Annotated in this window: 47 protein-coding genes and 1 pseudogene (2 of these 48 cut by a window edge); 32 read left to right on the top strand and 16 right to left on the bottom strand. The window is 60.9% G+C overall.

The window, feature by feature from the left end:
- From SB753_RS32095 to SB753_RS32085, 3 genes are all read left to right on the top strand, one after another.
- Window positions 1-721, top strand: partial view of a DUF2182 domain-containing protein gene (locus SB753_RS32095; RefSeq protein ID WP_410803911.1) — the 3' portion only. Its footprint begins 32 nt before the window's first position; 721 of the gene's 753 nt are visible here — the last part of the coding sequence; its start codon lies beyond the left edge, outside the window; its stop codon occupies window positions 719-721.
- A 415-nt stretch (window positions 722-1,136) separates the two neighbouring features.
- Window positions 1,137-1,730 carry a carbonic anhydrase gene (locus tag SB753_RS32090; RefSeq protein ID WP_410803909.1) on the top strand — a complete coding sequence of 198 codons (594 nt, stop codon included), beginning with the start codon at window positions 1,137-1,139 and terminating at the stop codon, window positions 1,728-1,730.
- 464 nt (window positions 1,731-2,194) lie between these two features.
- Window positions 2,195-2,932, top strand: coding sequence for a GNAT family N-acetyltransferase (locus SB753_RS32085; RefSeq protein WP_006047420.1), 738 nt, complete (start codon window positions 2,195-2,197; stop codon window positions 2,930-2,932).
- A 414-nt stretch (window positions 2,933-3,346) separates the two neighbouring features.
- Here SB753_RS32085 and SB753_RS32080 read toward each other — a convergent pair whose 3' ends face one another.
- Window positions 3,347-4,384: a GlxA family transcriptional regulator gene (locus SB753_RS32080; RefSeq protein ID WP_410803906.1), complete on the bottom strand. Its 1,038-nt coding sequence runs from the start codon at window positions 4,382-4,384 to the stop codon at window positions 3,347-3,349.
- 131 nt (window positions 4,385-4,515) lie between these two features.
- On the opposite strand from SB753_RS32080, the gene SB753_RS32075 reads away from it, so the two are divergent.
- The 5 genes from SB753_RS32075 to SB753_RS32055 all read left to right on the top strand — a co-directional run bounded on the left by SB753_RS32075 (window position 4,516) and on the right by SB753_RS32055 (window position 8,348).
- Complete coding sequence (locus SB753_RS32075) at window positions 4,516-5,157, top strand: HD domain-containing protein (RefSeq protein WP_410803921.1); 642 nt, start codon at window positions 4,516-4,518, stop codon at window positions 5,155-5,157.
- Window positions 5,158-5,323: 166 nt separating this feature from the next.
- Window positions 5,324-5,812: a glutathione S-transferase family protein gene (locus SB753_RS32070; RefSeq protein WP_410803904.1), complete on the top strand. Its 489-nt coding sequence runs from the start codon at window positions 5,324-5,326 to the stop codon at window positions 5,810-5,812.
- Between the two features lie 152 nt (window positions 5,813-5,964).
- Window positions 5,965-6,846, top strand: a complete 882-nt coding sequence (locus SB753_RS32065; protein ID WP_410803902.1) for an NmrA family NAD(P)-binding protein — start codon at window positions 5,965-5,967, stop codon at window positions 6,844-6,846.
- 51 nt (window positions 6,847-6,897) lie between these two features.
- Window positions 6,898-7,356, top strand: coding sequence for a MarR family winged helix-turn-helix transcriptional regulator (locus SB753_RS32060; RefSeq protein ID WP_410803900.1), 459 nt, complete (start codon window positions 6,898-6,900; stop codon window positions 7,354-7,356).
- A gap of 143 nt (window positions 7,357-7,499) precedes the next feature.
- Window positions 7,500-8,348, top strand: a complete 849-nt coding sequence (locus SB753_RS32055; protein WP_410803898.1) for an SDR family oxidoreductase — start codon at window positions 7,500-7,502, stop codon at window positions 8,346-8,348.
- A gap of 625 nt (window positions 8,349-8,973) precedes the next feature.
- Here the strand turns inward: SB753_RS32055 and SB753_RS32050 are convergent.
- Window positions 8,974-9,888 carry a LysR family transcriptional regulator gene (locus SB753_RS32050; protein WP_410803897.1) on the bottom strand — a complete coding sequence of 305 codons (915 nt, stop codon included), beginning with the start codon at window positions 9,886-9,888 and terminating at the stop codon, window positions 8,974-8,976.
- A gap of 173 nt (window positions 9,889-10,061) precedes the next feature.
- Between SB753_RS32050 and SB753_RS32045 the strand changes: the two genes are divergently transcribed.
- The 8 genes from SB753_RS32045 (at window position 10,062) to SB753_RS32010 (ending at window position 20,013) form a co-directional block, all read left to right on the top strand.
- Window positions 10,062-12,104: a hydantoinase/oxoprolinase family protein gene (locus SB753_RS32045; protein ID WP_410803895.1), complete on the top strand. Its 2,043-nt coding sequence runs from the start codon at window positions 10,062-10,064 to the stop codon at window positions 12,102-12,104.
- Window positions 12,105-12,140: 36 nt separating this feature from the next.
- Window positions 12,141-13,868: a hydantoinase B/oxoprolinase family protein gene (locus SB753_RS32040; protein WP_410803893.1), complete on the top strand. Its 1,728-nt coding sequence runs from the start codon at window positions 12,141-12,143 to the stop codon at window positions 13,866-13,868.
- Window positions 13,865-15,031, top strand: a complete 1,167-nt coding sequence (locus SB753_RS32035) for an NAD(P)/FAD-dependent oxidoreductase (protein ID WP_410803892.1) — start codon at window positions 13,865-13,867, stop codon at window positions 15,029-15,031. Before SB753_RS32040 ends, SB753_RS32035 begins: the two co-directional genes overlap by 4 nt.
- On the top strand, window positions 15,018-15,362 hold the full coding sequence (locus tag SB753_RS32030) for a (2Fe-2S)-binding protein (protein WP_410803890.1): 345 nt from the start codon (window positions 15,018-15,020) through the stop codon (window positions 15,360-15,362). The genes SB753_RS32035 and SB753_RS32030 overlap by 14 nt, the downstream gene beginning before the upstream one ends.
- Window positions 15,352-16,800, top strand: coding sequence for an FAD-dependent oxidoreductase (locus tag SB753_RS32025; RefSeq protein WP_410803888.1), 1,449 nt, complete (start codon window positions 15,352-15,354; stop codon window positions 16,798-16,800). The genes SB753_RS32030 and SB753_RS32025 overlap by 11 nt, the downstream gene beginning before the upstream one ends.
- Before the next feature lie 106 nt (window positions 16,801-16,906).
- Window positions 16,907-17,674 (top strand): DUF969 domain-containing protein, encoded by a 768-nt coding sequence (locus tag SB753_RS32020; protein ID WP_410803886.1) that lies wholly within the window; start codon window positions 16,907-16,909, stop codon window positions 17,672-17,674.
- Window position 17,675: 1 nt separating this feature from the next.
- On the top strand, window positions 17,676-18,626 hold the full coding sequence (locus SB753_RS32015; RefSeq protein ID WP_410803884.1) for a DUF979 domain-containing protein: 951 nt from the start codon (window positions 17,676-17,678) through the stop codon (window positions 18,624-18,626).
- 181 nt (window positions 18,627-18,807) lie between these two features.
- Entirely contained in the window at window positions 18,808-20,013 is a 1,206-nt protein-coding gene (locus tag SB753_RS32010; protein WP_410803883.1) for a porin, read from the top strand.
- A 952-nt stretch (window positions 20,014-20,965) separates the two neighbouring features.
- Here the strand turns inward: SB753_RS32010 and SB753_RS32005 are convergent.
- From SB753_RS32005 to SB753_RS31970, 8 genes and pseudogenes are all read right to left on the bottom strand, one after another.
- A pseudogene (locus SB753_RS32005) lies at window positions 20,966-21,268 on the bottom strand (2-keto-3-deoxy-L-rhamnonate aldolase); the annotation flags it as partial.
- Window positions 21,269-21,391: 123 nt separating this feature from the next.
- On the bottom strand, window positions 21,392-22,516 hold the full coding sequence (locus SB753_RS32000) for a porin (RefSeq protein ID WP_410803881.1): 1,125 nt from the start codon (window positions 22,514-22,516) through the stop codon (window positions 21,392-21,394).
- A gap of 118 nt (window positions 22,517-22,634) precedes the next feature.
- A complete protein-coding gene (locus SB753_RS31995; protein ID WP_410803879.1) occupies window positions 22,635-23,582 on the bottom strand; it encodes an NAD(P)H-dependent flavin oxidoreductase in 948 nt (315 codons plus the stop codon).
- A 119-nt stretch (window positions 23,583-23,701) separates the two neighbouring features.
- On the bottom strand, window positions 23,702-25,042 hold the full coding sequence (locus SB753_RS31990) for an MFS transporter (RefSeq protein ID WP_410803877.1): 1,341 nt from the start codon (window positions 25,040-25,042) through the stop codon (window positions 23,702-23,704).
- Between the two features lie 92 nt (window positions 25,043-25,134).
- Window positions 25,135-26,790 (bottom strand): AMP-binding protein, encoded by a 1,656-nt coding sequence (locus tag SB753_RS31985; protein WP_410803875.1) that lies wholly within the window; start codon window positions 26,788-26,790, stop codon window positions 25,135-25,137.
- A complete protein-coding gene (locus tag SB753_RS31980; RefSeq protein WP_410803873.1) occupies window positions 26,783-27,571 on the bottom strand; it encodes an enoyl-CoA hydratase/isomerase family protein in 789 nt (262 codons plus the stop codon). The genes SB753_RS31985 and SB753_RS31980 overlap by 8 nt, the downstream gene beginning before the upstream one ends.
- A 32-nt stretch (window positions 27,572-27,603) precedes the next feature.
- Complete coding sequence (locus SB753_RS31975; RefSeq protein ID WP_410803872.1) at window positions 27,604-28,803, bottom strand: CaiB/BaiF CoA transferase family protein; 1,200 nt, start codon at window positions 28,801-28,803, stop codon at window positions 27,604-27,606.
- Entirely contained in the window at window positions 28,800-29,564 is a 765-nt protein-coding gene (locus SB753_RS31970) for an enoyl-CoA hydratase/isomerase family protein (RefSeq protein WP_410803870.1), read from the bottom strand. Before SB753_RS31970 ends, SB753_RS31975 begins: the two co-directional genes overlap by 4 nt.
- 340 nt (window positions 29,565-29,904) lie before the next feature.
- Between SB753_RS31970 and SB753_RS31965 the strand changes: the two genes are divergently transcribed.
- The 6 genes from SB753_RS31965 to SB753_RS31940 all read left to right on the top strand — a co-directional run bounded on the left by SB753_RS31965 (window position 29,905) and on the right by SB753_RS31940 (window position 36,494).
- Window positions 29,905-30,855, top strand: a complete 951-nt coding sequence (locus tag SB753_RS31965; RefSeq protein ID WP_410803868.1) for a hydroxymethylglutaryl-CoA lyase — start codon at window positions 29,905-29,907, stop codon at window positions 30,853-30,855.
- A complete protein-coding gene (locus SB753_RS31960) occupies window positions 30,852-31,256 on the top strand; it encodes a PaaI family thioesterase (protein WP_410803866.1) in 405 nt (134 codons plus the stop codon). Before SB753_RS31965 ends, SB753_RS31960 begins: the two co-directional genes overlap by 4 nt.
- A gap of 33 nt (window positions 31,257-31,289) precedes the next feature.
- Window positions 31,290-32,723, top strand: a complete 1,434-nt coding sequence (locus SB753_RS31955; RefSeq protein ID WP_410803864.1) for an NAD-dependent succinate-semialdehyde dehydrogenase — start codon at window positions 31,290-31,292, stop codon at window positions 32,721-32,723.
- 84 nt (window positions 32,724-32,807) lie between these two features.
- Complete coding sequence (locus SB753_RS31950) at window positions 32,808-34,088, top strand: MFS transporter (RefSeq protein ID WP_410803862.1); 1,281 nt, start codon at window positions 32,808-32,810, stop codon at window positions 34,086-34,088.
- A 25-nt stretch (window positions 34,089-34,113) separates the two neighbouring features.
- Entirely contained in the window at window positions 34,114-35,775 is a 1,662-nt protein-coding gene (locus SB753_RS31945; RefSeq protein ID WP_410803861.1) for a GMC family oxidoreductase, read from the top strand.
- A gap of 119 nt (window positions 35,776-35,894) precedes the next feature.
- The gene (locus tag SB753_RS31940) at window positions 35,895-36,494 is read left to right on the top strand and encodes a MarR family winged helix-turn-helix transcriptional regulator (protein WP_410803859.1); all 600 of its coding nucleotides are present in this window, start codon (window positions 35,895-35,897) and stop codon (window positions 36,492-36,494) included.
- Window positions 36,495-36,792: 298 nt separating this feature from the next.
- On the opposite strand, the gene SB753_RS31935 is transcribed toward SB753_RS31940, so the two are convergent.
- Window positions 36,793-39,498: a beta-glucosidase family protein gene (locus SB753_RS31935; protein WP_410803857.1), complete on the bottom strand. Its 2,706-nt coding sequence runs from the start codon at window positions 39,496-39,498 to the stop codon at window positions 36,793-36,795.
- 1,537 nt (window positions 39,499-41,035) lie between these two features.
- Between SB753_RS31935 and SB753_RS31930 the strand changes: the two genes are divergently transcribed.
- From SB753_RS31930 to SB753_RS31900, 7 genes are all read left to right on the top strand, one after another.
- Window positions 41,036-42,025 carry an aldo/keto reductase gene (locus SB753_RS31930; RefSeq protein ID WP_410803855.1) on the top strand — a complete coding sequence of 330 codons (990 nt, stop codon included), beginning with the start codon at window positions 41,036-41,038 and terminating at the stop codon, window positions 42,023-42,025.
- Window positions 42,026-42,040: 15 nt separating this feature from the next.
- Entirely contained in the window at window positions 42,041-42,634 is a 594-nt protein-coding gene (locus tag SB753_RS31925) for a flavodoxin (protein WP_410803853.1), read from the top strand.
- Window positions 42,635-42,662: 28 nt separating this feature from the next.
- On the top strand, window positions 42,663-43,499 hold the full coding sequence (locus tag SB753_RS31920; protein ID WP_410803851.1) for an oxidoreductase: 837 nt from the start codon (window positions 42,663-42,665) through the stop codon (window positions 43,497-43,499).
- A gap of 95 nt (window positions 43,500-43,594) precedes the next feature.
- Window positions 43,595-44,587 (top strand): aldo/keto reductase, encoded by a 993-nt coding sequence (locus SB753_RS31915; protein ID WP_410803849.1) that lies wholly within the window; start codon window positions 43,595-43,597, stop codon window positions 44,585-44,587.
- Window positions 44,588-44,957: 370 nt separating this feature from the next.
- Window positions 44,958-45,641 carry a (2Fe-2S)-binding protein gene (locus tag SB753_RS31910; protein ID WP_410803847.1) on the top strand — a complete coding sequence of 228 codons (684 nt, stop codon included), beginning with the start codon at window positions 44,958-44,960 and terminating at the stop codon, window positions 45,639-45,641.
- Window positions 45,634-46,629 (top strand): FAD binding domain-containing protein, encoded by a 996-nt coding sequence (locus tag SB753_RS31905; protein WP_410803845.1) that lies wholly within the window; start codon window positions 45,634-45,636, stop codon window positions 46,627-46,629. Before SB753_RS31910 ends, SB753_RS31905 begins: the two co-directional genes overlap by 8 nt.
- Complete coding sequence (locus tag SB753_RS31900) at window positions 46,626-48,857, top strand: xanthine dehydrogenase family protein molybdopterin-binding subunit (RefSeq protein ID WP_410803843.1); 2,232 nt, start codon at window positions 46,626-46,628, stop codon at window positions 48,855-48,857. Before SB753_RS31905 ends, SB753_RS31900 begins: the two co-directional genes overlap by 4 nt.
- Window positions 48,858-48,941: 84 nt before the next feature.
- On the opposite strand, the gene SB753_RS31895 is transcribed toward SB753_RS31900, so the two are convergent.
- Window positions 48,942-49,733: an IclR family transcriptional regulator gene (locus SB753_RS31895; RefSeq protein ID WP_410803841.1), complete on the bottom strand. Its 792-nt coding sequence runs from the start codon at window positions 49,731-49,733 to the stop codon at window positions 48,942-48,944.
- A 277-nt stretch (window positions 49,734-50,010) separates the two neighbouring features.
- Here SB753_RS31895 and SB753_RS31890 point away from each other — a divergent pair, with 277 nt between their 5' ends.
- Window positions 50,011-51,453, top strand: a complete 1,443-nt coding sequence (locus SB753_RS31890; RefSeq protein WP_410803839.1) for an NAD-dependent succinate-semialdehyde dehydrogenase — start codon at window positions 50,011-50,013, stop codon at window positions 51,451-51,453.
- A gap of 172 nt (window positions 51,454-51,625) precedes the next feature.
- On the top strand, window positions 51,626-52,663 hold the full coding sequence (locus SB753_RS31885; RefSeq protein WP_410803837.1) for an alcohol dehydrogenase catalytic domain-containing protein: 1,038 nt from the start codon (window positions 51,626-51,628) through the stop codon (window positions 52,661-52,663).
- A 176-nt stretch (window positions 52,664-52,839) separates the two neighbouring features.
- Here the strand turns inward: SB753_RS31885 and SB753_RS31880 are convergent, their stop codons facing one another.
- The 4 genes from SB753_RS31880 to SB753_RS31865 form a co-directional block, all read right to left on the bottom strand.
- Window positions 52,840-54,216, bottom strand: a complete 1,377-nt coding sequence (locus SB753_RS31880) for an MFS transporter (RefSeq protein ID WP_410803835.1) — start codon at window positions 54,214-54,216, stop codon at window positions 52,840-52,842.
- Window positions 54,217-54,298: 82 nt separating this feature from the next.
- Window positions 54,299-54,922 carry a glutathione S-transferase N-terminal domain-containing protein gene (locus tag SB753_RS31875; RefSeq protein ID WP_410803834.1) on the bottom strand — a complete coding sequence of 208 codons (624 nt, stop codon included), beginning with the start codon at window positions 54,920-54,922 and terminating at the stop codon, window positions 54,299-54,301.
- Between the two features lie 15 nt (window positions 54,923-54,937).
- A complete protein-coding gene (locus tag SB753_RS31870) occupies window positions 54,938-55,696 on the bottom strand; it encodes an SDR family NAD(P)-dependent oxidoreductase (RefSeq protein WP_410803832.1) in 759 nt (252 codons plus the stop codon).
- Window positions 55,697-55,911: 215 nt separating this feature from the next.
- Window positions 55,912-57,252: an MFS transporter gene (locus tag SB753_RS31865; RefSeq protein WP_410803830.1), complete on the bottom strand. Its 1,341-nt coding sequence runs from the start codon at window positions 57,250-57,252 to the stop codon at window positions 55,912-55,914.
- Window positions 57,253-57,595: 343 nt separating this feature from the next.
- On the opposite strand from SB753_RS31865, the gene SB753_RS31860 reads away from it, so the two are divergent.
- Window positions 57,596-57,671, top strand: the 5' portion of a protein-coding gene (locus SB753_RS31860; RefSeq protein WP_410803828.1) for a porin. 1,031 nt of this gene lie beyond the right edge of the window; 76 of the gene's 1,107 nt are visible here — the first part of the coding sequence; it begins with the start codon at window positions 57,596-57,598; its stop codon lies beyond the right edge, outside the window.

Genomic DNA, 57,671 nt, shown 5'->3' with positions numbered 1-57,671 from the left:
GCTCTGCGCGCTAGTGCTCATGGGCGGCATGGACGAAGGGCCGGGAACGCCGCTGCACAATCTGCCGGTCTTTCTCGCAGGCTGGGTGGTGATGCTGACCGCAATGATGCTACCGTCCGAACTCAACTACATTGCAGCGTTCGCTGCGGTGCTCAGGTCGCGCGACAGGGCATCCGCCGCGCGTCCAAGCGTCATGACCAGCTTTGTCGCCGGCTACGGCATAGCCTGGGTCGCCTACGGCCTTGGGGCCTATCTTCTGGACCTGGCCATTCGGGCAGTCAGCCCAGAGATGATCGCGTGGAATCGCGCGGGACCGTCGCTGGCCGGCTCGGTGCTGATCATTGCGGGTCTCTTTCAGGTCTCGTCCCTGAAGCAGGTTTGCCTGACGGGATGCCGCACGCCTCTCTCGTTTTTCGCGCGCTACTGGCGGGAAGGCAATTTCGGTGCTGTCAGGATGGGCTTCCGGCACGGACTGGTTTGTGTCGGTTGTTGCTGGGCGCTCATGGCAGTGATGTTCGCTGTCGGCGCAATGAGCCTGACCTGGATGGCGTTGCTGACGCTGTTCATGTTCGCCGAAAAAGTCCTGCCGAAGGGCCAGAAGCTGGCAACTCCGATTGCTTCCTTCTTGTGCGTCATGGGGATCTGGATCGCCGTGTCCCCCGGGACGGCACCTCTTCTCAAGGATCCCATGATGTTCGCCAGCATCTGTCGTGGGCTATGACGAAGTGGCGAAAAATTGCAGAAATCTGTTGAGCGAAGAAGGCCGCGGTGTAGACAAGACGCCGGGAGCAGTAGGCAGGAACTGACGCGAAATTGTCATTCAGCCAATGCCGTTAATGCGACGATTGGGGCCTCAGCAGCCCTATCAATACGATCCGATGCCACCACGCTCGATCGCTGGGCGCGGGACAGATGCTGGCGCGCTTCGGCTGGTCGGTAGTGAACGCAACGATTTTGCCGTTTCTTGCGCTTGCCGCGGTAGCGACCTTGACGTTTGCACGGTCGCAAAGGCGCGCGTCGGCTGCGTTGTGCGTGCGATCGAATTGCAGCAAACGCGGAGCATGGAGATTATCGATACACAAGAGGGTACGACTGCCTTCACCACACACTGAGAAGCAGGTAACTGGAGCAAATATATGCCGAACTTCAATGATTTCCAATTCAGGAAGCAGCCTTGGTACGACGCATCCACTATCCGTGACCTGATACCCACGTTCATCCCGATGAAGACGATCGTGGTGTACTGCTTCGATCCTCGGGCAAGCGAAATTCCAAAGAAGGTTGCCGAGCATTTTGGGGAGATTTACCCCGGCGAGAACATCATCGACGAACACGGCAGCCGGGTCGGACATACGGCGACCTTGTTTACCGTATCTAACGCGGGTGGCCGGGCTGTCGCCGCGCTGCAATCGGTTTCGACAATGGAGTTTCTCTTCCGGATGCAGAATGTCGTCGTGGTACACCACTCTTTCTGCGGCGCGACGGCCTTCACCGCGGATGGCATTATCGACGCGTTCCATCACGATCATGGCGCGGATATCTCGAAGTCGTACGATCGCGATAGCCTCTGCATTGAGGATTACGAGAAATCGCTCAAATACGACGTTGAGCTACTTCGCGCTAGCCCAGGTGTGCCGAAACATTTCAATCTCTATGGCTTGTTCTACAACATTGATACCGGCGAGTTGACTGAAGTAGTGCGAGACATTCCAGCCCGGAAGCCAGCATAAACAAGCGGGCGTGACGGTCCGGCAAAGCGCTGCCTGCCGGGCCCATCTATCTTCGCAGGGGTCTGATTCTGGTCACTCAGCGGTTGTCCCGATGGCCGCGAGGCCGGCATTGACGGTGGCATATTTCGCGCCGTGCCCCTAAAACCGTCATTCACTTTCAGCCAAACGAGGCCGAATTGGAGTGAGAGGTACTCGGGCGACTGCGGAAAGCTACTGGCGGGGCTGCATCCGGCTCGTTCTGAGGGCTGGTGACATGTTCGGACGTTGATTCAGAAAGGAAAGATCGATCGAGCTACTGAAGGTGCCAGGCGTTGAGTCATCGTGTGAGGCCTCTTTGAGATCGACCGAGCGGCCGACGCCCTTCAGCGTTCTACTCTGGAGCGCGCCGCTGCCTTTGAGCGGATGCAAGCCGTATCAAAGATACCGACCGAATCAAAAAATCCATCAAACCTCAAGAGTACGCCATGGAGCCACCTAAAACTGACGTAGTCGGAGCAGCAGATATCGAATCCGATGAGTATCTCGCCAACGTAGTCTGGGCGTCTTTGTCGGAAGCGCCGCAGGAGTGTGTCGAACGTTTTAAAGGCGGCGCGAGATACCGGCGAGAATTTGCGCCCTTTGGCGCTGCGCGTGAATATAGTGCAGAGAGCGTCGCCCAAATCGCAGCCATGTTGCCGCCCGGTCAGAGCCTTATCCTCTTTACTGCGATGAAACCAGAGATACCTTCTGGCTACGCTGTGACGCTCGACGCCAACGGCCACCAGATGATTGCAGAAAAAAAATTTCGGCAGTCTTCCGACGCCCGAGTTGTCCGCCTTGGACCCGACGACGTTTCGGATATGTTGCAGCTGGTCGAGATTACTCGACCGGGTCCTTTCAATTCGCGCACGAATGAATTGGGCAACTTCTTCGGTATTCGCGAGAAAGGGCGACTTGTGGCCATGGCGGGAGAGCGCATGGCCGCGGGCAGGCACGTGGAGGTCAGCGCCGTATGTACGCATCCGGATTGGCGTGGTAAGGGGTTGGGACGACTGCTGGTGGAGCATGTATCGGCATCGATTCAGCAACACGACCGCATCCCGTTCTTGCACGTGTTCACGACGAATACTCCTGCTATTCGCCTGTACAGAGAGCTTGGCTTCCGGATTGCGCGAACTCTCCACGTGACAGCGATCGTACACTCGCCGGCTGGCGAAACCTGAACGACGAATTGCTAGAGCATGACCAGATAGCCAAGCGTCGGTGGGTCGGGTGTAGCGGCCCAGATAGTCGAGTACGTGTCGGGTGTCGCATAAGGGAGGCTTCGCATAGGCTATCCACTCGGCTTATGCGGCCGACGTGAGAAAGGCGGCGAACGCCTGCGCGTTGGCGACCGGTTGATCCTCCTGGAAGAAGCTCGCCTTCGATGTCGATGCCCGCTGCTTCTGCCTGTTTGCTGACCGACATTAACCCCGTGAGCGTTTGCATAGCGGAGTTGTCGCGGCAGCACTCGCGTGCTCGCGGGAACGATTACCTGCGGGGTAGCTATCAGATCGGGCCATACAGCAGGATACGAGCGCCGATTCCGCAGTATGCTCTGCGCAGAACTAAGCACCTTCATGCTCAACCGGCCAATGCTAGCCGACCTGAGATAGCTCGCTGCTTGTCGCGAACCGCCGCGCGTAATCTTTTGGGCTTACCCCGAAGCGGCGTGCAAATGCCTTCCTTAGGACGTCGACGCTGTGATACCCGCTCCGACGACAGATCTCTTCCATCGATCGCTCCCCGAGTTCAAGCGAACGACAGACCGATTCGAGCCGGACGCGTTCGACGTATCTCGAGGGAGTGGTCTGCAATTCCCGCTGGAAGATGCGCATCAGCGTCCTGACGCTGGTTGACAGGCGGGTTGCCAGTATCTCGACCGTAAGGTCCATATGCAGATGCTCACCGATCCAGAGGCACAATTCGTCCAGACTTGAATTATGCGTACGCTGTGACTGAAGTGCGACGCTAAACTGCGCCTGTCCTCCGGGACGGCGTAAAAACAGGACCAGATTTTTGGCAATCTCCAAAGCGAAGTCATTTCCCAGGTCTTCGCTCACAAGGGAAAGCGCGAGGTCTATTCCCGACGATATGCCCGCCGACGTGTACACATTGCCGTCTTTCACCCAGATCGGATCCGGATCAACCTGTACCTTGGGATAGCGCTGCGCCAGGCGCCGTGCCATGCCCCAATGAGTCGTCGCCCTGCGTCCATCCAGAACGCCTGCAGCAGCCAGGGCAAACGCTCCGACACATATCGAGCACACGCGCCGTACTGTCTGCGAACGCATTCGGATCCACTCTATGGCTGTCTGATCAAGTTGATCGAATGTTCTGGAGCCCGCAGTCACGAGCAGCGTGTCGATCGGTTTGTTCGCACTACGCTCCTGTTCGAGAGTGCGATGCCCCATGAGCCCAATACCTGTTTCGCTCTCCAGATGCACATTGGCAGCCGCGCAGACCAGTTCGAGTGCATAGGGGGCAGTTTTGCCGCCGTGCAACTGATTCGCCCACGCGAATACTTCCGCTGGGCCGATCACGTCGAGCGCGTCCACCGGAGGCAAGCCCAATATCACAACCCGCTTGGCCGTTGCGCCTGCAGGCGGGTCGAGCGGCTTCGTCCGTTTGCTCATAGAGGCGCATTCGCATGTTCATGCATAGGCAGCAATTGTGGCACGAATCGCCCAGAAACCGTCATTTCCGCCGTCCTCCAACTCTCTAGACTGGACCTGCTATGCAACTTCACATGTCCGGAGGGCATGCCATGCGTGAACCTGTGATTGTCGGAGGAGTTAGTGCTCCGAACTCGGACATCGCCGCCAAAGCCGCTTCGCTCGTCGAAAGGGTCCATTCCACAGCGATGATGCATCACGTGCATCGGACATGGTGGTTCGCCGAATTCCTCGGCAGGAGGCGAGGTCTGAAATACGATCGCGAAGCGGTGTACCTCGCGTCCCTGCTTCACGATCTGGGCCTTACGGATGAATTTGCCGCAGACCAACGCTTTGAAGTGGACGGCGCCGATGCGGCCAGCCGCCTTTTGCTGGCCCATGGCTACCCGGAATCGAAAACCGAACTCGTATGGGACGCAATCGCGCTTCACTCTGCTGGCGGCCTCGCCGACCGCAAGCAGCCAGAAATCGCTCTCGTCTATATGGGCGCCCATCTCGACGTCTTTGGACTCTTTCTGGACGAAGTCACGCCCTCACTCATCGATGACACGCTCGCGCTTTACCCCCGTCTCGGATTTAAAGCGGCGTTTACCGAAGCGTTGGCTGAAGTTGCGAGAAAGAAACCCCATACGACTGTGGGCACTGGCATCGCCGATATCGGGCGTCGCCACGTACATGGTTTCGACGTTCCGAACGTGTGCGATCTGATCAATCATGCTCCGTTTGAAAGCTGACATCACGCGTCGCTAGCGCGCACTCTGCCTGGGACACGACAGATGTGGCGCGCGAAGCGCGTTTCTGCGCTCCTCTCTTTCGCGCTCGGCCACGGTGTCAGTTGATGTTGGAAGGGCGCGCTTATGAACTAAGGCGCTGGCCCTGAACGTTGTGGGAGATCCGCTCGTGGCAGCAGTCCGTCTTCACGGAGCGCAAACAGGCAACAGCCGAAGAGCGGCCTTTGCCCTGGCGGAGGCGGATTTTATCCTCGCCCAGGCAAACGCGATCATGCTGTATGTAGCGAGTCGATCTCGCAAAAGGCTAATACCTGATTCGGGCCCGGCAGCAGGCCTGTTTTTCGAGCGCCTGCTTTATTTCGTCACTGAAGTTATCGCACCCAACCGCAGCGCTTTTTCCCTGACACGAGAAGGTGACGAACACAGCGCCGGATTTTTAGCCGGCCGCTCGCTCGAGGCTCTCGTTCAGGCCGAACGATTCGTCAGTGACGCCCCATACATGGCGGGTGACGGCTTCACACTCGTCGACATCGGGGTCTACACGAGCGCCTTTGCAGTGCGGTATGACATCGACTGGCCTGGATTGCCGTTGCTCAATGCCTGGTTCACGAGGATCAACGCGCGGCCCGGCGTCGTTCGTGGCAGGGGAGCGTCCTAGCGCGGCTCTCATTCAAGAACGGCAAGGTCTTACGATTCCACCCGAAAATTGCCTGCCCAGCCATCAGCGTCAAAAAGAACTTGCAACTAGGAGCATATGCTTCTATATTGACTGCAAGGAGCATATGCTCTTAATTTAAAAGGATCAAGATCATGAACGAAGCGACCATTCTTGTAAGCGGAGCAACCGGCCGTACCGGCGGTGCGGCCATCGACGAACTGCTCCACATGGGCAGGCGTGTACGCGCTTACGTGCGCTCGGACGACGAGCGGGCAGCGGCGCTGAGGGCACGCGGCGTTGAAATCGCCGTCGGAGATTTCTCCAACATCGATGACATCCGTGCGGCTATGGAGGGTGTCAGTTCAGCGTACTTCCTTCACCCGATCGCGCCTGGGATTCTTGGCGCTGCAGCCTATTTCGCGCAGGCCGCGAAGGAAGCTGGTGTCATTGCGATCGTCAACATGTCGCAGATTTCGGCGCGGCGAGAGTCGACCAGCCATGCGGCACAGGACCACTGGATTTCGGAGCAGGTCTTCGACTGGTCGGGTGTGCCTACGACGCATCTGCGGCCCACCTTCTTTGCGGATTGGCTCGTCTACCCGCATTTCGCGAAGGAAATCTGGGCCAGAAAGAAGATCGATTTCCCTTTTGCGAACGGCCGCCATGCCCCGATCAGCACCGACGACCAGGGACGGGTTATTGCCCACATTCTGGCGAGTCCCGCAGGCCATGGCGGCAAGACTTACACTCTCAACGGTCCGGTGGAGATGAACCATACGGAAATCGCTGCAGCCATGAGCGAGGTGCTCGGCGTGGCGATCGAATACGTTCCGACATCGATAGAAGATTTCAAGCGACAGATGGAGCAGGTGTACAAGTTCCCTCCGTTCCTTGTGCAGCACCTTGTCGAAGTCGCGCAGCACTATCGGGAAGGGGTGTTTCAGGGTACTAACGATGCCGTCGAGAAGATCACCGGAACGCCGGCGCTTTCCGTCCCAGCTTTCATTGAGAAGTATCGCAGCGCTTTCGCCTGACGAACGCGCAAAGAGCGTGGGCAATTTAACTAACGTTGAGGAGGAAACGAGATGCCGCCGGAAAACCAACCCATCGGGGTCGATCAATGCAACTGCTTTGCGGTGAGGAAGGCGGCACGTCAGATCTCGCGTCTTTACGACGCCTGTCTCCAGCCATCCGGCCTTCGCATCACGCAATTTCTTATCCTGGCGACCTTGAATGAACAGCGGAGCGCCTCGGTCAATGCCCTGGCCGAACGCCTCGACATCGAACGGACCGCGATGGGAAAGATGATCGGTTTTCTGGAGCGCGATGGTTTTGTGACGATGCGGCCGTCTCCCACGGACGGTCGCATTCGAATCGTCGAACTCACCCCGGAGGGAACGGATCTTTTTGAACGGGCGGCGCCGCTCTGGCGCGAGGCGCAGCATCAGTTCAGCGTCTTGAACGGGCCGAAAAATGTGGCCGTGCTGCGTCGCAGTCTTGCGCAGATGAAGGTCGACAATGGGACGGCATCTTCGCTTGAATGATCGCTTTTCTGGCTGTTTCGTCGACTGTGCGGTTCGAATCGACAGTACCTTGCGTTGCGATCTCAAACGTAGCCCTGCAGCGGGTCAGCTTTGCAAGGGCAGACTGACAGCGGGAACGACTTAACCATACGGAGGACAATCGAATGTCGAAGACATGGTTCATCACAGGTGCAAGTAGCGGTTTTGGACGCGAGCTTGCAGAGCTCCTTCTCCAGCGCGGCGACCGCGTCGCGGCGACGGTTCGCAAACCCAATGCTCTCGAGGACCTTGCCGCGCAATATGGCGAACGTCTTTGGGTCGCGATCCTTGATGTCACGGACAGCTCAGCGGTGCGTAGGGTCATCGACCGCGCGTTTTCGGAGCTGGCGCGTATCGACGTCGTCGTAAGCAACGCGGGCTATGCCTTGTTCGGCGCCGCCGAAGAAGTCGGAGACGCGCAGATCGAGCGACAGCTCGATACGAATCTGCTTGGTTCGATTCAGGTTGCGCGTGCGGCGATCCCCAACCTGCGGCGGCAAGGTGGCGGTCGAATCATCCAGATTTCGTCGTCAGTCGGCCAGGCGGCGTACCCGACCATGGGCGTCTACGCCGCCACCAAGTGGGGCATTGAGGGCTTTTTCGAAGGTACGAGGCCGGAGATCGCCCCGTTTGGCATCGAAGTGACGCTGGTCGAACCTGGCGCATCGCGCACCAGTTTCGCCTCATCGAGCGCGGACATGGCGCAGGCATTGGACGTGTATGACAAGACGCCTGCAGGAGAATTTCGCCGCATGACGGCGACAGCCGGCCTCGCCATGTTTCCGGGCGATCCACGCAAGGTTGCTTCGGCGATCATCGCATCGGCGGACCAGCAGCCGGCGCCGAAGCGGCTGACGTTGGGGAGTGACGCGTACGCACTCGTTCATAAAGCCCTGACTGAGCGTCTCACCATGCTCGAGGCCCAAAAGGAACTGGCGCATTCGACCGATGTAGACGGTTTGCGGCATGGGTAGCCGCTGGGCTCAGGCACTGCATACCAGCCGGCTGATATGCAGTGCGGAGCGGCCGGTTCGGAAGCTGAGGTCATCGTAGATGGACTGTGGCGCAGCCATCGAAGTCGCCGATGTTCTGTGCACCGTCGATAGCTGCGATCCGCTCATGAAGCGCGTTCACAGGCATGACGACGAAAGTGTTCTGCTCAAGTCGTGCCGCTGACGGAATATGCGGACTGGGTGACGTGCAGTAAGCGGTCGACGAAGGACACCCTTCCATCGAGCGGCTGATTCACAGATTAACATCAGCACCCGGTGTAAAGACAAATCAGGATGGCTAACTCGTCAACTTCTTAACGATGGAACTCCGCCCTCGCTTCCAGTGACCTAAGAGCGGCGTTCTTAAAGACCGCATACGACGTGCAATGCAAATCTACACAGTCGAAGCGATGCACGCTGAGGTCTGTCCGCTGCCGTTGCGGGAAACCGTCCAGCCAAAGCCACCGTCAGTGTTGAGAGGATCAATCGCCGAAACAGCCGTCAGTGATCGGCCAGGAAGAGACTTTGGTCCGATCTTGCGCCAGCACATTGAAATGGCCGCTGCGCATCAGCAAGCAGTCAGTGTTCATGGATCAAAGCACTATTTCTAGCCGTTTGTCGTCGTTTCCTTCGCATTTCGCGTGACGTAATGGCGAAACCACGCGTGGCCTGCGTCGTTCTGATAGCGCTCGTGCCAGTAAAGCGAGATTCGGATAGGCGGCACCGCAATAGGTACTGGCCTGAGAACAAATCCCTGTCTGGCGAACTGGAGCGCGACCGACTCAGGCAGGTTCGCGATCAGGTCGGAGCGCGCGACAACCGACGGCGCCGCGAGATAACTCGACATTGTCATGCGCACACTGCGCCGCTTGCCCATCTGCTCCAGCCTGCGATCGAGCAGTTCGCCTGCATTTCGTGTGTGTGCGGCCAGATCGATATGGCCATAGCATAGCCACGCGTCCAGGCTCCAGTCCTTGTCGAGCGACGGGTGCCCTTCGCGCACGATGCAAACGACTTGATCCTCAAATAGCGGACGCATGCGCAGCGTGCTGCCCGGCGTCGGGTAGTAACCCGCGACGAACTCGACGTGATTCGATTCCAGCATGGCCAGCCCGTGATGCGGTTTGGCGGGCACCACGCTCAGCGAAATATTCGGCGCCTCGTCAGTGAGCGTCGCTGCGAGCGCCGGCAGCAGCGCGAACTGGACGTAGTCGCTCGCGTACAGCGTGAAAATGCGGCGCGATTGCGCAGGGTCGAAGTGGCCGCGCTCCAGCGTCACGTCCAGCCATTGTTCGAGAAGCGGTCGAAACTGCGCCGCAAGCGCCGTCGCTCGATCGGTCAGCACGGTGGCATTGGCTTCCCGAACCAGCAGCGGATCGTTGAACACGCGGCGCAAGCGCGACAGCGCTGCACTCATCGCCGATTGCGTGATGCCCAGATGCTCGGCTGCCCGCGAGACGTTGGCGCAGCGGACCAGCGCGTCGAGATGAAGCAGAAGATTGAGGTCGGGAATTTTTTCCATTGTCTACAAATGCTGTCGATACCAGTATTTATGGCGTTGCTGCTGACCGCGTTTGCCGCGCCTTACCATCATTTCATCGTTTCAGCGGTGTGACAGCTTAGCGTAATCGCCAGTTGTGACGTCTCTGACTATCCGCATGAACGACTCATTCCACGGCAAGGGCATCAAACATCATGTATCGAATCGGCATTGACGTCGGCGGCACCTTCACCGACTTTGTGATCACCGACGAACGCAGCGGAGACACCTTTTTCCACAAGGTTCCATCGACGCCGTCCGACCCGTCCGAGGCGATCGGCAATGGCATCGACGAGCTTCTGGTGATGCGCGGACTGTCGGCCGCAGATGTCTCGCACGTCGGCCACGGCACGACGGTCGCGACCAATCTGATCATTGAGCGCAAGGGCGCGCTGACTGGACTCATCACGACGGCGGGCTTTCGCGACGTGCTGGAAATCGGCCGCCAGACGCGTCCGCATCTTTACGACTACAGCGTCGGCAAGGCGCCCGCGCTGGTGGCGCGCGAGCATCGCATCGAAGTGGCGGGACGGATGGACGCGCAAGGCAACGTGCTCGTGCCGCTGGACGAGAACGCGGTACGTGAAGCCGCCAGCCGTCTGCGCGATGCCGACGTGAAGGCAGTGACCATCTGCTTTCTGCACGCGTACCGCAATCCGACGCACGAGCGTCGCGCACGTGAAATCGTCGCCGCGGAGTTTCCCGACGCCTATATCAGCGTGTCGAGCGACGTGCTGCCCGAATTCCGCGAGTATGAGCGGCTGTCCACGACGGCGCTCAACGCGACCGTCGGCCCTAAGATGGCGCTCTACCTCGAACGCTTCCTGCGCCGCGTGAGAGAACTGGGCGTGGCCCGGGCGCCGTCGACGGTGCATTCCAACGGCGGCTTGATGTCGATTGATACGGTGCGGCAGTTCCCGGTACGCACGTGCCTGTCGGGTCCTGCCGCGGGGGTAGTCGGCGCGGCGGCCGTTGGACGCACTATCGGCTTTCGCAACCTCGTCACATTCGATGTCGGCGGCACCAGCACCGATGTTTCGCTGATCCATGACGGCGCGCCGCTTTTCACGTCGACGCGTGCAGTCGCGGGTTATCCCGTCAAGACGCCGATGGTCGATATCCACGTGATTGGCGCGGGCGGCGGCAGCATCGCGATGATCGACGATGCCGGTTCGCTGAAAGTCGGTCCGCACAGCGCGGGCGCGGTGCCGGGCCCCGTCGCTTACATGCGCGGCGGCGAACAGCCGACGATCACCGATGCCGAAGTCGCATTGCAACGCCTGAATCCCGTGGCGTTGCTCAAGGGCCGCATGCCTGTCGACGCCGAAGGCGCGCGCCGCGTGATCGGCCAGCGCGTCGCCGCGCCGCTCAACCTGCCCGTCGAAGACGCGGCGGAAGGCATCATCCGCATCGCCAACGCGAACATGGCGCGCGCGATCCGTTCCGTTTCGACCGAGCGCGGCTACGACCTTGGCGAATTCGCGCTGTACGCGTTCGGCGGCGCGGGTCCGCTGCACGCGTTGGAAGTAGCCGAGGAGTGCGGTATTTCGACCGTGATCGTGCCGCAGGAACCGGGGACGATGTGCGCGCGCGGCATTCTGCTGTCGGACGTGTCGTTCGACTTCGTGAAAAGCCAGATCGCGCTGATCGACGAAGCCGGCTGGCCCGCGATCGTCGATGCGTTCGCGGGCTTGCGCGAACAGGCCGACGCGTGGCTCGAACAGGAAGGCGTGCCACAGCCGCAGCGCAGCTACGTGATGGCAATCGATGCGCGCTACGTCGGTCAGAACTTCGAAGTACAGGTGGCGATGCATTCCGTCAATTTCGGCGATTACGCTGCATTCGAGATGGGCTTCCGCGACGCGCACACGCGCGAATATGGTTACGACGTGCCGGATCGCGCAATCGAAATCATCAACTGCCGGTTGAAGGCCGTGGGCGCGGTGCCGAAAGCGCCGCTGTCGCCCGCAGCCGAAGGCGCCGATGCGTCGGTCGCGCTCGACGGCGAGCGTCGCGTCTATCACGGCAAGCAGCACGGCTGGCTGATGACGCGCGTCTATGACCGCGAGCGGCTCACGGCCGGCGTCACGTTGCAGGGTCCCGCCGTCGTCGAGGAGATGAGTTCGACGACCGTGCTTGCGCCGACGCACTCACTGCGCGTCGATACCCACGGCAATCTGATCGTGCGGGTCGCCTGAGCAGGTTTGAACATTCAAGAAATACGAGGAACAACCATGAATGCCGCTTCCCACGCAATGCCTTCCGAAGACGCGCTCGCCGATCCGATCGAAATGGAAGTGTTCGCGAACCGGCTGCTGTCGATCAGCGAAGACATGAACAACACGCTGGTGCGCTCGTCGTTCTCCACCAACATCAAGGAGCGCAAGGACTGCTCGGTTGCGCTGTTCGATGCGGGTGGACGTCTCGTCGTGCAGGGCACGCAGATTCCGCTGCATCTCGGCTCGCTGAACGGCGCTGTCGAATCGGTGCTCGCGCAGTATCCCGGCAAATCCATCGCACCCGGCGACGTTTTCATCTGCAACGATCCGTATCTGTCTAACGGCAGCCATCTGCCCGACATCAACATCGTTACGCCGGTGTTCTCCGACGGCGAACTGGTGTTCTTCGCAGCGAACGTCGGCCATCACGCGGACGTCGGCGGCGCGGTGCCGGGTTCGATCGCAGGGGGGCTTCGCTCGATTTTCGAGGAAGGCATCCGGATTCCCGCCGTCCGCATCTCGCGCGGCGGCGCGCTCGACGAAGACATGCTGCGTCTGCTGTGCAACAACACGCGCGATCCCGAAGAGCGCGCGCTCGATTTGCGCGTGCAGATCGCGACCAATGCGCGCGGCGCACAGGCCGTCGAGCAGCTGATCGCGCAAATGGGCCTCGACGCCGTGCGCCGCTCCGTCGACGATGTGATCGGCTATACGCGCCGCCGTCTGCGTAACCGCATCGCAGAATTGCAGCAAGGCGTCTATCGCTTCGAGAGCTTTCTCGACGACGACGGCTTGGGCGGCGGCGAACCGGTGGCGATCGCGGTCAGCATCGAAGTGAAGGGCAGCACGCTGCATTTCGACTTCACGGGCTCGGGCAAGCAGGCGCGCGGCGCGATGAACCTGCCGTACAACGCGCTCAAGGCGTGCGTCTACTATGCGGTGAAGGCGCTGCTCGATCCCGAGTTGCCCGCTAATGCGGGCCTGTTCGAGCCGATCACAATTCATGCGCCGATCGGCACGATTACCAATCCTGCGCCGCCTGCAGCCGTCGGCGCGCGCTCGATCACCGCACAGAAAGTGGCCGGCGCGATCTTCGGCGCGTTTCGTGGCGTGCTGCCCGAGGAACGCATCATGGCGTCGTCGAACGACTGCTGTCCCGCGATCGTATTTTCGGGTCCGTTGCGGTCGCGTCCGGGCTCGTTCGTATATCTGGAGACGCTTGGCGGCGGCAGTGGCGCGCGTTACGAAGTGGACGGCATGGACGCCGTGCACGTGCATATGACGAATACATCCAATCTGCCAGTCGAGGCGCTGGAAAACGAATATCCGCTGCGTGTCGACGAATATGCCCTGATCGCCGATTCGGGCGGCGCGGGACGCACGCGCGGCGGCCTCGCCATCGCGAAGCAGATTTCGGCGCTCGGCGAAGGCATCGTGTTCTCGGCGCGTTCGGACAGTCACGTGACGGGTGTCGCGGCGGGCGTAGCCGGCGGACTCGACGGACGCCGTGCGCGGCTCGTGAAGGAGACGGGCGGCAGCAGCGTGGAACTGTCGTCGAAGACGGCAAACATCGCGCTCGCCGACGGCGAAAGCGTGCGTCTTGAAACGTCGGGCGGCGGCGGCTACGGCGCGCCGCTCGAGCGCCCGCGCGCGGCCGTCGAGCGCGATCTGCGCGACGGTAAGGTTTCGGCGGCAGTGGCACACCAGGCGTACGCGTTTTCGCCTGCGGCGGGGGCACGGTGAGCACGCCGAAGAGTACGCCGACGAGTGCGCAACACGCCGCTCACACGCGCTTCGCCGTGATCGGCGGCGGACTCGTCGGCTCGGCGATCGCATACGGGCTTGCGCGGCAAGACGAAGAGGTCACCGTGTTCGACGAAGGTGATCTCGCGTTTCGCGCATCGCGTGCCAACTTCGGGCTCGTGTGGGTGCAAAGCAAGGGGCTCGGTATGCCCGAGTACGCCGCATGGACGCTGCGTTCCGCAATGCTATGGGTGCAACTCGCGAGCGAGCTGATGGAAATGACGGGCGTCGATCCGCAACTCGCGCAGCCGGGCGGCCTGCACATCCTTCTGTCCGATGACGAATGGGCGCGCCGCAAGACGTTCCTCGAAAAGCTCCACGCGCAGCCGGGTTTTCCGAAGTATCCGTGGCGCCTGCTCGATCGCGCGGAGCTGAAGTCGATGTATCCGGGTATCGGGCCGGAAGTGGTCGGCGCGAGTTACACGCAGTACGACGGCCATGCCAATCCGCTGCGTCTGCTGCGCGCGCTGCATACGGCGTTTGCGCAGAAGCGCGTCGTGTATCGGCCGCATCATGCGGTCGACCAGATTGAACCGCTTGCAAACGGCGGCTTTGCGATTCGCGCGGCAGGCAAGCGCTACACGTGCGAGCGCGTGATCGTGGCAGCGGGTCTCGCCAACGCGCGGCTCGCGCCGATGGTCGGGCTGAATGTACCAGTGCGTCCGCAGCGCGGCGAGATCATCGTGCTCGAACGGATAAAGCCGTTCTTGCGCCATCCCATTCTCACGTTGCGTCAGACCGCCGAAGGCACGGTGATGATTGCCGAAGCGAAAGTCGAAGCCGGTTTCGACAAGAGCACCGACATGGGCGTGCTCGGCGCGCTCGCGCGTCGCGCGGTGAAGACGTTCCCGGCACTTGAAGAAGCGCGCGCGGTGCGTATGTGGGGCGCGTTGCGGGTTCTTTCCCCGGATGGTTTTCCGATCTATGCGCAGTCGACGCAATATCCCGGCGCGTTTGCCGCGACCTGTCACAGCGGCGTGACGCTGGCAGGCGCCCATGCGCTCGACCTCGCGCCGCAACTCGCGGCGGGTGAACTCGATACGAGCATGGAGCCGTTCTCGCCGACGCGCTTCGCAGAAGGAGTCAGCTATGTTCCGCATTAGCGCGAAGGCGGTAGTGCCGTGCGAGCGTCGAGCCGTGACCTTCGTATTCGAAGATACGACCGTCAACGCGTTCGAAGGACAGACCGTCGCACAGGCGCTCGTGGCCGCGAACGTTGGGGCATGCCGCACGACGCCCGTCAGCGGCAGCGCTCGTGCTCCGTATTGCCTGATGGGCGTGTGCTTCGACTGTCTGGTCGAAGTCGACGGAAAACAGAATCAGCAGGGCTGCCTCATACCTGTATGCGACGGCATGCGCGTCAAGATGCAGCACGGCGAGCGGCTCCTGTCGGTTGATGGCGATGCGAACACGGAGGCCGCGCATGAAGACTGAAGCGCTTATCGATGCAAATATCGATGCACGTTACGACGCGCTCGTCGTCGGCGCGGGTCCGGCGGGCCTGAGTGCGGCGTCACGGCTTGCAGAGAAAGGTCTGCGCGTTGCGGTGATCGACGAGCAGTCCGCGCCCGGCGGCCAGATCTATCGCGCGATCGGCGCGAGTCCGCTGCCCTCGCGTGAGATTCTCGGCGACGATTACTGGCACGGCGAAACGTTGCTCGAGCGCTTTATCGCGAGCAAGGCCGAACATCTCGCGCAGACGACGGTATGGCAGATCGACCGCACTGGCGAGCACTGGCGAATGGCCGTGTCCACGGCGGGCAAATCGCGCCTGTTGTCGGCGGCGTACGTAGTGCTCGCGACGGGCGCGCAGGAACGGCCGGTGCCGGTGCCAGGCTGGACGCTGCCGGGCGTGATGACGGTCGGCGCCGCGCAGGTGCTGCTGAAGACGACGGGCGCGGTGCCGCAAGGCTCGACCGTGCTCGCGGGCTGCGGACCATTGGTGTGGCTGTACGCCGCACAGGTATTGCGCGCGGGCGGCCGGATCGATGCGTTGCTGGACACCACGCCGCGCACGCAACGGCGTTCGGCAATGAAGCATCTGTTCGATTTCCTGCGCAGCGACTATCTGAAGAAGGGCGTCTCGCTGCTGCTCGAAGTGAAGCGCCGCGTCGAGGTGGTCGGCAACGTGGCGACGTTTCGCGCGACGGGTGTCGAGGCGGTGAACGCCGTCGAGTACACGCTCGATGACGGATCGCATGGCAGCGTGGCCGTCGATACGCTGCTGATCCATCAGGGCGTGGTGCCGAACGTGAATCTATCGAATGCGCTTGGTTGCGAGCACGAATGGAACGACGCGCAATGCTGCTGGCAACCGAAGCTCGATGCGTGGCTGCATTCGACGCGCCCGGGCATCTTCATCGCGGGAGACGGCAGCGGCATCGGCGGTGCGCGCGCAGCCGAGGCGCAAGGCGAACTGGCTGCGTTGCAGATTGCGCATCTCGCGGGTGTGCTCGATGCGACGTCGCGCGATGCGGGCGCAAACGAAGTACGCACGGACATTGCGCGTGCAGTGCGAGGCCGCACGTTCTTCGAGACGTTGTACCGGCCCGCCGACGCGATGCGTATCCCGCGCGGCGAAACGCTCGTGTGCCGCTGCGAGGAAGTGACAGCACAACAGGTGGTCGATGCCGCTCGGATCGGCTGTAGCGGGCCCAACCAGTTGAAGGCATTCCTGCGCTGCGGGATGGGACCTTGCCAGGGACGCATGTGCGGGCTGACCGTCGGCGAGCTGTTGTCGAAGGAAACAGATACGCCGATGCCCAAACTCGGCTACTACACGCTGCGTTTCCCGACCAAGCCGCTGACGCTTGCGGAAATCGCCGCATTGCCCGCAACCGAGGGTGGCGAGAAGTCGATCGTCACCGCCTGAGTTCCGCGCTGAAAATTTTGTTGTCTGCTTCAAACGGGCGCCCGTTGCAACGACGCCTGATCTCATCAACCTGGTCGTCTCGACGCGAATTGTTCCGGAGGTGCAGATGCACGCAGCAGTGAATTTATGGCCATTGGTGGGCGTGGCCGTCATCGTGATCGGATTTGCGTTGCGTATCAATCCCATGCTTGTCGTCGTGGGCGCGACGGTCGTGACGGGTGTGCTCGCGTCGATGCCGGTCGTCGCGATTCTCACGCAGATCGGCAACGGCTTCGTCAAGACGCGCAATCTTCCGTTGATCATCATTCTGCCGCTCGCGGTGATCGGCTTGCTCGAACGATACGGGCTGCGCGAACAGGCGCAGCACTGGATATCCAATGTGCGCGCCGCGACGGCAGGGCGTCTGCTGATCTGTTATCTCGCCGTGCGCGAGTTGTCGGCCGCGCTGGGACTGGTGAGTCTTGGCGGCCACGCGCAGATGGTGCGTCCGCTGATCGCGCCGATGGCCGAGGGCGCGGCGGTGAACCGTCACGGTCCGCTGCCCGACGAAATCCGCAATCGGATCCGTGCGTTCGCTGCCGCCACCGACAATGTCGGCCTGTTCTTCGGCGAGGACATCTTTGTCGCATTCGGCGGAATCATGCTGATGCACACGCTTCTCGCGGAGATGAAGGTCGATGTGTCGCCCGTCGCAATCGCGTTCTGGGGTATTCCAACGGCGCTCGCGGCGTTCCTGATTCACGCGGTGCGGCTGTACCGGCTTGACGGACAGATTGCTCGGGCGGTTGCGCCGCACGGCTTCACAACACCGCCCGCCACGGTGCACCGCAGTGCGCCGGTCGCCGCCACGACTTCCGAATCGGAGGGACATTGAAATGATCCTGCGCACCGAATACTTCTACTGGCTGGCGGGCATCATTCTCGCAATCACAGGCGTGCTGATCCTGCTTGATCACACGCATAACCGGCGACTCGGCAGCAGCGCGTTCTGGCTGATCTTTTCCGCGCTGTTTCTGTTCAGCGATCGCTTGCCGGCCGTGGTCGTCGGCGCGGCCGTTGTCGCGGCCGCGCTGATCGCTGGCTTCGGCGGACTCGGGCGCGGCAAGCCTGCATCGCTGTCCGCAGCCGAGCGCAACGCGAGCGTGAAGCGTCTCGGCAACTGGCTATTCGTGCCTGCGCTGCTCGTGCCGATCGGTACACTGATCGGCTCGGTCGCGCTGCCTAAGTTCAAGCTCGGCGGGCTGTTTCTGTTCGATCAGGCGAATCCGACACTTGCGGCATTGGGCCTCAGCGTGATCGTCGCGGTGCTGGTCGCGTGCCGCATCACGCGGGGCACACAGGTCGAATCGATGCGGCAATCGCGGCATCTGACGGAATCGCTCGGCTGGGCGTTGCTGTTGCCCCAGATGCTCGCAGTGCTCGGATTGATGTTCGGCCGCGCGGGAGTCGGCGAAGCGGCGGCATGGCTGACGCATACCTACATCAACACTGACTTCAGACTGCTCGCCGTGATTGTCTACACGTTCGGCGCAGCCATCATGACGGCAATCATGGGCGGCGCGTTCGCGGCCTTCCCGGTTGCGATGATGGCCGTGGGACTACCGGTGCTGATCCATACGTACCACGGCAATCCTGCGGTGGTCGCGGCTATCGGCATGTTCTCCGGCTACTGCGGCACGCTCGTCACGCCGATGGCCGCGCACTTCAACATCGTGCCCGCGGCGCTGCTCGAACTGCCGGACCGTTACGGCGTGATCCGCGTACAAATGATGACCGCGTTCCCGCTCTTGCTTGCCAACGTCGTTCTGCTCTATCTGCTGATGTAAGGGCGCGCTCGCGCTATCCGAAGCCTGTTCCTGCGTTATCCGGCTGACTGGTTCGCCTGATTAGCCCGCTTCACTTCCTGCGCTTATCGAATCTGTCACACGGACGGCTTGCCGTCGCGTGGCGGGGTTTGTCGCGCTCGATTTTCGATGTCCACACAACACTTCTGTACGGGGTCTACTGATGAAAAAGCATGTGTATGCGCAGTCTGTCGCATTGACGTTCCTGCTTGCCGGTTCGGGTCTTGCGCACGCGCAGAGCAGTGTCACGATGTACGGGATCATTGATGAGGGGCTGAATTACATCAGTAACAGCGGCGCCGGCAAGGTGTTCAGCAATACGAGCGGCGTCATTCAGGGCAGCCGCTGGGGCTTGCGCGGCACGGAGGATCTGGGCGGCGGACTGAAGGCCGTCTTCGTGCTCGAGAACGGCTTCGACGCGTCGACGGGCAAGCTCGGGCAGGGCGGTCTGGAGTTCGGCCGGCAGGCGTGGGTCGGTCTGTCGAGCGCACAGCTCGGCACGGTGACGCTCGGTCGTCAGTACGATTCGCGCGTCGACTTCGTCGGGCCGTTCGTTTCCGCGACGCGCTGGAGCGGCGCGTTCGGCACGCATCCGGCCGACGTCGACAACCTGAACAACTCCTTCCGCATCAACAATTCGGTGAAATACAAGAGCCCGTCGTTCGGCGGCTTTGCGTTCAGCGCGTTGTACTCGATGGGCGGCGTGGCGGGTTCGACGGGCCGCAGCCAGATTTACAGCGTCGGTGGCGGCTACACGTATGGGCCGTTCGCACTCGGCGCGGCGTATCTGAATGCGCGCAATCCGAACGTGTCGTACTTCGGCGCGACGGGCACGGTCGCCGCGACGAACAACGGCGTGCCGGGCTCAAACTTCGGCACAGCGCCGTCGATCTCGGGATTCGCATCGGCCTCGATGTATCAGTCGATCGTGGCCGGCGGCGGATTCCAGTTCGGCGCGGCGCACGTCGGCTTCACCTATTCGAACACGGCGTTCAAGGGGTTGGGCGATACGACGTCGGGTCCAAATTCGCTCGGCTACAGGGGCAGCATGCATTACAACAACGCGGAAATCAACGGCGAGTATCGCGTGGGTTCGGCGCTGCTGCTGGGTGTCGCGTACGATTATATGAAGGGCAGCAACATCAGCTCGGCGCGCGGGAAGGTAGGTGGGGCGACCTACCACCAGGTGTCGCTCGGCGCGGACTACTCGCTGTCCAAGCGCACCGATGTGTACGTGATGGGTATGTATCAGCACGCGTCGGGCACGGACTCTACCGGCGGCGACGCGCATGCCGCGATCTACACGATCACGCCGTCGGACTCGGATCATCAGGGCGTCGTGCGAGTCGGCATTCGCCACCGCTTCTGATTGGTGTTCGACGCTTTCTCGACTAAAGGGCCCCGGGGCGCATTTTGCATAGCTGGGGCGATGCAATAATTGCGCGCGAATTCCCGGTTATGAACGTTCCAGCGTTACCTCGGGCCCCCAGCGCGCCGTCTTGATATGCATGTCTTTCAAAGGGTCGAAGCCGACCTGTCGAAGAGTGTCGTATTCAGAATCAGCTACGTGTCACCCTGTGTCCGGCGGGGCAAATGCGCTCGGTAGATGGCTCCAGTGATGCGACCGGTGGTAACGCAAGCGTGGATGACCGTTTTGCTTCAGAATGTGTTGGTGTTCACAATTGCCGCTAGCCGCATTCACAGGGATGCTAGCGGCCAAAACGTCGAATCGCTTGCTGTGTAAGGGAATGCGCTCGATCAGTGCGATTCGATGCCTGTCGCGACGGTACAACAATCATGAGGAAGTTTGTTCAGTAACTCTGCTAGCGCGGCAGAGGTACCTAGATATCAAATCGCATCCACCACGCGATCGAAAAGGCGCTTTTCATAAGCGTTGTTCTATGTCGATGACCGAGCGCATGTTGTCAGCGGCCGCTTCAGCTTTCTATGGTTGCTTTAAAAAACGGTAACTTTAGCGCTTGAATGAAGGGTTATTCTGGTTATCACGCGTCGTAGTGTTCAGCGACAGGCCAGCTGTGCGGACACCCATTATGTGCAAATGAGGCGCTATAGCTGCAAGGCCAAGCGCTATGCTCGCACTGAATTCTCGGGCGTGTGCAACGTACGCTAGCATTATTAGTGATCATGCTAGCGCCGCTATGAACACGGCTAGCAGCAAATCTGAATCCAACATTTTATGTGGCGATCTCGCGCGCAACAAGATCCCTAACCATCGCGTCATCCGCAAACACGGTGCGGTTCGAACCGCCGACGCTGTAACGCTCATAGGGGGCTTGAGGGAATTTTTGACCCATCGAGTTTCAGTAACCGCCTGTGGACGAGTCGAGAGGACGGCAATCTGTTTATACGAAGCGGCGAGATTGGTAGCCGCCTTACTGAGCAAACGGATATCCGTGCCGACTGCGACGAACGTCGCATGTGCGCCGCGGTAGTCCATCGCAATCTCGCGATCCGGCGACAGCACGCCGGCGGCTTTCCCCGCAGCGCGCAGCGTCCGGCTACCCGTTGGGGATCGCGTCGCGGACGCCTGCTGGCCGTCGCAGGTAGTCTGGGACACGGTTCCAGCGCGACGCCCGCGCCAGTGCACTCCCAACGCCCCGAATGCAAACCTCTCAAAACGTCCCATCCGATGACGCGATTTACTGATGTCAGTGAGAAGCACCAATTGCTGCGATCGCTGTCTTCACCGAATCGTCAACGAGTCACCGGTTATGGGAGGTTCCAGCTCAGAAGCGATGCCGCAGACCCAGCGTGGCTGAAGCACTGTCGTCATTGCCGGCGAACGGTCCGTTGAACGTACCACTCACCTTGCTGTACGCACCGGCAAGATAGACGTCGGTTCTTTTCGAGAGAGAATAGTCGCCGGTCAAGAATGCGGAAAACTTATTGCCGCCTTCGCCGTTCGCGTTGACATGGTGCGCAAGGTCGTAGATCGCCGCCGCCTTGATCTGAACTGTCGGCGTCGCCTGCCATGTCGTACCAAGCTGGAAGACATTATCGGTGCGCGGCTCGGTGCTCGATCCGACATTGGTATTGCCGGGATTCGTATATAGTTGGGTGTAAGTGCCGTACGTGGGCGAGAAGTCCTGACCGACGGTCGGCGTGAAAGCGCCGTCGCGACGAGTGTAAAGATAATAGCCGTACCAAATGAGCGACCCGGTCACCAATCCTGCGCCCGCACCGAGATTTGACTGCTTGTTGCCGGCGAAATCCTTCGCCTGCTGCGCGGTCAGTCCACCGGAGAACATGCTTCCTTGATAGTTGACGCCGGCTGCATAAGTCGATCCATGTGACACGTTGCCTGCTTGGCCGCCGAAAGAGTACGCGGCGCTAAACTTCCACCGGCCGATGTTGAGCACGTACTTCGCGGTGTTATCGAGCCGCGAACCCGCGAGCAACTGAACCCACACATCACTTGCCGCTGAATTGCCCCAACCGATGGTATCGAAAGGCAGCAGCGTGTCGAACGGAACGCTGTATTGCCGGCCAAACGTCAACTGCCCGAAATTCCCCTTGAGGCCCACGTAAGCCTGCCGTCCGAACTCCCGGTTGCCTTGCAACGACACGCCGGTCGTCGGATTGAAGCCCGCCTCAATGCGAAAAATCGCGGCCGTTCCGCCGCCCAGGTCTTCTGACCCAAGCAGGCCCCAGCGAGACCCATTGAAGAAACCGGGCCCGAGCGCCACTGAACTGCCGCTGGAGATGGCGCGTCCGTTGGCTGCCGTGGATCCGACCTGATTCGTCTGCCACGATAACGCCGTATCGACCAAGCCGTAGAGCGTGACGCTGCTTTGCGCGTGAGCTGCGCACGTGAAGGCGAATGTAACGGCCAACACACATGTGTTCTTCATTTTTAAAGTCTCCATTATTTGATTAGGCATACGAAGTAAACGTCGTAGAGCGGTTCGAACGACGCGAACGCCTCCGAGTAATCGAAGCCGGAGCGGCGTTGAGCAGCTTCTGTGTTAATCAGCCGATGAGCCGCCCCACGGCCTCCCGATACTCGTCGACGAGGCGTGCCACGACTTCAGCAGCACCCGGCAGATCTTTGATTAGACCCGCCGATTGGCCTAGCTCCACCTTGCCGCGTTCAATATCACCATCGAGCGCCGCCTGCCTGAGCGTGCTGCTCTTGAAAAGCGCATCGTAGGCCTGGTCATCAGCTTCATGCTTGTCGGCGTGCAGCACGTCGTTTGCGAAGCGGTTTCTCGTCATACGTACGGGGAGGTTGCGCATGCCAACGAGCACGGTGCCGTCGATTTCAGTGTCCAGCACGGCGTGCTTGTAGTTTTCGTGAACGCCCGACTCACGCGTCGCGATGAAGCGCGTGCCGAGCTGCACCGCATCCGCGCCGAGCGCGAGCAGCGCGGCGACGCCATAGCCGTCGGCGACACCCCCACCCGCCACGATCGGCACGGAGAACTCCAGCACGGCACGCCGCACGGCAATCAGCGTACTCACGCCGTTTGCGGGCGGATGGCCGCCCGCTTCTGCACCCACGACGACGAGCGCATCGACACCCGCGGCGGCGGCCTTGCGCGCGTGCTCGAGCGTCGAAACCACATGAATCCAACGCGTGCCGATGCGCCGAAAGCGTTCGAGATGCGCCTTCGGACCGCCTTGCGACGCAAACACGACGGGCACGCGCTCCTCTTCGATCACGTCCAGAAAGAGCTCAGCCTGCGGACGATAAAGTGGCAGATTGACGCCGAATACGCCGCCGTTCGTGGCGGCCTTGACTTCACGTACGGCGTCGCGAAACGCGTCGAGATACATCGGACCCGCGGCAATCACGCCAAGTCCGCCCGCGTTGCTCACGGCGGCTGGCAGCGCCGCATTTGATGATGCCCAGCTCATCCCCGCCTGGATAATCGGATAGCGGATGTTCAGCATCCGGGTGAGTCGGGTTTGGATCATGGTTGGTTCCTTTGTCTCGGAGCGCCCATATGAGGGCGGGATACGCGCACCGAATCGCTTTTCAATGCACTGTAAGAATTCGGCGAGTTACATGTTCAAAAGTGGTCGGGACACGATCGCTACGCCTTGCCGTTCGCAAGGAGTCGAGCCGGAATCCCGATCAGCAGCACGATGCTGCCCACGAGAACCACGCAGCCCGCGATCTGAATCCCGAGCGTCAGACTGCTGGACACGGACTTGACGTAACCGATCATGCTCGGCCCCGCGAGTCCGCCGAGCGAGCCGATGCTGCTCACGAGCGCGATGCCTGCCGCCGCGCTCCTGGAAGAGAGATAACTCGACGGGATTGTCCAGAATACCGACAGGCTCGACAGATGGCCCGCCGTCGCCACCGCGAGCAGTGCGACGGAGAGTGTGAGATCGCCGCGCACGAAGGGCAGCGCGATCAGGCCGCCCGCAGCGAGCATCAGCGGGACAGCCGCATGCCAGCGCCGCTCGCGCACGTGGTCCGAATGGCGGCTCACAAGAATCATCGCGACGATGCCGGCGACGGCGGGAATCGCGGCGAGCTGACCGACGATGAGCGCATCGTGGACGCCACTGGCCTGTATGACCATCGGCGCGAAGAAGGCGATGGTACTCGCGAGCACATACGCGCAGAACGACACCAGCCCCGCGATATACACGCGCCAGTCGCCCAACGCGAAGAGCATGCCGCCGTGTTCCTGTCCGTGCCCGGCACGCTCGCGGCGCTCGGCCGCGAGCAGGGCGACGAGGCTCGCTTTCTCGGCAGCCGTTAGCCACGCTGCATCTTCAGGCCGGTCTTCCAGCCGGAAGTAGACGACGATGCCGAGCACGATCGCGGGCAGGCCTTCCAGCAGGAACATCCACTGCCAGCCAGCGAGGCCGTGGGTCATGTGAAAGCTGTGCATGATCCAGCCGGACAGCGGCGCGCCGATCATCGTCGCGACCGGAATGGAGATGAACGACAGCGCGGTCACGCGTGCGCGACGCTCGACCGGAAACCAGTAGCTGAGGTAGAGGATGATACCGGGGAAGAAGCCCGCTTCGGCCACGCCCAGCAGCATGCGCGCGATGTAGAACTCAGTGGGCGTCCGCACGAACATCGTCGCGCTTGACACCGCGCCCCACGTCACCATGATGCGCAGCAGCGTCTTGCGCGCGCCGAGCTTCGCGAGCAGCAGGTTGCTCGGCACTTCGAAGACCAGAAAGCCGACAAAGAACAGTCCCGCGCCGATGCCATAGACCAGATCGCTGAAATGCAGGTCCGCCTTGAACTGGATCTGCGCGATGCCGATGTTCACCCGGTCGATGTAGTTGATGATGTAGCACAAGAAGAGCAGCGGCAGAATGCGGCGGCTGATGGTGCGGTAAGTCGATTCAGCGACGGTAGCGTCGGGGCGCACATCCCCAACGGCGTCCGATACGTACGTCGTCATGTCTCCTCCTGGTGAACGCGTCTCACGCAGTACAATGCTGCGTGAGAGTACTAAGCGTCCGTACTTCGATGAAAGGCCGTTCCCTGGGATGCTTAAGCAAGTCCGAATTCGCGGATGGCATACTCGCGCAGTTTATTTTTCTGGACCTTCGAGCTTCCGGTCATACCGATGTCGTCAAACGAATGGACGATCTGCAGATAACGCGGCACCTTGAAATTGGCGCAGCGGCTCTTGCACCACGCGACAAGTTCCTCGGTCGTCGCCCCGCTTCCCGGGCGCAGTACAACAAACGCCGCCGCCACTTCGCCGAGCCGCGCATCGGGCACACCGACCACTTGCGCGAGTTGTACCGCGGGATGCGAAAACAGCGTCTCCTCGACTTCGGCGGGCGCAACATTCTCGCCGCCTACACGGAACACGTCCTTCAGGCGTCCGAGCATGCGCATGCGGCCATCAGCATCGATCACACCGAGGTCGCCCGTGCGTAGCCAGCCGTCCTCGCTAAACGCCTTTGCCGTTTCCAGTGGTTTGTTGTAATACCCCTTCATCACGCTCCAGCCACGCACCTGGATCTCGCCGGGCGCGTTAGCGGGCTGTACTTCGCCTGTTTCCGTCGATACCGTGCGGATCTCGATGCCCGGATGCGGCGCGGCCCACCCCGCGACGCGCATCTCAAGCGGATCTCGCCAATCGTTAAGCACCACGTTCGGCGACGCCTCGGACTGGCCATATGCGCCAACCATGTACTTCACGCCCATCACATCGTGGATCTTCTGCATGATCTCCGGCCCCGCCGCGGCCCAGCCACCACGCAAGTGGATCCGCTCGCGCCTGAATTCAGGGTGGTTCATCATCATCAGGAAGATCGTGTCGTTTCCGGATGTGAGGGTGCAACGTTCCTCGTCGAGAATGGTGAGCACGGTAGCGACGTCGAATGACGGCACCGACAGCAGGCATGCGCCGGTCACGAGCGCGACGAGCAACGACATGGTCGTGCCCGCGACGTGAAAGAACGGCCGCACGCTGAAATAACGGTCGTCCGCCCGCACGCCGATGCGCTGCGCTGACGCCGCCGCGTTCATCAGCATGTTGTGATGGCGAAGCAGGACGCCCTTCGGAAACGATGTCGTGCCCGAGGTGTACTGGATCAGCAGAGTGTCTTCGGGCGTGACACGATGCGCGCGCGCAGCGGCTTCCGCGCGGGCTTCGGGCGTGTCGGGCAGGGCGTCGAAACGTTCGACGCCTGCGGGAATCGCACGCTCCGTCTCACCGACGAGCACCGCGCGACGCAGGAGCGGCAGCACTTCGCCAGGCAGCGCTGAATCGAAGGCGGGCTCCACGTCGCGCAGTAACTGCGAGTAGTCGATACCGAGGAACGTATCGACATAGAACAGTACGCGTGCGTCACCTTGCTTCAGACAATAGTTCAGCTCGTCGAGCTTGAAGCGAGTGTTGACAGGAACCGTGACCGCGCCGATGGACGCCGCCGCGTAGAAGAGGACAACCCAGTCGACGGAATTGCCCATCAGGATGCCAACATGTTCGCCGTGTTCGACGCCTGCCGAGATCATGCGTGCGGCGGCGCTTTGGACGCGCTCGTAGAGAGTGTGGTAGTCGATCCGCACACCGTCGATGACGAGTGCTTCCGCATCCGGTGTAGCCGCCGCGCGCGCCGCGAGGGTCGAGGGCAGCGTGACCTGCCCGGTGAGGCCGAAGCGTTCGGCGTAGTTAGCGTAGGCGTCATGCATGGCGGGCTTCCTTGTCCTGTTCGGCGCTATCGTTGCTCTGGCCGAATGTCGAAATCGACTGGTTCCAGTCCGACTCTTGCAGCAACGTGTCGATCGCGAGCATCTCGATTGCGAGCGCGCCCGCCGGATCGGTTTCGACACCGCGATCGATGCAATCGCGCGTGAGTCGCATAGCGAGCGCCGGCGCCGCCGCGACGTCGCGCGCCATCTCGCGCACGATGCTCACCGCTTCGCTGGCGGGCACAATTCGCGATACGAGCCCCGCCTGTTGCGCTTCCTTCACGGACAGCGTGCGGCCGGTGTAGGCCATATCCTTGGCGAGCCGCTTGCCGACGATGCGCGGCAGGCGCTGCGTCGCGCCGACCGTGCCCCACAACGCCTCAGGTGTGCGAAAGATCGCATTGTCCGTGGCGATGATGAAATCGCACGCCATCGCGATCTCACCACCTGAGCCGACCGCCGCGCCCTCTACCAGCGCGATACACGGCTTGCCGATCTTCTCGATGGCGTCGTAGGCGGCGAATGCTTTGAGGCGCCGCGCGCGCACGTCGTCGATCGTCATGCCTTTGCGTTCTTTTAGATCGGCGCCCGCGCAGAACACCGGGCCGTTCGCGCGCACGATCACGCAATGGATCGCATCATCGGCGCGCAGTTCGATGGCGGCGGTACGCAACTCGTCGCACATTGCCGCGTTGAGCGCGTTGCGCTGCTCGGGTCGGTTCAGGACGATCTCGGCCACGCCTTCATGGCGTTCGACGATCAGTGTTTCGTTGACTGTCATGGGGTTCCCTTCCAGTATTTGTTTGCCGTGCTTCAGATTGCGCCGTCACGGCGCAGGGCGGCGACGTGCGCAGCGTCGTAGCCGAGCCGCTCGCGCAGAACCTGCTCCGTGTGCTCGCCAAGCAGCGGTGGACGCACAACTTGCGGATCGGCAAAACCATCGAACTTGAACGGCAGCGGCAGCGCGCCGAAGGTGCCTATGGTCGGATGCTCGAACTCACTCACCATGCCGCGCGCCTTCACGTGCGGATCGGCAAGCACTTCGGCTACGTCGTTGATCGGACCGGCCGGTACACCCACGGCGTCGCAGGCTTCGCACAACCCGGCGCGCGTGCAGCCGGATATGGCCTCGGTGAGCGCGCTCATCACGCGCTCGCGATGCTCAACGCGCCCTGCGTTGGTCGCGAGTTGCGGATCGGCGGCGAGCGTGGCGAGCTTAAGCACTTTGCAGAGCGGCGCCCAGTGCTGGTCGCTGCAGGTGATGTGCACGAACGCACCATCGCTGCACGCAAAGGTGGCTGACGGGACACGCCCCGGATGCTCGGTGCCGAGTCGCGGGGGCACCTCGCCGAGCGCGAAATATCGGCCCGCCGCGAGCGTGAGCAGGCTCACCTGACCGTCGAGCATCGAGAAGTCGATATGACAACCCTTGCCGGTCAGCGCGCGGCCGTTCAACGCGGACAGCAGCCCGATGGCGATCCACATGCCCGAGGTCAGATCGGCGATCGGCAAGCCCGGTTTCACCGGTCCGCCGCCGCGCTCGCCCGTCAGACTCATCAGGCCGCCCATCGCCTGGAAGACGGTGTCGTAGCCCTTGCGCCTCGCATACGGGCCGGTTTGCCCGAAGCCCGTGCATGACACATAGATGAGCCGCTCGTTCTGCGCGCGCAGCGGGGTGTGATCCAGGCCGTAGCGCTGCAGCGTGCCCACCGGAAAATTTTCGATCAGGATGTCCGCGCCTGCGGCCAACTCGCGCACGATACGCCGCCCGGCGTCGGTCTTGAGATTGGCCGTGACCGACTGTTTTCCGCGATTGCACGCGAAGTAGTACGCAGATTCGTCGCCGACCTGGGGCTCGAAAGTGCGAGTCTCGTCGCCCGTGCCGGGTTGCTCGATCTTGATGACGGTTGCCCCCAACTCGGCGAGGATCATGTCCGCGAACGGGCATGCAAGCACGCGCGCAAGCTCGATCACGGTGACGTTGTTCAGGGGTTTGATCAGCGTGGAGTTCATTTGTCGTTTGCCCGGTCTTGACGGAAGCTGCGCATCATCATGTTGGTGTCGAGCGATGCATCCAGCGCCTGTTGCAAAGGCAGATCCGCCACGCGATGGAACAGCCGCTTGGTAGCGGTCATCGCTGGCGCGTCGCACGCGGCAAGGCGCTCGGCGACGCTGAGCGCAGTTTCAACCAGCGTTTCATCGGAAACGACACAGTTCGCGAGACCGAGCGACAGTGCGCGTGATGCGTCGACTGCCTCGCCTAGCGAAACGAGTTCAAACGCGGTCTTGCGCCCCACCTGGCGCACTAGATTCGCCATCACGATCGCAGCCACAATGCCGTGTTTCAGCTCAGGGTAGCCGAGCCTCAGACTTTCACCCGCCACCAGCATGTCGCATGCAATCGCCAGCCCTGCGCCGCCGCCCATCGCATAGCCGTGCGCTGCGCCTATTACCGGCTTGCCGATCTGGGAGAAGGCGCGATGCAGGTTGGTGGTGAGATGTGCGCGGTCGAGCGCGGCTTGCGCGGCACTGCCGGAATCGCCGGCATTAACGAAGCCGCCGAATTCTTTGGTGTCGGCGCCGGCACAGAACGCCTTCCCGGCGCCTGCCAGCACGATGGCCCTGACGGACGGGTCGCGGTCGGCGGCCTGCAGCGCGTCGAACAGCGCGCGGGTGAGTTCGTTGTTGAGCGCGTTGCGCTTCTCGGGTCGGTTCATCGTCAACAGGCGCACGGCGGCTCGGTCTTCGATGAGGAGGCTGTCGGTTGAGGTCATGGGTCGTCGGTTCGGAGCTTGGATGGGAACGCCACTGTGCGGCGCTTGAACTAAGATTAGAATTGATGCGTGATAAAGTCAAATAAAAATGAGTGATTTCGGCAAGCAAAAATTGCTTTTTCGGTCAGTGTTAACCCGTTGCATAGTGATGGGAAGAGAGAACACCGGCGCGCGGGCGGTTCGCGTTTAACGCTTAGTGGCAGGCCCTTTGCGCCGCTTTATGGGCTCGTTTGACGAATCGTCTGAACGTCCGCCCAAACCTGTAGGTAGTTGACAATGACGCGTATAGATGGTTCTATCATTCCAACAGTCACCACATTTCGACGGAACTTGACGAATCATGCCAGACCTGACTCTTTGTGAATGCTTTGCCCGCGACGGGCTCCAGCACGAAACCGAATTCGTCCCGACGGCACAAAAAGTTGCGCTGATCGACCGCTTCGCACGGGCGGGTTTCGCACGAGTCGAAGCCACTTCATATTCCAATCCGCAAGTCGTGCCGCAGTTCGCGGATGCGAGCGACGTGCTGGGGGCACTGCCGCGCGTCGACGGCGTGTACTACAAGGGCACATGCGCGAACCTGCGCGCGGTCGAACGCGCGCTCGATGACCTGGAAGCGGGGATCGGGGCAAACGAGGTCAGTTTGCTCATCTCAGCCAGCGAAGCGCATTCGCAGCGCAATCTGAAGCAAAGCCGCGCGGATCAATGGAAGCGAATCGAGGCGATGGCCGCCGCGGCGCAGGGCCGCTTTCGGCTGATCGGCACCATCTCCGTCGCGTTCGGCTGTCCGTTTGAAGGCGTGGTCGATGAAACAAGCGTGCTCGCCGATGTGGAGCGCTTCGCTTCGCTCGGCGTGCACCATGTCACGCTGGGGGACACCATCGGTGTCGCCACGCAGGCGGGCACGCAGCGCCTCTTCGGCGCGATGCTGAACGCGTTTCCCGATGTCGACGCCATCGCGCATTTCCACGACACCCGGGGTACCGGCATCGTCAATTATCTTGCCGCGCTCGAAGCGGGCGTGCGGCACTTCGACGTCGCTTTCGGCGGCGTGGGCGGACATCCGGCAAAGGTGAAGTATGGCGGCGGCGTGACCGGCAACGTGTGCACCGAGGACTTCGTGAACGTGCTCGAGACGATGGGAGTCGCGACCGGCATCGATCTTGCCGCGATGATGGACGCATCGCTTGTCTGCGAAGCCACGCTCGGTCGTACGCTCGCGAGCCGCGTCGCCCGGACCGGCCTGAACCCGATGCTAGCGCGTGCATCGACGCACACGAGGGTGGCATGAATACCGAGGTGGCACGGCCGCTCAGGATTGAATCGAGCTTCTGCATTGAGCAGGGCTTTGAACTCATCGACTACGGCGACGGCTGGACGATCCTCGCCTGCGACGTACAACCACGCCACGTCAACCGACACGGCAACGCCCATGGCGGCTTGCTCGCCGCGCTGCTCGACACGTCGATGGGACTTGCCGCACGTACCAACGGCCGCGTCGAGATCCTCGGCACCGCGAGTCTCACCGTGAATTACCTGAAACCCGCATCCGGGCGCATTGCCGCGCACGCGCACTTGCGTCGCTGCGGCCGCACGCTGGCGTTTTGCGACGCCGAGGTCCGCAACAGCATTAATGAAGTGGTGGCAACCGCGAGCGCGGTGTTCGCTGTCGCGCCTGTCGACCACCGATGACACCCCGCATATTGAACTAGGAGATTCAGCCCCATGTACGAAGATATCCAGCTTTTTATCGACGGCGAATGGAGATCGGGCGCGTCCGCGCGCACCATCGGCGTCGTGAATCCGGCGACGGAAGAAGTCATCGGCCGCGTGGCGCATGCCGAACGTGCCGACCTCGATGCGGCCGTCGCCGCTGCGCAGACGGGCTTTGACGTATGGAAGCGCATGAGTGCCTACGAGCGCGCAAATATCATGCGTCGCGCAGCCAACCTGCTGCGCGAGCGCGCCGATTCGATCGCGCGGATGATGACGCTGGAACAAGGTAAACCGCTCGCTGAAGCGAAAAACGAAGCGCTGTCGGCGGCCGATCTCATCGATTGGTTCGCGGACGAAGGACGCCGCGCATATGGACGCATGGTTCCGTCACGCATTCCTGGCTCATATCAGCTCGTGATGAAGGAGCCGGTCGGCCCGGCTGTCGCATTCTCGCCTTGGAATTTCCCGATCAATCAGGTCGTCCGCAAGCTGTCGGCAGCGCTGGCGGCGGGGTGCTCGATCATCGTGAAAGCGCCAGAAGAAACGCCAGCCGCGCCGGCCGCACTGATCCGTGCATTCGCGGACGCGGGCGTGCCGCGCGGCGTCGTCAATCTGGTGTACGGCGTGCCCGCCGAGATCTCGGAGTACCTGGTGCCGCATCCCGCGGTCCGCAAGATATCGTTCACCGGATCGACGCCAGTCGGCAAGCATCTCGCTGCGCTGGCGGGCCGGCACATGAAGAAGGCAACGATGGAACTTGGTGGTCACGGCCCTGCACTCGTCTGTGACGACGCAGACATCGACACCGCCGCTGCCCAACTTGGCGCATTCAAGCTGCGCAATGCAGGCCAGGTGTGTACATCACCGACGCGCTTCCTCGTGGAGCGCAAGATATTCGAGCCGTTCGTCGACAAGCTGGTTGCGGCAATGTCGAAGGTTCGGGTAGGCGATGGCCTGACCGAAGGCGTGACGATGGGCCCGCTCGCCAACGAGCGGCGCTTGCGTGCGTTGCAGGGCCTGGTCGACGACGCGCTTTCGAACGGCGGCGAACTGCGCACGGGCGGCAAGCGCATTGGGGAACGGGGTTATTTCTTCGAACCGACCGTCCTTGTGAACGTAGCCCGAAGTGCGCGAATCATGCAGGAAGAGCCGTTCGGGCCGATCGCAGTGGTCAACGCTTTCGAGTCGCTCGACGCAATGATCGACGAAGCTAACCGCTTGCCATACGGGCTTTGCGCCTTCGCCTACACGCGCTCAGCAAAGCAGGCGCATCGCATCGCAGCCGAAGTCGAGACTGGAATGATCACCGTCAACCAGATCGCGATCGCGTTTCCCGAAGTACCGTTTGGTGGTGTGAAGGACAGTGGCTACGGCACCGAGGGAGGCGCGGAAGCCATCGACGCCTATCTCAATCTCAAGTACGTATCGCAGCTCGACATCTAACTCGCGAGCGGTGCAGCGGGCGACCGCCGCACCGCTCGCGAGGAACTCATGCGCACGCAAAAGTCATAAACTGGAGACGAAGCAATGGACCTCGAACAACAGGTCATGAAACGGGTCATGTATCGCTTGATGCCCGTCCTGATCTTCTGCTACCTGATTTCGTACATCGACCGCAGCAATCTGGCGGTAGCCGCCATCGCGATGAACCGGGCACTCGGCCTTTCGCCAGCCGACTATGGGTTTGCCGCCGGGATCTTCTTTCTCGGCTACGTGATCTGTGAGATTCCGTCAAACATCTTTCTTTCGAAACTTGGCGCGCGCCTGTGGATCTCGCGCATCATGCTCACGTGGGGACTGCTTTCCGGCGCGATGGCTTTCGCAGTTGGTCCAAAGTCGCTCTACGTGCTTCGCATTCTGCTCGGCATTGCGGAGGCTGGGCTGTTCCCGGGACTCATATTTTACATTTCGTTCTGGTTCCCCTCGACGTATCGCGCGCGTGCCTTCGGCTACTTTCTCATCGCTATTCCGCTGTCTATCGTAATCGGTGCGCCGCTCTCCGCGTCGATCCTGTATATGGACGGCGTCGCCGGGCTCGCGGGCTGGCAGTGGGTATTCCTTATCGAAGCCACGCCCCCAGTGCTCTTCTCCTTCTTCTGCTTCTTTTTCCTGACGGACTCACCTGACAAGGCGAAGTGGCTCAGCGATCCCGAGCGCAAGTGGCTCATCGGGCGCCTCGCACGCGATGTCGAGCATGTCGACTCGCACAGCCGCGGCGAGATCATGTCGGCTTTCGCGCATCCGCGTGTGTGGCTCCTCAGCCTGATCAACGTAGCGCTGATCGCCTGCAGTTATGGTTGCGTGTTCTTCCTGCCGCTTATCGTCTCGGACTTTGGCTTCAGCAAGATGCAGACGGGCCTTATCACCGCGTTGCCGTTCCTTGCGGGCGCCATCTCGATGATTGTCTGGGGCCGAAAGTCCGACCGCTCAGGCGAACGAAAGCTGCATCTGATTCTTCCGTTGCTGGTGGCCGTGATTGGCTTCGGCATTGCCGCTGAAATGGACACGGTCACCGCGAAGATGATCGGCCTCGGGCTTGCCGCATGCGGTACCTTCGCGTCGTTGCCGCCGTTCTGGTCGTTGCCGCCGATGTTTCTCAAGGGCACCGGCGCTGCGGCAGGCATCGCCATGATTAACACAATCGGGAGTCTGGCGGGCTTCGGAGCGCCGTATCTGATGGGATATGTCAAGCAGCATACGGGCAGCTATGGACTGGGTCTTCTCATCATCGGAGCGAGCGCGCTGATCGCGGCAGTGCTCGCGCTCCGTATCCGGTCTAACGAAATGCCGGTCAGCCGCACCGCTTAAAACGCTCATCGAGGACAGACACGCTATGGATGCTTTCGACTATGTCATCGTGGGCGGCGGATCGGCCGGATGCGCGCTCACCGCAAGACTTGTGCAGGCTGGCAAACGCGTCGCATTGATTGAATCGGGACCGCCCGACAATCATCCGTTCATCCACATTCCCGCTACCTTCTTCAAGGTGCATGGTACACATCGCATGTGGATGTACAGGACGCTGCGTCAGCCAAACGTCAATAATCGGGAGCTCTATATTCCGCAGGGCCGCACGCTCGGTGGCGGCAGTTCGGTAAACGGGATGATCTACATTCGCGGCCAGCATCAGGATTTCGACGACTGGGAAGCGCTCGGCGCGCGCGGATGGGCTTGGCGCGACGTTCTGCCGTATTTTGTGAAAAGCGAAGGCAATGCTCGGATCGGCGGACCACTGCACGGTACGTCAGGGCCGCTGAAAGTCAACGATGCGCGTCATGTGCATCCGTTTTCGCGTGCGTTCGTGGAGGCCGCAACGCAAGCGGGCGTGCCGTTTACCGATGACTTCAACGGCGAACGCCAGGAAGGCGCGGGTCTGTTTCAGACGACCACCTTCGACGGACGCCGCGGTAGCAGCGCGGCGACTTATCTCAAGCTCGTGAAGCATGATCCACGTTTGCGGATCGTCACCGGGGCCGACGTGCTCAGGGTGCTGTGCGATGGTCGCCGAGCCACGGGCGTGCTGGTGCGTCACGCCAATGGCGAGGAGGAGAGGCTCGCATCCCGCGAGGAGGTTATCGTTTGTGCGGGAGGAGCCGCGAGCCCGAAGCTTTTGATGCTCTCAGGCGTCGGGCCAGCCGGCCATTTGCGAGATCTCGACATTCCCCTAATCCACGACCTGCCCGGCGTCGGAGAAAACTTCCAGGACCATCTGACTGCGCCGGTCTATGGCCGCGCCCGGCATCGGCATAGTTTGCTCGGGCACGACAGGGGGCTGCGTGCGGTGATGCACGGGTTGCAGTACGTATTCGCGCGCTCAGGCCTCCTGAGCTCGAATGTGATCGAAAGCGGCGCATTCATCGATACAGCAAACACTGGTCGTCCAGACGTCCAGATTCACACGACGCCGACGCTTGTTGGAGACGTTGACCGCAAGCCGCTAGAGGGGCACGGCATCACCATCGGACCATGTGTAGTGCGTCCCAAGTCGCGCGGCACGGTGCGGCTCGCATCAAAGGACCCGCTCGCGCCCGCGTTGCTCGATCCCCGCTTCTACAGCGATCCGTACGATATTGAAACAATGATCCGCGGCGTGAGGATCAGCCGCAACATTTTGCGTGCGCCCGCGCTGCGCGAATTGATTTCCGAAGAATTGATGCCCAGCGCGCAGGAGGACATCAGCGACGCGCAAATCGAGGAGCATATCCGCACGGTATCGAAGACGGTGTTTCATCCGGCCGGAAGCTGCCGCATGGGCGTCGATGTTTTAGCCGTGGTCGATCCGCAACTGCGTGTGCACGGCATGACCAATCTGCGCGTCGCCGATGCCTCCGTCATGCCCACGCTCGTGAGTGGCAACACCAATGCGACTGCCATCATGATCGGCGAGCGGTGCGCGGATTTCATTCTTAATCCGTCGGAAAAAAAACAGGAGAGCACAGCGCTGGCTAGCGAATCCCGATTCCATGCGAAAACCTCTCAGGCTGGGAAGCTTTGAGGAAGCTGCCCGGAAGCGGGGCCCGGCGGACTTGGGAAGTACCGCCGACTCTGCTAAGATATGTGACGTTGTCATGTATATTGGGCAGAATCAAGTGCCCTGATCGCGGGAGGCAAAACGTGGGAACGACGGTGCGGAAGGGTAAAAATTCGGCGGACGAGCGGGCTGTTCCGAATCGGGAGGACGCGCCCGCACTGGGCGATTTACGCGATCTGGTCTCGTTTCAGTTACGCCAGTTGACCAACATTTACACCAAGGGTTCGTCGAGCGCATACGAACGCCGCTTCGGTCTGACAATGAACGAATGGCGCTGCATGGCGCTTCTGCACGGCAAGCGCGGCATGTCCATGAACCGGCTTGCCGAGCATGCCCAGTTCGATCGGGGCCTCGCGAGCCGCACGGTCCGCGGCCTCGAGGAGCGGGGCCTGCTCGCCCGAGAAGCAGACCTCACTGATGGCCGAGGAGTGGTTATCACTCTGACTGCGCAGGGCAAGGCGCTGGTGTCGCAGGTATTTCCAATCGCCGAAGAACGAAATGCGCGCTTACTTTCGTGTCTCACCCGTGCCGAGCGCGAGATGCTCCCGGGGGTTTTACAGAAACTTACAAATCAGGCGCGCGCCATGCTGGACCAGGAGCGCGAGGAAGCGGAGTCCGGGGACCTAGCTTCCGACTCTCACGGCTCGGGGCAGGTTGAGGGAAGAGTGCGTCTACAACTGTAGGGAAAGCAGCTCATAGGGAAACGCCGACAAAGCCGCCCGCGTGAGCTTGCGGAAGCGCGTCGTGACCTACCGCAATTCCAACCAGGGAAGGACGTTGCCGCGCAAGTGCTGCATGGACGGTTGCGGACACATACTAGTCCAGTGTTCGAGTCGTTGCGACATCGCGCTCCCGGCCTCTCGATGAAGAGACCGCGGTGGCTGGTCTGGCCGTGTCGCGGCACGCAACGGAAGACCGTGTGGTTTTTATTAGTTGAGACTGTCGTCTTGCCGCGTGCCTGGGCCGTCCGCGCACTGGCTGTCATAGATGAACGGCACCGACCCGGACTTCGCGTGGCGCGGCCAAGGGATTGCTCTCTGTCGTGCTGGTGATGTGCTGCGCTACATTCAGCAACTGACCACGAAGCCGGATGTCCTGTGACGACGCGCCAACAAATATTGCAAACGGAGCCGCGTCCGACACCCAGGCGTTGCGCGCGGTGTCGTAATAGGCCAGTGACCGCTGATTGAGGTACACCCGCACGCGCTGCGTTTCCCCCGGCTGAAGGAACACTTTGGCAAAGCCCTTGAGCTCCTTGACAGGACGGGGCACGGGCGCGCTCTGTTCACCGACATACACCTGAGCCGCCTCCGATCCGGCAACCTGGCCCGTGTTAGTAACGTTGAAGGACACCGCGATGCGGCCGTCGCCGGTTGCGACTTGCGGCGAAATGCTCAGGCCACTGTAGGCGAAGGCCGTGTATGACAGCCCGAACCCGAACGGGAACAGTGGTGTGCGGTTCGTCTTCTCGAACCCGCGATACCCAACGAAGATGTCCTCGGTATAGGTCATCGCATTGAAATCGAGAGAATTCGAGTACTGCGGGTAATTAGCGAACGTCGGGTTGTCGCTGACGCTGCGTTCGATGGTGATCGGCAACTTGCCGGAAGGATTGACATCCCCGAACAAAATCTCCGCCAAGGCCTGTCCACCGTTCTCGCCTGGGTACCATGCATGAAGCGCGGCACCCACCTGTCCTATCCACGAATGCATGTCGAGTCCCGTGCCGCCATGCACTACTGCGATGGTCTTCGGGTTGGCCGCGGACACGTTGGAAATCAGTTCGTCCTGGAACTCCGGCAGCGTGAACGGATGGTCAAAGCCTTCGCCTTCATACTCGTAGCTGTTACCAACAGCGACAACAACCGCATCGTAGCTGCCCACGCCAGGAGGCGGAACAAGCGACGCCCAGCTAAGCTGTGCTCCGAGAAATCCTCCAAACAGTCCGACGTAGCCGGGGCGGGGGGAATAGTCGAACTGCACGGTGTACCGCTGGCCGGCCTGTAGCACGATTCGGGCGCTGGTCGGGATGGTGGGCGGGATAACGTTGCCAGCCAGCGGGCTGCCCTCGCCGTTTGTGAGAACTAGCTGGCCGTTGATGTAAAGGCGGACAGCGCCATCGGCTCTCGCCTTGAAGACATGCGCTCCAGTAGCTGTGGGCGTGACGACGCCTGTCCAGCGGACGGAACCCGGGGTCGACGAACCTCCTCCGTTACCGTATGTGGTGCCCGTCCCGGTGGCGGTTCCCGTGGTCCCCGTGACCACGCTTCCCCCGCCCGTTCCACTTCCAGGCCCCGTGACGCTTCCATTTCCCGTGGATGCGCCAGCCGTTACCAGGTTGATATTGGATTCGATGCGAGTGAGGACGGGCGTTCCACTCCACGTCGCATTGTTGAAATACTGAGCCTGAACGCCGGCTGTTCCGCTAGTCGTCGTCCAGACACTGCGCGACGGGTCAAGCGTCATTGCATCGATCAGGTCGACTCGCGCTCCGCCCGCGATCTGTTGCAGGCCGCTAATCTCGCTGATAAAAACCGGCGAAATTATGTTTGCACTGCCGTAGCCGGTAGGCGGCTGACCGGTCGCGAGTTCGCCGATTACGGCGATACTTTTTACGCTGCTGTGGCTAAGCGGGAGCACGTTGCCCGCGTTCTTGAGCAACACGATTCCCTCGCGCGCCACATCGAGTGCGGCGCGCTCCGCGAAGGCAGGATGCGAGCCGTTTGTCGCGGCCGGCACGCCGTTATTGAATCCATATGCAACGACGCGGCCCAGAATGCGGCTTACCTTGTCGTCAATGAGGCTTTGCGGAATCTGTCCGCTGGATATGAACGGACTGAGCGCGTCGGGCGAGAAGATCGATGCAGACGGACGTTCCATATCCACGCCAGCGAGCGCCGCGGGCAATGGGTGCTTCAAGGCAGCGTAGTCGGACTCGACGAAACCTGCGAAGCCCCATTCGTTTTTGAGCACCTGCTGGATCACGTGACCATTTTCACAGACCGGATCGGCACCGTTCAAGCCCTGGAAAGCGCACATGACGACTGCAACATTCGCGTTCTTGACCGACGACTCGAAGGGCACCATGTAAATTTCGCGCAGCGCTCGCTCACTTACGGATTCCATAAGATTGAAGCGGTTGGCTTCCTGTTCGTTGGCGATGTAATGCTTTGCGTCCGCCCACACACCTTGCGACTGAATACCGTTGATCTCCGCCGCGGCCATCACTGCGCCGAGATACGGATCTTCTCCGGATACGTATTCAAACGAACGGCCTGAGTAGGGCGTGCGATACATGTTCATCCCAGGACCGGCTATCTGCTGAAAGCCGCTCGAGCGTGTCTCCAGTCCAAGTGCGACACCCATTTCCTTTGCGCGGTCCGCGTTGAACGTAGCTGCGAGCGCGGGGCCTGCGGGGTAGGCCACGCCTGGCGGCGTCGCGAGTCGAACCCCCAGGCCTGCGTCGCTAGCTTTTATTTGCGGTAATCCCAGGCTTGGCACCGGCTTGACATCCCACGCACCTGTACCGCTGATGTAGTCCAGTTTCTGCACGGACGACATCTGATTCAGAAGCGATTGAGCGATAGCCTTGACCTGTGCCTGAGTCGATGGAAAAGGCGGGGGAGCAGAGTAAGCGGCCACGACACACACGCCCAGAATCGCTGTGACAGCATGTCGAACATTCATCGCGGCACCCGCTTCGTTACGGCCGTAGGAGACCCCCATCGCTGGTCTTAACGGCCAATGTCAATCGACAATAGTCCGTAACGGCGAAATGAAAAGCGCGGTAACATTCGGTTACACAGGGGAACTTCATTCCTCGATTTTTATGTACCACTCTGAACTCATGATGCGCACGCAGGTCGCTCTAGTGCCCTGAGGAGGAAGACCGATGCTGCGCATGTCGGAAGACCGGACTCCGAAATAGTTTGGCGAAACAAGGTGGCGGACATGAATTCCAGTCGTCTCATATTCGAATCACACCGCATTTCATTAACGTCTGCGCTAATAATAGGGGTTGCAGCGATCGGCGCAGGATGCGATGGAAGCGGTAGCCCAAGAGCGCAGCCCGTAGCAAACGCGAGTACGCAGACTGCCCAGCCGTCAACTGAAGATAGAGATTCAGCGGTGCCCTCGTTCGCTCAGTTAGTTTCTCCAGTCAGCCAGGCTCCCGTCGCGCGGCAAACGCAGGTCCAAGTCAAGGCGCAAAACCAGATGCCGGCCAGGCGGCAAACAGAAAACCAGTGACGAATACGCTTGGCACGCGGTTGTCTTTCGACCTGTACCATAGGGGGACTCGGGAGGCGCCGAAGCCTCCGAGGCGCGACTGGCAAGCCGATGCTGTCCTTTGGCGCAGAGGCGGATTCGCCTAAGGGCACAGCGCGGGAAATAATGCTCGCCATGTCATAGGGGCCCGTCGTCGGCCGCAGCAGACCCCGCCTCGGTCCAACATCACAGCGCAGGGGACGCACCGAGCAGTGACGTTTTTGCTGTCGCGACGGTGATGAAACTAGTGCCGGTTACGCGACTGGACTGTCAACCCCGTAATGAAGGGCCATCTACGCGGGGGCTGAAATAATGATCGTCACCGGTCGGCGATACAAGGACCATCTCATGCTTCTCGCCAGGGAACTTCGGTGTCTATTCGGTATCGTCGTAGTCGCCATCGCGTCGATAGCCGGTCGCGGAAAACACGAACTGCAGCGCGTGTTCATGTCCAATTGCTTCAGTGCATCGATGTATTGAGTCAAATCGATGTCATGCATCTCGTGTTGCTTCGGTGTATTGCGAGGATCAGGAACCGCAGGGAAGGCTCACCGTTGAGTTCCGTCAACGCTTGGATGACGGCCGCATGGGTACGCAAGTACCAAACGGTCTTTTGTACTGCCTTTAAGCTGCTTAGCGATTCGGATCCAGACGTCGGTTTGTCCCTGAGGGTAACGGCCTATCTCTTTACTCCGGCCTTCCAATGGGTGACGACTTTACGTTGTTTTTTTGGTGACGACTTTTCGTCGCTCTACGCATTGCCCGGCTCAGCGCCGGCATCATATATTTCCAGCCCAGCCACCGCACGAGAAAAGCGGTGCTCGCGCGCAAATGCCGTAAAAATCGCGAGCTGGTGTGCGCCGGTCGATTTATACGATTCGGTTATGAACCCTTTCCGATTGGGCCATCTAGTGTTGCCAATTGTTCGGGTCTAAAGTTGTGCGAACTGGAGGGCATCATGAAGACGCGCAAGCTCGGCAACAGTCAACTTGAAGTATCAGCCATCGGCTTCGGCTGCATGGGCCTGAGCCACGGTTACGGGCCAGCGACGGACAGGCAGGCAGCGATTGCACTGATCCGTGCCGCCGTGGACCGGGGCGTCACCTTTTTCGATACAGCAGAGGTCTACGGCCCCTATCTCAACGAAGAGGTGGTCGGTGAGGCGCTCGCTCCCATGCGCGCGAAGGTGGTTATCGCCACCAAGTTTGGCTTCACTTTCGGCGACGATAACCGGCAGCAGATCCTCAACAGCCGGCCCGAGCATATCCGCTGGGCCGTCGAAGGTTCGCTCAAGCGTTTGCGCACCGATGTGATCGACCTGCTATACCAGCACCGCGTCGACCCGGACGTGCCAATCGAGGATGTGGCCGGCACGGTCAGAGATTTGATCGCAGAAGGAAAGGTCAAGCACTTCGGCTTATCCGAGGCAGGCGCGCAAACCATGCGCCGCGCCCACGCCGTACAGCCCGTCACCGCATTGCAAAGCGAGTATTCGCTGTGGTGGCGCGAGCCCGAGACGGAGATCCTGCCAACCCTTGAAGAGCTTGGGATTGGCTTCGTGCCGTTCAGCCCGCTGGGCAAGGGGTTTCTGACGGGCGCCATCAAGGAGGGCACGACCTTCGGCAGTGATGACTTCCGCAGTGTCGTGCCCCGGTTCTCGCAGGAAGCGCTACAGGCGAATCAGGTGCTGGTGGATCGGCTCGGTCAGATAGCCAGTGCGCACGGTGCCACACCTGCCCAGATCGCGCTGGCCTGGCTGCTCGCCCAGAAGCCCTGGATCGTGCCAATTCCTGGTACCACCAAATTGCACCGACTGGAAGAAAACCTCGGCGCCGCGGCGGTGAAGCTGTCGGACGACGACTTGCGCACGATCGCCAACGTTCTTGAACAGGTCAGGATCCAGGGTGACCGCTACCCGGCTGCGCTGCAGGCGCGCGTGGGACGATAGGTCCGGAGACACTCAATGTCGTTGCCTCCTGATTATTTACGCCGAACGATCATGACGGCGCTTGCAACGCTTCCTCTCAGTGTCGTGGCAGCAACGTCAGGTTCGAGCGGCGAAGTGCGACGAAACGGATCGCGGACGCTTGTGGCCTATTTTTCCCGCTCCGGCAACACGCGAGTGGTCGCCGGCCTGATCCATCGCTCGCTCCGCACAGACCTGTTCGAGATCCGGCCTGCGACGCCTTATCCCGAAGATTATCTGGCCACAGTCGAGCAGGCGCGGCTGGAGCGCGACAGTGGACGAGAGCGCGCTCTGGAGGCGAGGGTCTCCAACATCGGGGACTACGACACGGTGTTCCTGGGCTTCCCCATCTGGGGGGAGACGACGCCGCCGGTCATGCGCGCCTTCCTCTCAGCACACGATCTGTCCGGCAAGGCGGTGATTCCCTTCGTTACGCACGGCGGCTATGGATCGGGAAACAGTCAGACCGTATTGGTCAGTCACGCGCCGAGAGCGCGGCTGCTTCCGGGTTTTGTGATGGAGGCCGATCAGGAACGGCGAACCATGAATCAGGTAAACGACTGGCTCAGCGGAATTAGGGTCAACGGGTAATTGATTAAATCATTTGGGAGTAGATCACATGACGACATGGATGATTACCGGGTGTTCGAGCGGCCTCGGCCGTGACCTTGCACATGCGGTATTGCAGGCGGGCTTCAATGCAGTCGTGACAGCCCGTGACCCGCAGTCAGTTCAGGACATCGTTGCGGCCTATCCCGACACGGCCGTCGCAGCCGCACTGGATGTGACAAACCGTGCAGAGGTCGATGCAGCGGTCATGCTTGCGCAGGCGCGGTTCGGTGGCGTGGATGTGCTGGTCAACAACGCAGGTCATGGTTACCGCGCAGCTGTCGAGGAGGCCGATGAACATGAAGTCGAAGCCCTGTTCGCCAGCAATTTTTTTGGCGCGGTCGCCGTAATCAAAGCGGTCCTCCCTGGCATGCGGGCCCGTCGCACCGGCACTATCGTGAACGTCTCTTCCATCGCCGTATGGCTTGGAATGCCGGGCTCGGCTTACTACTCGGCGACGAAGTTCGCGTTGGAAGGCCTGTCAGATGCGCTGCGCAAAGAAGTCGAGCCCCTCGGGATCAAGGTGATGGTAGTCGAGCCCGGCGCCTTCCGCACGGATTTTGCCGGCAGGTCGCTCCAGCAGGCAAAAGCGTCCATTCCTGACTATGCCGCCACCGCGGGTCCCAGGCGAAAAGAGAACGACAGGACCCATGGTACCCAGCCAGGCGATCCGGTGCGCGCAGCGGCGGCTATCGTCAAAGCAGTGACCGGTGAGCGCCTTCCATCGCGCCTGCTGTTGGGACGCGATGCGATCAAGACCGTAACAGCCGAGCTTGGCGCACGGCTCCGCGAAATCGAAGACTGGAAGGAACTAAGTGCAAGCACGGACTTTCCTGATGAGCGCTAGAAACGCTCATCTATGAGCGCCTCATAGCTACCGTCTTTAGCAAGGCTTGCGTCAGCCGTCCGGCACGAGTCACCTTCAACGAATACGAGCAGACCATGAAAACCCGCAAACTCGGAAACAACCTGGAAGTCTCCGCCCTTGGCCTCGGCTGCATGGGCATGACCGCCGTGTACGGCCCGCCTGCGGACAGGCAGGAGATGATCAAACTCATCCATGCCGCGCATGATCGCGGCGTGACACTGTTCGACACCGCCGAAGCGTACGGCCCGTTCGCCAACGAAGAACTCGTCGGCGAAGCCCTGCAACCGATCCGCGACGAGGTAGTCATCGCCACCAAGTTCGGCTTCGACATCGACCAGACCACAGGCGAACGCCGCGGAGGCACGAATAGCCGGCCTGAACACATCAAGCTCGTGGTCGAGAACATGCTGCGGCGCCTGCGCACCGACCGTATCGACCTGCTGTACCAGCACCGCGTAGACCCGGTCGTGCCGATCGAGGACGTGGCCGGAGCGGTCAAGGACCTGATTGCCGAGGGCAAGGTGAAGCACTTCGGCCTGTCCGAGGCGGGCGTGAAGACGATCCGCCGTGCTCATGCTGTTCAGCCGGTGACGGCAGTACAGAGCGAGTATTCGCTATTCTGGCGCGGGCCGGAGCTGGAACTGCTGCCGGCCCTGGACGAACTGGGCATCGGTTTCGTGCCATTCAGCCCGTTGGGCGCCGGCTTTCTCACCGGCAAGATCGACGAGAACACCACATTCGATCCGACGGATTTCCGTAACAATGTGCCGCGCTTCTCGCCCGAAGCGCGCAGGGCCAACATGGCGCTCGTCGAGGTCATCAGGTCCGTTGCTGATCGCAAGGGCACGACGCCCGCACAGGTCGCCCTCGCGTGGCTCCTCGCCCAGAAGCCCTGGATCGTGCCGATTCCCGGTACCACCAAGCTGCACCGCCTGGAAGAGAACCTGGGCTCCGTCGATCTCGAACTGACAACGGAAGATCTTGCCGTGATTGACCTCGAGGTATCGAAAATCCAGGTCCTCGGCGAGCGCTTACCGGAGGCCGCGCTGAAGATGACCGGCCACTGAGACTTTGAGGGCGAGCCGGTCATTACGGAAGCAACTTGTACCGTACCTGATGGTCAGGCATGCCAACGTGACAGAACAGATCTCGACCACGCCCGACGATTTGTAAGTGCGCCATGCGAATGAGTTTGTTTGTCCTTGATGTCGGGTCATTACGTCCTGGACGCGGACGAGGCGATCGGAGCGCACCCGCTGACGTTAGCGCCATGGCCGTTCATGCGCGGGGAGAGTTGGGGCTGTTCTGCCGGCTGACCACCGTCTTCATGCCCTCCGTATCCGTCTGATCGCTCCAATCGCTTCGCGCCGTCCAAATGGACGGCCGATCTTCTCGCCTTTCCCTACTTACACGCCGCTGTCGCAGAAGGAGTCGAATATGCAAGACAGAGTTCCCGATTCAGAAAGCACTGACCAGCACGAAGGCTTGAGCGAGGCGGCACATCGGCCGTCCCGGCGTAATTTCCTGAAGATCGGGGTGGCCGGTGCGACGGCCGCGCCCTGGCTGCACCAGGCGGGCGCGATTACGCGCGCCGAGGGGCCGAAGACCGTGACCGACTCAGCCAAGCCGGCGCGCGGCGAGCACCGCATCCAGTTGAACGTCAACGGTCAGATGCACACGCTTAACGTTCCTTCGAACGCGATCTTGCTGGACGTCCTGCGCGACCGGCTGCAGCTCACCGGGACGAAGAAGGGCTGCGATCACGGTCAGTGCGGCGCGTGCACGGTGCACGTGAACGGCAAATCGGTGAACTCATGCCTTTCGGTGGCGGTTCAGCACGAGGGCGATCGAGTCACCACGATCGAAGGACTGGAGCGCAGCGGCGAGCTTCATCCCGTACAGGAGGCTTTCTGGGAACACGACGCCTATCAGTGCGGCTACTGTACTTCCGGCCAGATGATGAGCGCTGTGGCGATCCTGCGCGACCCGAGCATTCCCGCCGACGACGCCAGCGTGCGCGAGGCAATGAGCGGCAACATCTGCCGCTGTGCGGCCTACAAGAACATTCTGGCGGCAATCCAGTCCGCACGCGCAAAGATGAAGGAGGTGCCCAATGCGTAGCTTCGAGTACGAGCGTGCGAGCTCGGTCGGGCAGGCCCTCAACCATCATGCAGCCGCCCAGCGGCCGTCGTATCTCGCCGGCGGCACCACGCTACTGGACCTCGTCAAGCTAGACGTGATGCGGCCGGATCAACTCGTCGACATCAACCGCCTGCCGCTTCGGCAGATCGAGGCCTTGCCCGATGGCCGTCTGCGGATTGGCGCACTCGTGACGAATTCAGAACTCGCGCGTCATTCGATTGTGCGCACGCACTATCCGGTGCTTTCGCAGGCGCTGCTGGCCGGCGCATCGACCCAATTGCGCAACAAGGCAACAACCGGCGGTAACGTGATGCAGCGCGTACGCTGCAACTACTTCCGCGACGGCGTTTCGCCTTGCAACAAGCGTGAACCGGGCTCGGGGTGCTCAGCCATCGGCGGACACAACCGCAGCGTGCATGCTGTGCTCGGCACGAGCGAGCACTGCATCGCGAGCCACCCGTCGGATATGTGCGTGGCGATGACGGCAATCGGCGCGTGCGTCACCGTGCAGGGGCTACGTGGGTCGCGCGAGATCGACTTCGGCGATTTCCATCTGTTGCCGGGCGACACGCCATGGAAAGAACATGCGCTCCATCCGCATGAGTTGATCACGCACGTCACGCTCGACGCGCCGCTCACCGGTAGCCGCTCGGGCTACCTGAAGCTGCGTGACCGGGCGTCATACCAGTTCGCGCTGGCCTCTAGCGCCGTAATCGTGGTGATGGATGGACCGCGTATTCGGGAGGCGCGCATTGCGATGGGCGGCGTAGGCACCAAACCATGGCGCGCGCGCGAGGCGGAAGCGTCCCTCGCGGGGCAAAGCGCTTCGATGGACCTTTTCGCGCAAGCCGCGAGCATAGCCTTTCGCGACGCACATCCCTACGCCCACAACGCGTTCAAGGTGCCGCTCGGCCAGCAGGCCATCGTCCGCAACCTTCGCAATCTGACAGGCACGGAGGCCGCATGAGCGAGAAAATTATCGGTGTCCCGCATAAACGCATCGATGGGCGCCTGAAGGTGAGCGGCGGTGCGCGCTATGCCGCCGACCATCCAATGAACGGCATGTTGTACGCATACGGCGTTTACAGCACGATAGCCAGCGGAAAAATCCAGGCAATCCACGACAGCGAAGCGCGGGGCATGCCGGGCGTCGTGAGCGTGCTTCACCACGGCAATTTTCTGAACCTGCACCGCACGCCGAATGCGCCGCTGAGTTTTACCGAGATTCTGTCGTCCGGCATGGTTGATGAGCATCGTCTACCCTTCGAAGACGACCAGATTCACTATCCCGGCCAGTTCGTCGCTCTGGTGGTGGCGGATACCTTCGAACATGCACGCGCCGCGGCGTATTGCGTCAGGGTGGACTACGTAACGAGCGAGCCGGTAAAAAGTCTGACGCAGGCGCTCGAAACGCATGGTTCGAAAAAAGGACCGCGCGGGCATTCTCGCGGCGACGTAGAGGCGGGGATGCAAGCAGGCGCGCATCGGTTGGAGCAGACGTACACGACGCCCGTCGAAACGCATAATCCGATGGAGATGCACGCGACCACCGCTTACTGGCAGTCCGGGCGCCTGATCGTGTACGAGTCCAGCCAGGGCGTGCTGAACCATCGCAACGTGCTCGCGAATGTGTTCGATTTGACTGCGGATCAAGTCGAAGTGCGTGCGCCGTTCATCGGCTCGGGATTCGGCAGCAAGCTCTGGCCCTGGCCGCATTCGATCGCGGCCTGCGCGGCGGCGCGGATGACGAACCGGCCGGTGCAACTCGTGGTGCCCCGCGCGCAGATGTTTACGACAGTTGGCCACCGGCCGGAGACGATGCAACGCGTGCGGCTCGCCACGGACGCGAGCGGCAAACTGGTCTCGGTCAGCCACGAGTCGTACAACAGCACGTCGACAATCGACGCCTACACCGAGGCGTGTGGCGGCATGACGAAGAGCCTCTACTCGTGTCCGAACGTGCTCGTCACACACAGCAACAGTGCGGTCAATCGCGGCACGCCGACGTCGATGCGCGCGCCAGGCGCGGCGCCGGGCCTGTTTGCGCTGGAATCCGCGATCGACGAGATGGCGCTCGCGCTTGGCATGGACCCGTTGGCGTTCCGTCAACTCAATCTGTCGACGCGCGACGAAAGCAGCAATCTGCCGTGGTCGAGCAACCATTTGCCGGAAGCCATGAAAACTGCTGCCGACCGCTTTGGTTGGAGCCGTCGCAACGCAGCGGTTGGCTCAATGCGCGAGGGCGACGAGATCATTGGCTACGGCATGGGCGCGTGCAACTGGGAAGCCTACCGCGTGGCGACGGAAGCACGCGTCACATTGCGTGCGGACGGTCGTGCGCTCGCCCAGTGCGGTTTGCAGGACATAGGAACTGGCACGTACACAATCGTCGCGCAAACGGTGGCCGAACTGACCGGTCTGCCGGTGGAGAAAGTCGAAGTCGAACTGGGCAGCTCATCGTTTCCGGCAGGCCCGGTGTCGGGCGGCTCGTGGGCGACGGCGAGCGCAATGTCTGCCATCGCTGGCGCCACCCGTGAGGCGCTCAAGCGCATGAAGCAATATGCGGTTGCGGCGTCGGGACCGTTTGCCGGTTTGCCGGCGGAATCGCTCGTGGTGCAGAACGGCGCACTGTCGTCGGGTTCGAAACGGGTTGCATTCGCCGACATTCTCGCCAGTCAGCAACTCGCTCGCGCAGAAGGCTGGTATCACAGCGATCCCGCCGATATGACTAAATATTCGTTCCGTTCGTTCGGCGTGCATTTCGTCGAAGTGCGCTGGGACCCGGGCATCTCGCGGCTACGCGTAGCCCGCGTAGTGAGCGCAATCGACGTCGGCAAGGTGATCAACCCCCTTGCTGCGCGCAATCAGGTCGAGGGCGGGATCGTGATGGGCATCGGCATGGCGCTTTTCGAAGCGGCGGACTACGACGCGCGCAACGGTTTGCCAGTGAACAACAACTATGCGGAGTACATGGTGCCTGTCCACGCGGATCAGCCGGATATCGACGTCATTCTGCTCGACTATCCTGACTACAAACTCGGCGAGTTCGGCGCGCGCGGGATTGGCGAAATTGGCGTGACAGGGTTGGCCGCCGCGGTGGCGAACGCCGTCTATCATGCGACTGGCAAGCGCGTTCGCAATCTGCCGATCACGCTGGACAAGCTGATGGATAACGTCCCGACCGTGTCGGCCTAGCTTTCACACAGGCGCGCAGTAAGCGACGTATGGGGAAGCGCTAAAAGACAGGCGCTTCACGTTTGGGAAAATACGATTCAGGAATCAGATCGCTTCCCGCGGCGATGTCGAGCGTTTCGACCATGCGTCCACGTGCTTGATCAATAGTTTGCCCAGCTTGTCGGCGCGACTTTGCGCCTTGGAAGCCGGGCCCACCAGTGTAATGGCTGCCACTGGTTCGCCGGAAAGGCTGTGAACCACCGTTGCAATGGCGAATCGTGTGCCGCCACGGCGCAAGTTCGTGGCGATCCGCGTTTTCCTTATGTCGGTCAGTTCCGACAGGAATTCTTCGACGAGTTCCTGTTCCTCGGCGTTCTGCCGACGCAGGAACGATATGCGGTCGGGGTCCGACTTGGCAGCCAGCAATGCCTTGCCGCCAGCGGTTGACAGAAGTTTTCGGCGAATGTTGGAGCGCGCCTCGAATCCCTCGACGGGATCAGTGCCCGCTTCCGCAATGTAAATCAGGTGATCGCCTGCCTGCACGCCAAGAAACACGGCGAGACTGGTTGCTTCGTGCAGCGCGAGCAGATCGGCGTGGGTCACCAGACCGGCCCTGATGTGGCCGCTTGCCAGGGTGAGCCCGTAAACCGCGGGTCCGAGATAGAAGCGGTTCTGTTCCTCGTACAGCCATCCCTTGGCCAGAAGCCCCTGAATGAATCCGTACACCGAGCTTTTCGCGGCGTCCAGGGCGCGCACGAGTTCGGCGAAGGTCATGCCGGGATTGTAGACAACCTCTTCCAGGATCCGGGTGACTCGATCGACGGTCCGGTGTGGCTGGGGATCGCGATCGCGCCTGGAGTTCACGGAAGAATCTTCTCGGTCATTCGTGTCAGCCATCGGTATTTGCTCACGTAAGGTCTTGGTTGTCGCTCATCGACTGTCGTTCGACAGTGTCTACCGTCGCCAGCGCACGCAGTGCCGGACGCACGTCGGCATTTTACGTGGTCCCGGCCCGTTGCCAGTCATCGTGCCCGTTGTGCTGCCTGGCGGAATCCGGAGCGGCCAACGCGTGCGCGACCTTTCCTTTCTTGACATGCTCTAGACGGCACTCCTAAACTAGACGTATAGATGAACTGTAGTTCGTAAATACGAAATAATGGAGGAGATGACCTATATGTCAGCATCAAACTATCCTGTGCCGCAGCTCTTCATCGCCGGAGAATGGCGCAATGGCGGCGGCGGTTCATGCGTCGTCGTGCGCAATCCCGCAACCGGCGACACCCTCGCGGAAGTGCCCCGCGCCAACGCCAGAGATCTCGATGACGCGCTTGCCTCAAGTGCTTCTGTTTTCGACAGTTGGCGGCGTCGTCCGGCGATAGAGCGCGGGGCGATATTGAGGCGCGCTGCTGAATTGATCCGCGAGCGCATCAACGAACTGGCGAGACTCATGACGCTCGAGCAAGGCAAGACGCTCGCGGAGTCGGCGCTGGAGTTTTCGATTGCAGCCGAGACGCTCGACTGGTACGCGGCAGAGGGGCTGCGCGCCTATGGTCGGGTCATCCCGGCACGTTTGCCAGGGGCGCGCCAACTGGTCCTACCCGAGCCGATTGGGCCAGTGGCGGCGCTGACCCCTTGGAATTTTCCAGCGGTCCTGCCTGCGCGCAAGGTGGCCGCGGCACTAGCTGCCGGCTGCACAGTGGTACTCAAGCCATCGGAGGAAACACCGGCATCTTCGATCGGCCTCGCTCAGGCGCTCGCCGACGCGGGCCTGCCTGACGGCGCGTTGAACGTGGTGTTCGGTGTTCCGTCGGAAGTGTCGACGCATCTGATCCGCTCACCGATCATTCGCAAGGTTCACTTCACGGGATCGACTTCCGTCGGGCGGCAGTTGGCGTTGCTTGCTGCGGAAGGCCTCAAACCATGCACGCTGGAGCTCGGCGGGCACGCGCCGGTGCTCGTTTTCGACGATGCGGATCTCGAGCGCACTGTTGCAACCTGCATTCAGGGCAAGACGCGTAACGCCGGCCAGGTATGCACTTCGCCGACACGCTTTCTCGTGCAGGACGGCATCTACGAAGAATTCGTCAGCCGCTTCGGCGAGGCGATGGACCGGGTGCAGGTTGGTCCGGGGCTCGACCCGACGAGCCAGATGGGTGCGCTCGCCAATCAGCGGCGCCTCGACGCCATGGAAGAGTTGACTGCGGACGCAGTCACACGAGGCGCACGTCTCGTCGCGGGCGGCCGCCGTGCTCAGGACAAGGGCTATTTCTGGCGCCCGAGCCTCGTCGCCGATGTGCCCGCATCTGCCAAGGCAATGGAGATCGAGCCGTTCGGCCCGCTGGCGTTTGTGCGGCGCTTCTCGACACTGGACGAAGCGCTCACAGAGGCGAATCGCCTTCCTTATGGACTTGCCGCGTACGCATTTACGCGGTCTGCGGCGACTGCGGTGGCCGTTGGCGATGAACTTCAGGCCGGTGGCGTGGGCATCAACTCCTTCGCGGTTTCTCATACCGAAGCGCCGTTCGGCGGTGTCAAGGACAGCGGCTATGGCGCGGAAGGCGGTCCCGAGGGATTGGCGGCCTTCATGCATCAGAAGTACGTCAATCACGTTACGTGAGAGAGCCTTCCATACCGCGCGTAACGGCCTGAACAGTTGATGGCATCCACGCGGGTCCGCGAACGCGGATCCCGTTTGGCGTTGCATCGCCCGAAGGGGGTTCTGCACCGTTATCGATAAGCGCGATTTTTTTTCAAAGTGAACAAGCGAATAAGTGCGCATAGGAGACTGCATGAAAGCGTTGGTACTGGAAGGTGTTCAAAAACTCGCGGTTAGGGACGTGCCCGATCCGGCTCTCGCGGATCAGGGAGTTTTGATCCGCGTCATGGCTAACGGAGTTTGCCGCAGCGACTGGCACGCGTGGATAGGTGACATTCCGCGCGAGTTTCCGGCCATCATGGGCCATGAGATGACCGGTGTCGTCGAGGAAGTGGCAACCGGTGTGACCCGTTTCAAGCGCGGCGATCGCGTCGTCGTGCCGTTCTCGGGTAGCGAGGGCACTTGTGAGTATTGTCAGAGTGGCCATTCGCATCTTTGCGAAAGCGGCATCATCGCCGGACGCGCCTACTCCGGCGGCTACGCGGAATACGTTAGCGTGCCCCTGGCGGACCGCAACGTCACATTGCTGCCAGACGAAATTGGTTTCAACGATGGTGCGGCACTGGGCTGCCGCTTCATGACCTCATTTCACGGGCTGGTGGATCGGGCGGCCGTGCAGGCGGGCGAATGGGTTGTCGTATTCGGTTGCGGTGGGGTTGGTTTATCGGCCGTCAATATCGCGGCGTCGCTCGGCGCGACGGTTATTGGTGTCGACATCAACGCCCAGAATCTGGAACTGGCAGAGCGCATGGGCGCAGCGTTCACAATCAATGCTCGCGAGACAGATGCAGTAGAAGCTGTTGTCAGCATTACCAAAGGCGGCGCGCATGTGGCCGTCGACGCGCTCGGTATTGCGCAGACCTGTGTGGACGGCATCAGGAGCTTGCGCAAGCGCGGTCGTCACTTGCAGATCGGACTGACCACGAAGAAAGAAGCGGGCTATGTGAGCATACCGATCGACATGATCGTTCTTAAGGAATTACAACTGATCGGCTCGCTCGGCATGGCGTCGCATCGATTTGCCGCGATGATTCCGCTCGTTGCAAGAGGCAGCCTCACGCCCGGAAAAATGGTGACGAAGACGATTTCGCTTTCGGAGGTGGGCGGCGTGTTTCAAGACATGACGACGTTTGCGAATACAGGCACGTTTGTCGTGACGAATTTCAATTGATCGTCGGTGGGTATCGTCCTTGAAGTTATAGACCCATGTACGTAGAAGGGAGGTCATGGAAACATGATCTCCCTTTATTTATTTCGCGAGCCGCCTCGTATGTGACCGGCGGCTGTAAATGTCCCGATATAACTTCCAGGTCGAGACAGTGGACGTAATTGTCTTTATGGCAATAGCTAACTATTCGATATCGTGCGATGCGCAACTGCCGGCGCTTGCGGAACACCACCGTCGACGTCGAGCTTCCGATGACGAGTCTCCCGGATGCATGCGGTACAAACGAGACTGACCAGACAGAGCGCGCCCATTGCCTTGCCAAAGGCAAACGCTCCATAGCTTGCAATGACTGGACCCGCAAAAAGGGGGGGCAGCGCGCCTCCCACTATTCCCGCGGCGTTATAACATACGCCGATGGCCGTATAGCGATAACGGGTGTCGAAAAGCTCGGACATGAATGCGCCGACTGGGCCGAATACAAAGCCTGCAACCAGCATGGTCACAAGAATAGTCAGTGAATAACTGGTCATCGAGCCGTGATGCAAGGTCGGAAACAATGCAAGGGACCACAGTGCAGCGAAGCCATTGCCGGCAATAAGGGTAGGGCGGCGGCCAATCAGATCGGAGAGACTTGAGCCTGCCAACACGCCAACTATCATGATGAGGCCGCTTACGACGGAGACAACGGTGACCGCGGTATATCCGAGATGAAGATTGTTGGCGCCAAAGTTCACGACGTACGTCATTACCAGATACAGCATCGAAAAGGCGGGCACGCTTACCATGCATCCCAGGAGGATATCCAACGGCTGAGTCCTGAAAGCGTCGGCGATTGGAACCCTGGACACGCCGTGCTGGCTCACCTGTTTTGCAAAGACGGGGGTTTCTTCCATCTTCATCCGGATATACAGACCGACGACGAGAAGCACAGTGCTCGCCAGGAATGGAAGGCGCCAACCCCACGTCCGGAATGCGTCGGCGCTCATCGTCATGCTCGTCACTGTGAAAGCGAGCGCTCCGCTGCTGATTGCGACGGCACCTCCAACTGATGGCATTGAACTCCAGAAGCCACGCCTGCCCGGCGGCGCATTCTCGGAGATGAGCAGCGCTGCCCCGGCAAATTCACCGCCGGCGGCAATGCCCTGGATGACGCGAAGCAGTACCAGTAAGATCGGCGCCGCGACGCCGATCTGAGCGCTCGTCGGCAAGAGTCCGACAAGTACCGTTGACAGTCCCATCATGACCAGGCTGATGACCAACGTATGTTTGCGGCCAATACGATCGCCAAAATGACCAAAGATCAGGCTGCCGAGCGGGCGGGCCACGAAAACAACGCCAATCGTGCCAAATGCAGCAACGGTTCCGGCAGCCTTGCCAAGCTGGGGAAAGAACAGGTGTGCGAAGACAATTGCCGCTGCAATCGAATAAACCTGGAGATCAAAGTATTCGATGACAGTTCCAGTAAATCCCGCGGCTGCTATGCGCCTCATTTGTCTGCGGTCATTGTCGAGAAGAGGGAGTTCGTCTTTCGCTATCTGTCTGTCACTCACCATCATTGTCTCCTCCATCTACTATGATTTTTCCGGTCGTATTGCGCTGGCGCCGCGGGCCGAAATCCTGCAAGCAGTCGCAGCGGAATCACGCCAGAAACGGACTCGTGCGCTCGAAGGCCGGCTCGTTCGCAGCGAAGTCGGCAAGCCAGCCGCACAAGCGGGGACAGGATGCTCTCCAGTCCACTATCTGCCGCTTGTCGAGAAACCCGAGGGCGCACGCAAGGCCGATACTCACGGCGTTTGTTTCCTGCGAGGAGGGAGGACATGCCTCAAACGACGACAAGGCACGCCAGATCTTTCCGCGCTGGTAGTGCAGCCATTTTTCTGACATATGCTCCTTTTCGTGGTATCGATGCTCGTAGATCACGAGTGCGCCCGCATCGATGATGCCGTCTGCAAGCCGGGTCTGTACAAGCATCCTGATGCGCTGCGGACCTTGGGCAGGCAGCAAGCGGTCCGTTTGCGCGACTTCCTGCAGGTACTCGAGTATCACGCTGCTGTCAAAAAAACTATTTCCGTCGTTGCACACCAGACATGGATATTTGCCGAGCGGGTTTTGAGTGCGGAGCGAATCATCCTCGTCATAGGGAGCTGCGGGCTGCAGCGTTACCCGGTCTGTCAGCCCCAGGACCTCGACCACCATTCGAATCTTTCGCACGAACGGTGATGTAAGCGAGGACCGCAAGATAAAGGTTGCGTGACCAGTCATGAGTTCTACGCTCCGTCAGTGAAAGGACCTGCCGCCGTCTACCGCTAGCGCAGCACCCGTGACATAGCTTGATTCGTGACTTGTCAGGAAGAGGATCGCTTCGGCGATCTCCTCAGGCCGCGCCATTCGGCCCAAAGCATAGTTGCCCACGTTGCCTTGCACGCCTGATGCCATTGGTGTGTCTACCAGCCCCGGGCATACCGTATTAGCCCGGATCGCAGGTGCCAGTTCGGCGGCCAACGCGCGCGTCAGATTCAGCACGCCTCCTTTGGATGCAGAATAGGCGGTCCGATCCGCGGAATTAGGCAGCAGCGACTGACCTGAGCCAACGTTGACGATGGTCGAACTCGCTGACGTCTTCAACCAGGGAAGGGCGGACCTGGCAAGGATGTAAGCGCCGGTTAGATTGATGTCTATCACTCGCCGCCATTCGGCGACTTCGACATCAAGCACGGACCCACGCAACATGACGCCAACGGTGTTGACAATGCCATCCATTCCGCCCATTGCTTGAGCTGCCTGCTTCATGGCGAGGCTGACTGCTGTTTCGTCTGTCACGTCAGCGCAAAATCCATAGGCGCCAGTCACCTGGGCAATCTCCTCCACGCCATCTCGCTCACGATCAATTAATGCAAGTGTTGCGCCGTGCTCGGCGAACAGCCTGGCAGTCGCCTTGCCGATTCCCGAGGCTGCTCCCGCTATGACGATACGCCGGCCGCAAAGTCGTCGTTGGTTCATCTTGCTGTCTGTCTCCATCTCAGCTTTCTCGCTCAAAGTGGATACTCGTCTATCAGTGGGCCGCTGCCGTATGCACGACGCGGCAGTAAGACATCATCGGGGTTCGGATGCGTTCGCAATGTGAATATATGGCGGTATGTAAAGCTGCCTGCCATCGTTATCGATTCGTGGGGCCGAAGAGCGGCGAGGCAATCGTTCACCGATCAAGGCGATGACACACGAGATAAGCAGGCTCGATTTCGTTTGGGCGTTCAGGAGATGTCAGCGTCCAGCTTTCGCAGGCGTGTTTCCTTGAGAGCAATACAACAGAGGAAGCTGATGAGGCAGACGCCTGAAAGGACCGCGCCGAACGCATAAGTGCCATACGCCGCGATAATGGGTGCCGCGACAAGTGGCGGCAAAGCGCCCCCGATGATCCCCGATGCGTTGTAGCAGACGCCAACCGCCGTGTAACGATAGCGGGTCGGAAACAGCTCGGACATAAATGCGCCAACGGGTCCAAAGATGAACCCAGCTATCAACACGGTCACGAGAACTGCCGCGGTGTAGCCTGCCAGAGTACCGCTATAGAGGATCGGAAACAGAACGAGCGCCCACGCCGCCGCAAGACCGTTAGCAATGAGGAGGACGGGCTTGCGTCCGATACGGTCGGACAACTGTGAGGAAATCACAATGCCGATGAAAGTAACAATGCCGCTCGTGACCGTGACCAGCAGCACTTCGGTGTAACTTAGCCGAAGCGTGTTCACACCGTAGTTCAGCACGAAAGTCACGACCAGGTACAGCATGGAAAAAGCGGGGACCTCGACCAAGCACCCAAGGAGAAGGTCTCGAGGTTGAGACGAGAAAGCATCAAGGATCGGAACGCGGGACGTGCCGTGCTCGCTAACCTGCTTGGCAAAGACGGGGGTCTCTCCCATCTTCATGCGAATCCATAGACCGACAACAAGCAGTACGCCACTGAACAGGAACGGTACGCGCCAACCCCACGCGCGGAAAGTTTCGCTGCTCATGGTAAGGCTTGTGAGGAGCATGGTCAGACCGGCAACAGTGTTGGAAGCAGCTCCGCCAAGGTTCGGTAAGGCTGACCATGCACCGCGCTTGCCCGGCGGCGCGTTCTCGGCCACGAGCAGTGCAGCGCCAGCAAACTCGCCGCCGGCTGCTATACCTTGGATGATCCGCAGGGCGATGAGGGCGATCGGGGCAAAAATGCCGATCTGCTGACTCGTAGGCAGAAGGCCGACAGCCACTGTGGAGAGTCCCATCATCAACAATGTGAGCACCAGCGTTTTTTTTCTTCCCAGCTTGTCACCGAAGTGTCCGAGCAGGATGCTGCCGACCGGTCTCGCGACGAATACAACCCCAATGGTGCCGAACGCAGCAACCGTGCCGGCCGCTGCACCGAGCTGTGGGAAAAAAACATGCGCGAATACTAACGCCGCCGCCGTCGTGTAAATCTGCAGATCATAGAATTCGATTAGCGTTCCGGTAAATCCAGCGGCGCCAATGCGCTTCATGTTCTTTCTATTCGCATCGGCGTCCGCCGCAGAATCCTGAGTCGTCGCCAGCAGATCGTGTCGGTGCACGTGCATGTCTCCTCCGTCCAGAGTGTTAGTTCGCATATACGATCTGTTATGCGTATATACGCAAGTGTAGGGTAACTCTGCTCAATGTCAATCGGTATCCACCACCGCCCGGCAGCGCTGGCGCGACGTACGTGCGACAGCTGATCCTTGCCCGCGCATCCTTCGCTGGCCCAATGGATTTTCTATCTGAAATTACCGATTGACTTTCCGACTGGTTCGACGAAGTATTATGCGTATATACGATTTGGAGGCCGTATATACGAACAACGGGACTGTAAATCTTTTTGCGACATGCAAGAGTTCCGGAGCGCACCCTAAGGAATACGAAATATATATTGGAGACGCGGCAATGAAACAGGCGAGATGGTGTTCGTGCGGGGCGCTTGCAGCTTCGCTTTTCGCAATGCAGTCATCGTCAGCATGGG

Source organism: Paraburkholderia sp. SIMBA_053, assembly GCF_046534895.1.
Classification (GTDB): domain Bacteria; phylum Pseudomonadota; class Gammaproteobacteria; order Burkholderiales; family Burkholderiaceae; genus Paraburkholderia; species Paraburkholderia caledonica.
The sequence above is the reverse complement of the archived record's forward strand: the minus strand, read 5'-3'. Positions and strand labels throughout refer to the sequence as shown.

Coding starts and splice junctions, on each gene's coding strand:
- SB753_RS32080 (WP_410803906.1), bottom strand. CDS start 4,384: ATGAGCAAACGGACGAAGCCGCTCGACCCGCCTGCAGGCGCAACGGCC.
- SB753_RS31950 (WP_410803862.1), top strand. CDS start 32,808: ATGGACCTCGAACAACAGGTCATGAAACGGGTCATGTATCGCTTGATG.
- SB753_RS31985 (WP_410803875.1), bottom strand. CDS start 26,790: ATGCATGACGCCTACGCTAACTACGCCGAACGCTTCGGCCTCACCGGG.
- SB753_RS32060 (WP_410803900.1), top strand. CDS start 6,898: ATGCCGCCGGAAAACCAACCCATCGGGGTCGATCAATGCAACTGCTTT.
- SB753_RS32040 (WP_410803893.1), top strand. CDS start 12,141: ATGAATGCCGCTTCCCACGCAATGCCTTCCGAAGACGCGCTCGCCGAT.
- SB753_RS32065 (WP_410803902.1), top strand. CDS start 5,965: ATGAACGAAGCGACCATTCTTGTAAGCGGAGCAACCGGCCGTACCGGC.
- SB753_RS32010 (WP_410803883.1), top strand. CDS start 18,808: ATGAAAAAGCATGTGTATGCGCAGTCTGTCGCATTGACGTTCCTGCTT.
- SB753_RS31935 (WP_410803857.1), bottom strand. CDS start 39,498: ATGAATGTTCGACATGCTGTCACAGCGATTCTGGGCGTGTGTGTCGTG.
- SB753_RS31970 (WP_410803870.1), bottom strand. CDS start 29,564: ATGACCTCAACCGACAGCCTCCTCATCGAAGACCGAGCCGCCGTGCGC.
- SB753_RS31960 (WP_410803866.1), top strand. CDS start 30,852: ATGAATACCGAGGTGGCACGGCCGCTCAGGATTGAATCGAGCTTCTGC.
- SB753_RS32045 (WP_410803895.1), top strand. CDS start 10,062: ATGTATCGAATCGGCATTGACGTCGGCGGCACCTTCACCGACTTTGTG.
- SB753_RS31890 (WP_410803839.1), top strand. CDS start 50,011: ATGTCAGCATCAAACTATCCTGTGCCGCAGCTCTTCATCGCCGGAGAA.
- SB753_RS32075 (WP_410803921.1), top strand. CDS start 4,516: ATGCGTGAACCTGTGATTGTCGGAGGAGTTAGTGCTCCGAACTCGGAC.
- SB753_RS32055 (WP_410803898.1), top strand. CDS start 7,500: ATGTCGAAGACATGGTTCATCACAGGTGCAAGTAGCGGTTTTGGACGC.
- SB753_RS32030 (WP_410803890.1), top strand. CDS start 15,018: ATGTTCCGCATTAGCGCGAAGGCGGTAGTGCCGTGCGAGCGTCGAGCC.
- SB753_RS31880 (WP_410803835.1), bottom strand. CDS start 54,216: ATGATGGTGAGTGACAGACAGATAGCGAAAGACGAACTCCCTCTTCTC.
- SB753_RS31905 (WP_410803845.1), top strand. CDS start 45,634: ATGCGTAGCTTCGAGTACGAGCGTGCGAGCTCGGTCGGGCAGGCCCTC.
- SB753_RS31975 (WP_410803872.1), bottom strand. CDS start 28,803: ATGAACTCCACGCTGATCAAACCCCTGAACAACGTCACCGTGATCGAG.
- SB753_RS31945 (WP_410803861.1), top strand. CDS start 34,114: ATGGATGCTTTCGACTATGTCATCGTGGGCGGCGGATCGGCCGGATGC.
- SB753_RS31900 (WP_410803843.1), top strand. CDS start 46,626: ATGAGCGAGAAAATTATCGGTGTCCCGCATAAACGCATCGATGGGCGC.
- SB753_RS31990 (WP_410803877.1), bottom strand. CDS start 25,042: ATGACGACGTACGTATCGGACGCCGTTGGGGATGTGCGCCCCGACGCT.
- SB753_RS31995 (WP_410803879.1), bottom strand. CDS start 23,582: ATGATCCAAACCCGACTCACCCGGATGCTGAACATCCGCTATCCGATT.
- SB753_RS31955 (WP_410803864.1), top strand. CDS start 31,290: ATGTACGAAGATATCCAGCTTTTTATCGACGGCGAATGGAGATCGGGC.
- SB753_RS32085 (WP_006047420.1), top strand. CDS start 2,195: ATGGAGCCACCTAAAACTGACGTAGTCGGAGCAGCAGATATCGAATCC.
- SB753_RS32090 (WP_410803909.1), top strand. CDS start 1,137: ATGCCGAACTTCAATGATTTCCAATTCAGGAAGCAGCCTTGGTACGAC.
- SB753_RS31910 (WP_410803847.1), top strand. CDS start 44,958: ATGCAAGACAGAGTTCCCGATTCAGAAAGCACTGACCAGCACGAAGGC.
- SB753_RS31865 (WP_410803830.1), bottom strand. CDS start 57,252: ATGCACGTGCACCGACACGATCTGCTGGCGACGACTCAGGATTCTGCG.
- SB753_RS32000 (WP_410803881.1), bottom strand. CDS start 22,516: ATGAAGAACACATGTGTGTTGGCCGTTACATTCGCCTTCACGTGCGCA.
- SB753_RS32050 (WP_410803897.1), bottom strand. CDS start 9,888: ATGGAAAAAATTCCCGACCTCAATCTTCTGCTTCATCTCGACGCGCTG.
- SB753_RS32020 (WP_410803886.1), top strand. CDS start 16,907: ATGCACGCAGCAGTGAATTTATGGCCATTGGTGGGCGTGGCCGTCATC.
- SB753_RS31965 (WP_410803868.1), top strand. CDS start 29,905: ATGCCAGACCTGACTCTTTGTGAATGCTTTGCCCGCGACGGGCTCCAG.
- SB753_RS31930 (WP_410803855.1), top strand. CDS start 41,036: ATGAAGACGCGCAAGCTCGGCAACAGTCAACTTGAAGTATCAGCCATC.
- SB753_RS31875 (WP_410803834.1), bottom strand. CDS start 54,922: ATGACTGGTCACGCAACCTTTATCTTGCGGTCCTCGCTTACATCACCG.
- SB753_RS31920 (WP_410803851.1), top strand. CDS start 42,663: ATGACGACATGGATGATTACCGGGTGTTCGAGCGGCCTCGGCCGTGAC.
- SB753_RS31980 (WP_410803873.1), bottom strand. CDS start 27,571: ATGACAGTCAACGAAACACTGATCGTCGAACGCCATGAAGGCGTGGCC.
- SB753_RS31895 (WP_410803841.1), bottom strand. CDS start 49,733: ATGGCTGACACGAATGACCGAGAAGATTCTTCCGTGAACTCCAGGCGC.
- SB753_RS32015 (WP_410803884.1), top strand. CDS start 17,676: ATGATCCTGCGCACCGAATACTTCTACTGGCTGGCGGGCATCATTCTC.
- SB753_RS31915 (WP_410803849.1), top strand. CDS start 43,595: ATGAAAACCCGCAAACTCGGAAACAACCTGGAAGTCTCCGCCCTTGGC.
- SB753_RS31925 (WP_410803853.1), top strand. CDS start 42,041: ATGTCGTTGCCTCCTGATTATTTACGCCGAACGATCATGACGGCGCTT.
- SB753_RS31885 (WP_410803837.1), top strand. CDS start 51,626: ATGAAAGCGTTGGTACTGGAAGGTGTTCAAAAACTCGCGGTTAGGGAC.
- SB753_RS32025 (WP_410803888.1), top strand. CDS start 15,352: ATGAAGACTGAAGCGCTTATCGATGCAAATATCGATGCACGTTACGAC.